Source organism: Streptomyces cyaneofuscatus, assembly GCF_042718795.1.
Classification (GTDB): Bacteria; Actinomycetota; Actinomycetes; order Streptomycetales; family Streptomycetaceae; genus Streptomyces; species Streptomyces cyaneofuscatus_A.
The window spans coordinates 340,706-385,237 of the sequence record NZ_JBHXOX010000001.1 but is presented as its reverse complement, the minus strand read 5'-3'; the positions used below and the strand labels follow the sequence as shown (position 1 = coordinate 385,237).

At 71.5% G+C, this 44,532-nt stretch carries 37 protein-coding genes and 1 pseudogene (1 of these 38 running past the window's edge); 20 read left to right on the top strand and 18 right to left on the bottom strand.

What is annotated here, in order from left to right; genetic code table 11:
• From ACFWRT_RS01675 to ACFWRT_RS01645, 7 genes are all read right to left on the bottom strand, one after another.
• Positions 1-425, bottom strand: a 425-nt coding sequence (locus ACFWRT_RS01675; protein WP_463287394.1) for a phospholipase D-like domain-containing protein, incomplete at its 3' end; no start/stop codon positions are given.
• 321 nt (positions 426-746) lie between these two features.
• Positions 747-1,640 (bottom strand): S1 family peptidase, encoded by an 894-nt coding sequence (locus ACFWRT_RS01670; protein WP_380948999.1) that lies wholly within the window; start codon positions 1,638-1,640, stop codon positions 747-749.
• 661 nt (positions 1,641-2,301) lie between these two features.
• Entirely contained in the window at positions 2,302-3,276 is a 975-nt protein-coding gene (locus ACFWRT_RS01665) for an acyl-ACP desaturase (protein ID WP_380948998.1), read from the bottom strand.
• Between the two features lie 216 nt (positions 3,277-3,492).
• Positions 3,493-5,727, bottom strand: a complete 2,235-nt coding sequence (locus ACFWRT_RS01660; RefSeq protein ID WP_380948997.1) for an excinuclease ABC subunit UvrA — start codon at positions 5,725-5,727, stop codon at positions 3,493-3,495.
• A gap of 67 nt (positions 5,728-5,794) precedes the next feature.
• The gene (locus ACFWRT_RS01655; RefSeq protein WP_380948996.1) at positions 5,795-7,426 is read right to left on the bottom strand and encodes an ABC-F family ATP-binding cassette domain-containing protein; all 1,632 of its coding nucleotides are present in this window, start codon (positions 7,424-7,426) and stop codon (positions 5,795-5,797) included.
• 249 nt (positions 7,427-7,675) lie between these two features.
• Positions 7,676-8,092, bottom strand: a complete 417-nt coding sequence (gene ssgD / locus ACFWRT_RS01650) for a spore wall synthesis regulator SsgD (RefSeq protein WP_380948995.1) — start codon at positions 8,090-8,092, stop codon at positions 7,676-7,678.
• A 227-nt stretch (positions 8,093-8,319) separates the two neighbouring features.
• On the bottom strand, positions 8,320-8,622 hold the full coding sequence (locus tag ACFWRT_RS01645) for a YciI family protein (protein WP_380948994.1): 303 nt from the start codon (positions 8,620-8,622) through the stop codon (positions 8,320-8,322).
• 53 nt (positions 8,623-8,675) lie between these two features.
• Here ACFWRT_RS01645 and ACFWRT_RS01640 point away from each other — a divergent pair, with 53 nt between their 5' ends.
• Both ACFWRT_RS01640 and mmpA read left to right on the top strand, forming a co-directional pair.
• Positions 8,676-9,368, top strand: a complete 693-nt coding sequence (locus tag ACFWRT_RS01640) for an endonuclease V (protein ID WP_380948993.1) — start codon at positions 8,676-8,678, stop codon at positions 9,366-9,368.
• Positions 9,369-9,445: 77 nt separating this feature from the next.
• Positions 9,446-9,589, top strand: coding sequence for a morphogenic membrane protein MmpA (mmpA, locus tag ACFWRT_RS01635; protein WP_380948992.1), 144 nt, complete (start codon positions 9,446-9,448; stop codon positions 9,587-9,589).
• 75 nt (positions 9,590-9,664) lie between these two features.
• On the opposite strand, the gene ACFWRT_RS01630 is transcribed toward mmpA, so the two are convergent.
• Positions 9,665-10,855, bottom strand: coding sequence for a saccharopine dehydrogenase family protein (locus tag ACFWRT_RS01630; protein WP_380948991.1), 1,191 nt, complete (start codon positions 10,853-10,855; stop codon positions 9,665-9,667).
• 231 nt (positions 10,856-11,086) lie between these two features.
• Here ACFWRT_RS01630 and ACFWRT_RS01625 point away from each other — a divergent pair, with 231 nt between their 5' ends.
• Genes ACFWRT_RS01625 through ACFWRT_RS01610 form a run of 4 tightly spaced genes read left to right on the top strand, consistent with a single transcriptional unit; the run spans position 11,087 to position 16,862 of the window.
• On the top strand, positions 11,087-12,220 hold the full coding sequence (locus ACFWRT_RS01625) for a CaiB/BaiF CoA transferase family protein (RefSeq protein ID WP_380948990.1): 1,134 nt from the start codon (positions 11,087-11,089) through the stop codon (positions 12,218-12,220).
• Between the two features lie 19 nt (positions 12,221-12,239).
• Complete coding sequence (locus ACFWRT_RS01620) at positions 12,240-13,382, top strand: acyl-CoA dehydrogenase family protein (RefSeq protein WP_380948989.1); 1,143 nt, start codon at positions 12,240-12,242, stop codon at positions 13,380-13,382.
• Positions 13,383-13,426: 44 nt separating this feature from the next.
• Entirely contained in the window at positions 13,427-14,641 is a 1,215-nt protein-coding gene (locus ACFWRT_RS01615; protein WP_380948988.1) for an acetyl-CoA C-acetyltransferase, read from the top strand.
• Between the two features lie 46 nt (positions 14,642-14,687).
• The gene (locus tag ACFWRT_RS01610) at positions 14,688-16,862 is read left to right on the top strand and encodes a 3-hydroxyacyl-CoA dehydrogenase NAD-binding domain-containing protein (RefSeq protein ID WP_380948987.1); all 2,175 of its coding nucleotides are present in this window, start codon (positions 14,688-14,690) and stop codon (positions 16,860-16,862) included.
• 24 nt (positions 16,863-16,886) lie between these two features.
• On the opposite strand, the gene ACFWRT_RS01605 is transcribed toward ACFWRT_RS01610, so the two are convergent.
• Positions 16,887-17,618: a MerR family transcriptional regulator gene (locus tag ACFWRT_RS01605; RefSeq protein WP_380948986.1), complete on the bottom strand. Its 732-nt coding sequence runs from the start codon at positions 17,616-17,618 to the stop codon at positions 16,887-16,889.
• Positions 17,619-17,745: 127 nt separating this feature from the next.
• Here ACFWRT_RS01605 and ACFWRT_RS01600 point away from each other — a divergent pair.
• Together ACFWRT_RS01600 and ACFWRT_RS01595 are read left to right on the top strand one after the other, a co-directional pair.
• Positions 17,746-18,036 (top strand): annotated as a pseudogene (locus ACFWRT_RS01600) (macro domain-containing protein); the annotation flags it as partial.
• 177 nt (positions 18,037-18,213) lie between these two features.
• Complete coding sequence (locus tag ACFWRT_RS01595) at positions 18,214-19,089, top strand: oxygenase MpaB family protein (RefSeq protein ID WP_380949017.1); 876 nt, start codon at positions 18,214-18,216, stop codon at positions 19,087-19,089.
• Between the two features lie 42 nt (positions 19,090-19,131).
• Here ACFWRT_RS01595 and ACFWRT_RS01590 read toward each other — a convergent pair whose 3' ends face one another.
• Positions 19,132-20,709 (bottom strand): M1 family metallopeptidase, encoded by a 1,578-nt coding sequence (locus ACFWRT_RS01590; RefSeq protein WP_380948985.1) that lies wholly within the window; start codon positions 20,707-20,709, stop codon positions 19,132-19,134.
• Positions 20,710-21,058: 349 nt separating this feature from the next.
• Between ACFWRT_RS01590 and ACFWRT_RS01585 the strand changes: the two genes are divergently transcribed.
• Positions 21,059-22,447, top strand: a complete 1,389-nt coding sequence (locus tag ACFWRT_RS01585; RefSeq protein WP_380948984.1) for a M14 family metallopeptidase — start codon at positions 21,059-21,061, stop codon at positions 22,445-22,447.
• 86 nt (positions 22,448-22,533) lie between these two features.
• Positions 22,534-24,279, top strand: coding sequence for a BCCT family transporter (locus tag ACFWRT_RS01580; RefSeq protein ID WP_380948983.1), 1,746 nt, complete (start codon positions 22,534-22,536; stop codon positions 24,277-24,279).
• Between the two features lie 41 nt (positions 24,280-24,320).
• Here the strand turns inward: ACFWRT_RS01580 and ACFWRT_RS01575 are convergent, their stop codons facing one another.
• Entirely contained in the window at positions 24,321-25,262 is a 942-nt protein-coding gene (locus tag ACFWRT_RS01575; protein WP_380948982.1) for an FAD-dependent oxidoreductase, read from the bottom strand.
• Between the two features lie 118 nt (positions 25,263-25,380).
• Here ACFWRT_RS01575 and ACFWRT_RS01570 point away from each other — a divergent pair, with 118 nt between their 5' ends.
• Complete coding sequence (locus ACFWRT_RS01570) at positions 25,381-27,018, top strand: ABC-F family ATP-binding cassette domain-containing protein (protein WP_380948981.1); 1,638 nt, start codon at positions 25,381-25,383, stop codon at positions 27,016-27,018.
• Between the two features lie 62 nt (positions 27,019-27,080).
• Here the strand turns inward: ACFWRT_RS01570 and ACFWRT_RS01565 are convergent, their stop codons facing one another.
• Together ACFWRT_RS01565 and ACFWRT_RS01560 are read right to left on the bottom strand one after the other, a co-directional pair.
• Positions 27,081-29,552 carry a Tex family protein gene (locus ACFWRT_RS01565; RefSeq protein ID WP_380948980.1) on the bottom strand — a complete coding sequence of 824 codons (2,472 nt, stop codon included), beginning with the start codon at positions 29,550-29,552 and terminating at the stop codon, positions 27,081-27,083.
• 186 nt (positions 29,553-29,738) lie between these two features.
• Complete coding sequence (locus tag ACFWRT_RS01560) at positions 29,739-30,605, bottom strand: SCO6745 family protein (protein ID WP_380948979.1); 867 nt, start codon at positions 30,603-30,605, stop codon at positions 29,739-29,741.
• Positions 30,606-30,738: 133 nt separating this feature from the next.
• On the opposite strand from ACFWRT_RS01560, the gene ACFWRT_RS01555 reads away from it, so the two are divergent.
• Both ACFWRT_RS01555 and ACFWRT_RS01550 read left to right on the top strand, forming a co-directional pair.
• Positions 30,739-31,701, top strand: coding sequence for a GlxA family transcriptional regulator (locus ACFWRT_RS01555; protein ID WP_463287387.1), 963 nt, complete (start codon positions 30,739-30,741; stop codon positions 31,699-31,701).
• A gap of 73 nt (positions 31,702-31,774) precedes the next feature.
• Positions 31,775-32,410, top strand: a complete 636-nt coding sequence (locus ACFWRT_RS01550; protein ID WP_380948977.1) for a DJ-1/PfpI family protein — start codon at positions 31,775-31,777, stop codon at positions 32,408-32,410.
• Here the strand turns inward: ACFWRT_RS01550 and ACFWRT_RS01545 are convergent.
• Positions 32,400-33,164 (bottom strand): enoyl-CoA hydratase/isomerase family protein, encoded by a 765-nt coding sequence (locus tag ACFWRT_RS01545; RefSeq protein WP_380948976.1) that lies wholly within the window; start codon positions 33,162-33,164, stop codon positions 32,400-32,402. The genes ACFWRT_RS01550 and ACFWRT_RS01545 overlap by 11 nt on opposite strands.
• An 80-nt stretch (positions 33,165-33,244) precedes the next feature.
• On the opposite strand from ACFWRT_RS01545, the gene ACFWRT_RS01540 reads away from it, so the two are divergent.
• Complete coding sequence (locus ACFWRT_RS01540) at positions 33,245-33,988, top strand: HdeD family acid-resistance protein (RefSeq protein WP_380948975.1); 744 nt, start codon at positions 33,245-33,247, stop codon at positions 33,986-33,988.
• Positions 33,989-34,134: 146 nt separating this feature from the next.
• Complete coding sequence (locus ACFWRT_RS01535; protein WP_380948974.1) at positions 34,135-34,590, top strand: ATP-binding protein; 456 nt, start codon at positions 34,135-34,137, stop codon at positions 34,588-34,590.
• A 27-nt stretch (positions 34,591-34,617) separates the two neighbouring features.
• On the opposite strand, the gene idi is transcribed toward ACFWRT_RS01535, so the two are convergent.
• The 4 genes from idi to galE form a co-directional block, all read right to left on the bottom strand.
• Positions 34,618-35,211: an isopentenyl-diphosphate Delta-isomerase gene (gene idi, locus ACFWRT_RS01530; RefSeq protein WP_026241701.1), complete on the bottom strand. Its 594-nt coding sequence runs from the start codon at positions 35,209-35,211 to the stop codon at positions 34,618-34,620.
• 147 nt (positions 35,212-35,358) lie between these two features.
• Positions 35,359-36,648: a GNAT family N-acetyltransferase gene (locus ACFWRT_RS01525; RefSeq protein WP_380948973.1), complete on the bottom strand. Its 1,290-nt coding sequence runs from the start codon at positions 36,646-36,648 to the stop codon at positions 35,359-35,361.
• 220 nt (positions 36,649-36,868) lie between these two features.
• Positions 36,869-37,810 (bottom strand): cation diffusion facilitator family transporter, encoded by a 942-nt coding sequence (locus tag ACFWRT_RS01520; RefSeq protein ID WP_380948972.1) that lies wholly within the window; start codon positions 37,808-37,810, stop codon positions 36,869-36,871.
• A 161-nt stretch (positions 37,811-37,971) separates the two neighbouring features.
• On the bottom strand, positions 37,972-39,042 hold the full coding sequence (gene galE, locus ACFWRT_RS01515; RefSeq protein ID WP_380948971.1) for a UDP-glucose 4-epimerase GalE: 1,071 nt from the start codon (positions 39,040-39,042) through the stop codon (positions 37,972-37,974).
• Between the two features lie 317 nt (positions 39,043-39,359).
• Here galE and ACFWRT_RS01510 point away from each other — a divergent pair, with 317 nt between their 5' ends.
• The 5 genes in view from ACFWRT_RS01510 to ACFWRT_RS01490 are tightly spaced (at most 8 nt apart) and all read left to right on the top strand, a layout consistent with a single transcriptional unit that may run on beyond the window.
• Entirely contained in the window at positions 39,360-41,120 is a 1,761-nt protein-coding gene (locus tag ACFWRT_RS01510; RefSeq protein WP_380948970.1) for a DUF5941 domain-containing protein, read from the top strand.
• Positions 41,117-41,854, top strand: a complete 738-nt coding sequence (locus tag ACFWRT_RS01505; protein WP_380948969.1) for a phosphocholine cytidylyltransferase family protein — start codon at positions 41,117-41,119, stop codon at positions 41,852-41,854. Before ACFWRT_RS01510 ends, ACFWRT_RS01505 begins: the two co-directional genes overlap by 4 nt.
• Positions 41,842-42,903, top strand: a complete 1,062-nt coding sequence (locus ACFWRT_RS01500) for an iron-containing alcohol dehydrogenase family protein (protein WP_380948968.1) — start codon at positions 41,842-41,844, stop codon at positions 42,901-42,903. Before ACFWRT_RS01505 ends, ACFWRT_RS01500 begins: the two co-directional genes overlap by 13 nt.
• Positions 42,881-43,660, top strand: a complete 780-nt coding sequence (locus ACFWRT_RS01495; RefSeq protein ID WP_026241699.1) for a CDP-alcohol phosphatidyltransferase family protein — start codon at positions 42,881-42,883, stop codon at positions 43,658-43,660. The genes ACFWRT_RS01500 and ACFWRT_RS01495 overlap by 23 nt, the downstream gene beginning before the upstream one ends.
• A gap of 8 nt (positions 43,661-43,668) precedes the next feature.
• Positions 43,669-44,532, top strand: partial view of a glycosyltransferase family 2 protein gene (locus ACFWRT_RS01490; RefSeq protein ID WP_380949016.1) — the 5' portion only. Its footprint extends 9 nt past the window's final position; 864 of the gene's 873 nt are visible here — the first part of the coding sequence; the start codon lies at positions 43,669-43,671; its stop codon lies off the right edge, out of view.

The window sequence follows — 44,532 nt, the reverse complement described above, 5'->3', positions numbered from 1 at the left end:
AGCGGCGAGAGGTAGAGCGGCTTCCGGAACCAGGCCACCGTCACCCCGGCCTCGTCCATCATGTCCAGCTGACCCTTCTCGATCAGCCGGGAACCAAAGCCGTCCAGCATCAGCCGCACCCGGACACCGGCCCGGGCCCGCTCGGCCAGCGCCTCGGCGAAGTCGTTCGCGATGTCCCCCCGCCAGTAGACGAAGGTCATCATGTCGACGGTGTGCTCCGCCTCACGGATCGCCTTCAGCATCGCACCGAAGATCTGATCACCGTTACGGAGCGGGATCAGCGCATTCCCCTCCGTCGCCGCGATCCCGATCAGCCGCTCCAGCCTGCGCCTGAGCCGCGAGGAGCGTCTCTCGCACACCTCCGGATCGAGTTCGGCCGGATCGTCCGACGGCGTACCAACGGGGGTTTCGATGACCTCGGACATGGTCTACCTCTGTGTCCATGAGGCTGCGCATGGGCAGCGTTCCGGCGCTACGTGACGGGAGTCAAGCAGCGACCGTCTACCCCCTGATAGCCCGGGGATTCAACTGGCCGAGCGCAGAAAATAAAGGGCGTTCCTCAAGACGGTGGTCCGGCGTCCGGGTGGGCCAGGCCGCAGGTGGCGCGGAGGGACGAGGTAAGGGCTGCCGGGCGGCCACGCGGCGCACTCCGGCGGACCGTGGTGGGCACGGTCCGCCGGAGTGCGCCGTCGCGCGGGTCTTCGGGCGCTCGGCCGGCCGTCAGCCCGAAGACCCGGTGGCATGAGCTACAGGACGGTCGCCCCGTACGCGCTCAGCGCCTCGGTGACGGGCTGGTAGAACGTCGTGCCGCCGGTCCGGCAGTTGCCGCTGCCGCCGGAGGTGAGACCCAGAGCGGTGCTGCCCGCGAAGAGCGCACCACCACTGTCGCCGGGCTCGGCGCAGACGTTGGTCTGGATCATGCCGTACACGATCCCGCTGGAACCGTAGTTGACCGTGGCGTTGAGGCCGGTGACCGAGCCGCTGCGCAGCCCGGTGGTGCTGCCGCTGCGTCGGACGGACTGGCCCACGAAGGCGTTGCCCGCCGTCGTGATGTCCTGGTACGAGCCGTTGTACAGGTAGACCCGGCCGTCGGCCGCCGCCGGGTTGGAGTGGCGGATGATCCCGTAGTCGTTGTTCGGGAAGCTCGTTCCGGTCCGCGTACCGATGGACCAGTTGGCGCTGATGTTGGTGCAGTGGCCGGCGGTCAGCGCGTGGGCGACGCCGTTGACCGACACGTTGAAGCCGAGCGAACAACGGCTGCCACCGGTGGTGATGGCCTCGCCGCCGGCGATCAGCGGGCTGAACTTGCCTTCGGCGCGCTTGACCGTGAGTTCCGCCTTGGACGTTGCCAGTGCGCTCTTGATCTTGTTCAGTTCGGACTTCGACACGGTGCTGTCGGCGGTGAGCACGATCTTGCCGGTGCTCGCCTCCGTGTACCAGGCGGTGCCCGCCACATCAGCGGCGAGGACGGCGGAGCTGGCGTCGGCGAGCTGCGAAACGGTCGCCTTGGCCTCCGCCTCAGGAGCTGCGACGGCCGAGGGCGTCGCCAGGGCCACGGCGGCCACCAGGCCGGACGCCACGGCGAGGAGCCGTGCGTGTCTGGACGTGCTGCTGATCGGCGAGAAGCGCTTGAAGGTCACGAGGTCCTCCGAGATATGGGGGGCAGCCCCGGTCGGGTGAGGTGGGGCTGTTGGTGCGGGAGGTTCCCACCCAACGATCATTGGGCGTGAACCTGTCAAGTTGCACGCTGGAATCGTTGACGTCGGAAGCCGCTGACGCAAGGCCGGATTCGCGCCCGCGAGCCCGGAATGCAGTGGAGGCAGATGGGGGGCGGCGGACTCGATCCATCACGCACAAGTGCCCTCAATGGAGAGATTGGTGTCTATAGCCCCAATATCCCGTGAGGCATGACGAATTTGTCATCCCTTTACACAAAGTTACCGTCAGTTACGCTACAGTCGCGCGTTATTCGCTCCACGCCGGAGACCTGCGAGGCCCTCTCGCATCGACCATACAAGGTGCATAGGTGGGAATTTTCCTTGATGAGGCGATAGGGGAATTCTGGCGGTGCAGTGCCTATTTGCCGCGTCTTGGGGCTGGCTGAATACTCGCCTCCGCCCTTGGGATGCTGCCATCTCCGGCCTTGAATACGTCCGGAGATGCCCTCTTGCGGACTGGTTCGGCGTATGCCGTCGGCGCAGTGGCGGCGGCTGTCACCGATGCCACCCCCGTCAGCGTCCCGGCCGGCTGACCGGGGCGCCGAACGGCAAGGGGGATCGGTGAGGCGGCGGACCGACGGCGTCAGGCGCGGCCGCGGGCCGCCATACGCGCCTTGCGGGCGGCGAGCCTCTCGTCGAACTTCGACGCCTCGCTGTCCAGTCCGCCCATGTACAGGCCGAGCTCCTCCTGTGCCTTCGCCCCCTCCGGGCCGAGGCCGTCGATGTCCATGACCTTCAGGAAGCGGAGCACCGGCTGGATCACGTCGTCGTGGTGGATGCGCATGTTGTAGATCTCGCCGATCGCCATCTGCGCGGCGGCCCGCTCGAAGCCGGGCATGCCGTGTCCGGGCATCCGGAAGTTGACGACGACGTCGCGCACGGCCTGCATGGTCAGGTCCGGGGCCAGCTCGAAGGCGGCGCCCAGAAGGTTGCGGTAGAAGACCATGTGCAGGTTCTCGTCGGTGGCGATCCGGGCCAGCATCCGGTCGCAGACCGGGTCACCGGACTGGTGGCCGGTGTTGCGGTGGGAGACACGGGTGGCCAGCTCCTGGAAGGCGACGTACGCGACGGAGTGCAGCATCGAGTGCCGGTTGTCCGACTCGAAGCCCTCCGCCATGTGCGCCATGCGGAACTGCTCCAGCTTGTCCGGGTCGACGGCGCGCGAGGTGAGCAGGTAGTCGCGCATCACGATGCCGTGCCGGCCCTCCTCCGCCGTCCAGCGGTGCACCCAGGTGCCCCAGGCGCCGTCGCGGCCGAAGAGGGAGGCGATCTCGTGGTGGTAGCTGGGGAGGTTGTCCTCGGTGAGGAGGTTCACCACCAGCGCGATCTTGCCGATGTCGGTGACCTTGGACTGGTCCGCCGACCATGCCTCGCCGTCCTCGAAGATGCCGGGGAAGTTCCGGCCGTCGGAGAAGGGGACGTACTCGTGGGGCATCCAGTCCTTGGCGACCTTGAGATGGCGGTTGAGTTCCTTCTCCACCACCTCTTCCAGCGCGTACAGCAGTTGGGCGTCGGTCCACGCCTTCGAACTGCCGAGGTGGGGAGAGGTGATCGTCAAGGGGAGCTCCTGGGGACGGGAGAGGGCGGGAGGGGGACGGGAGGGGGCCGGGCGTCGGGGACGGGCAGCGGGGACGGAAATTACTTACGCCTTCGTAGGTTACGAGACCGTAGGTTAAGGCGACCGTAAGGGCAAAGCCAAGCCCCTCCCCGCGGGCACCCGATCACGTACCGTCATGCGCGCAGCTCATCACCGCCGTGAGCCGGTCCTCGCAGGTCAGCGGCGGCTCTCGGGCAGGCCCAGATCCCGGCGCAGATACCGGGCGGTAACCGAGGTGCGGTCCGCCAGCAGCCCTTCCGGCGTCCCCGCGAAGACCAGCTCGCCGCCCTTCTTCCCGCCGTCCGGGCCGAGGTCGATCACCCAGTCCGCCCGCTTGAGCACCTCCAGGTTGTGTTCGACGCAGATCACCGTGTTCCCCGCGTCGACGAGCCGGTCCAGAAGATCCACCAGCGCGCCCGTGTCGGCCAGATGCAGTCCGGTCGTCGGCTCGTCCAGGACGTACACGCTGGAGGGGGTGCTGAGGGGCTGGCCGAGGGTGAGGTAGGTGAGGCCGACCTCGTCCAGCGTGCGCAGCTTCCGCAGCAGTGCGCGGTCCTCGAACAGGCCGACCGCCTGCGCCGCCGTCATCTCCAGCACGTCGACGATGGACCGGCCGCCGACCCGGTGCTCGAGTACGTCGTCGTGGAAGCGGCGCCCCTCGCATTCCTGGCAGGTGGTGGTGACCGGGTCCATGAAGGCCAGGTCGGTGGAGATCTCCCCACGGCCCGAGCAACCCGGGCAGGCTCCGGCCGAGTTGAAGCTGAACAGCCCGGCGTCCACGCCGTTCTCCCGGGCGAAGACCTTGCGGATGGTGTCCAGTGCGCCGATGTACGAGGCCGGGGTCGAGCGGGGCGAGGCGGTGATCGCGCTCTGGTCGATGACCACCGCCTGCGGGTGGGCCGCCGTGAACACCTCCGACACCAGCGTCGACTTGCCCGAACCAGCGACCCCCGTCACCACGGTCAGCACCCCGGCCGGGAACGACACGTCCAGGCCCTTCAGGTTGTGCAGATCGGCACCCAGGACCGGGAGATGACCGGTGGGGGAGCGGAACTCGACTTTGACGCCGGTCTGTTGCCGCAGACACCGCCCGGTGAGCGTGTCCGCCTCCCGCAACCGCTCGAACGGCCCCTCGAAGACCACCTGGCCGCCCTCCGCCCCGGCGCGCGGGCCCATGTCGACGATATGGTCCGCGACCGCCATCACATCCGGGTCGTGCTCGACGACCAGCACGGTGTTGCCCTTGTCCCGCAGCCGCACCAGCAGGTCACCGAGCCGCCCGACGTCCCGTGGATGCAGCCCGACGCTCGGCTCGTCGAAGACGAAGGTCAGCCCGGTCAGCGAACTCCCCAGGTGCCGAACCATCTTGAGCCGCTGCCCCTCACCGCCCGAGAGGGTGGTCGTCTCCCGGTCCAGGCTGAGATAGCCGAGCCCGATCCCCACGAGCCGCTCCAGCCGCTCACGGGCCGCCGCCGCGATCGGGCCGCCCACCGGATCGTCGATCCTGGCCAGGACGCCGACGAGATCGGCGACCTCCATCCGTCCGTAGTCGGCGGGCGAGAGCCCGTCGACGCGGGTGGCGAGCGCCGCCGCGTTCAGCCGCGCCCCGCCGCAGGCGGCGCAGACCCGTTCGACGGTGAACCGGTCGGCCGCCGCGCGCCGCTTGTCCGACAGCGATGCCGTGTCCCGCTTGAGGTAGAGCCGCTCGAACCGTGTCACCACTCCCTCGAACCGCATGTCGGCCGAGCCCGTCCGCATATCCAGCCGGACGGTGAACCCGGATCCGTACAGCAGGAGCCGACGCTCCTCATCGCCGTACGCGGAGAGCGGCAGGTCGTTGTCGAACCGCCCCGACCCGCCGTACAGGGTCCACTCCCAACTGCCCACCGTGAGACCCGGCAGCAGCAGCGCCCCCTCGTTCAGCGACTTCGACCAGTCCACCGCCCGGTCCAGGTCGAGCCGGACGGTGCGCCCCACCCCGTCGCACTCCGGGCACATCCCCGCCGGGTCGTTGAAGGAGTACGCGGTGGCCCCGCCGGCACTCGGCGTCCCGTACCGGGAGAACAGCACCCGGATCACCGACCAGATGTCCGTCGCCGTGCCCACGGTCGAGCGGATGTTGCCGCCCAGCGGCTTCTGGTCGATGACGACGGCCACCGACAGGTCCTCCATGGACTCCGCCCGTGGCCGCTCGTACTTCGGCAGCCGGTTCCGCAGGAACGAGGTGAAGGTCTCGTTCAGTTGCCGCTGCGACTCCACGGCGATCGTGTCGAAGACGACCGACGACTTGCCCGAACCGGAGACCCCGGTGAAGACGGTGACCCGGCCCTTGGGCAGGGTGAGGGAGACGTCGCGCAGATTGTTCTCGTGCGCTCCGGTGATGACGATGCCGCGCTCGGTGCTGAGATCCATACCGACGACGCTAGGTGGCATACCCGACAGCTTCTGTCGCCTTTTCCTGCGGATCTCCCGAGGCCGCTCACCGCCCCGACCGCACCTCCTCCGCCGTCGTGTCCCGCAGCTCCCCGTCCAGCCGCAGCCACCGGGTGACCCCGATCGCCTCCAGGAACGGCACGTCGTGGCTCGCCACGATCAGCGCCCCCTCGTACGCCTCCAGGGCCTCGGTCAGCCGTCGTACGCTCGCCAGGTCCAGGCTGTTCGTCGGCTCGTCCAGCAACAGCAGCCGGGGCGTCGGGTCCGCCAGCAGCAGCATCGCCAGCGTCGCCCGGAAGCGCTCCCCGCCCGACAGCGTCCCGGCCGGATGGTCGGCGGTACCCCCCTTGAAGAGGAAGCGCGCGAGCCGGGCCCGGACGCCGTTGTCGCTCAGGCCGGGGGCCGACCGCTGCACGTTGTCCGCCACCGACAGCCCGTCGTCCAGCGTGTCCAGCCGCTGCGGGAGGAAGCCCAGCGGCACCAGCGTCGTCGCCTCGCCGGAGAGCGGCGCGAGCTCACCCGCGATCGTCCGCAGCAGCGCCGTCTTACCCGCCCCGTTGCGCCCGGTCAGCGCGATCCGCTCGGGACCGCTGACCGTCAACTCCCCGTGCAGCGGCGGCCCGTAGGGCGGCACCGGATCACGCAGGAGCAGCACCTCGTTCCCCGGATGCACCCGCGTCGTCGGCAGCTCGATCCGGATCTCCTCGTCCTCGCGCACCGCCGACTCCGCCTCGTCGAGCCGCTCCCTGGCCTCCGCCAGCCGCTCGGTGTGCAGGATGCGGTGCTTGCCGGCCGACACCTGTGCGGACCGCTTCCGCTGGCCCATCACCACCTTGGGCTCCCGCTTGGTGTCCCACATCTTCTGCCCGTAGCGCCTGCGCCGGGCCAACTTCATGTGGGCATCGGCCAGTTCGCGCTTCTGTCGCTGCACATCCGACTCGGCGGCCCGCACCATCCGCTGCGCCGCCTCCTGCTCGACCGCGAGCGCCTCCTCGTACGCCGAGAGGTTTCCGCCGTACCAGGTGACCGCGCCCTCGCGCAGATCCGCGATCCGGTCGACCCGCTCCAGCAGCTCCCGGTCGTGGCTCACCAGGAGCAGTGCCCCGGTCCAGGCGTCGACCGCGTCGTACAGCCGCTTGCGGGCGACCGTGTCCAGGTTGTTCGTCGGCTCGTCCAGCAGCAGCACCCCGGGGCGGGCCAGGAGCAGGGCGGCCAGCCGCAGGAGCACGCACTCGCCGCCGGACATCTCCCCGACCGTGCGGTCCAGGCCGACCGAGCCGAGACCGAGCCCGTCCAGGGCGGCGCGGGCGCGCTGCTCCACGTCCCAGTCGTCGCCGATCACGGTGAAGAGCTCCTCGCGCACGTCACCCGCCTCGACGGCGTCGATCGCCGCCCGCCGCTCCGCGATGCCCAGCACCTGGTCGACCCGGAGCGCGGTGTCCAGGGTGACGGTCTGCGGCAGGTACCCGAGGCCACCACGGGTCCTGATCTCGCCCTCCTGTGGGATGAGTTCACCGGCGATGAGCCGCAACAGGGTCGATTTGCCGCACCCGTTGAGGCCGATGAGCCCGGTGCGGCCGGGGCCCACGGTGAGGTCGAAGCCGGAGAAGACCTCGGTGCCGTCGGGCCAGGAGAAGGAGAGGGAGGTACAGCTGATGTGGGTGTCGGACGTAGACATACGGATCTCCCGTGTACGTCGGGGAAATGAGCTGAGGACGGCTGACGAGCTGAGATCGCACACGGGCGCCCGAGGCCACGACGGGGCGTGGCGGCGCTGCGCGGTGCGGGGGACCTCAGATCAGCAACGTCCCTCTCCGATCCGACGACAACAGGAACAGTCACGAAGGTAGAACCGGGGCGCACGTCCCGGCAACGGGTTTTTGCGACCGGGAGGCTGAGAGGCTGCGAGAGGGTGCGGCTCCGCCGCTCAGCAGGCGCCGCCGAGCAGATCGGTCAGATTCCGGTCCAGCTCCAGATAGCGGTGCTCGTCACCCACCGGCACCAGCTCCTGCGCCCGCTCCAGGAAGCGACGCAGCTCCGCCGTGCGGACATGCACCATGGCGATGCCCTCGGCCGCGTGGAACTCCAGCACCGTCCGCTCGTACCCGAACGGCCTGACCCGGACGTCCCCCTCACCGGCCGGGGTGTCGACCCCTGCCACCAGCAGCTCACGGGAGAACTCCCAGGCCACCTCGGTCCCCTCCAGGGTCGCCGGGGCGGGGAACGCCATCCGCACGGCGAAGGGGTCCTTGCGGTCGTAACTCAGTGTGGCCGGCAGGGTTTCCATCCGCGGGGCGGACGCGACCATGCGGGCCTGCACGGACTGCTCGATAACGCTGGACAAGACCTGCTCCCTCTCGCGGCTGGGTGAACGGTTCCCGGCATTGGAGTAGACGACGGAACGCATCGATCCGTGCACCGGCGGGTGGCGTGAGCTGCGTCACCGCCCACGCCCCGCCTCTCCTCCGCGCTCTCCCGCACCCCCGCCCTCCTGCCCGCTTCTCGGCGCCGCACCCTGACCCGCATACGTTCCGGCCTGCGCGGAGTCCGGCGCAGGGCCGCCCGGCCCGCCTACGGTCCCGGCAACTCCTGCTTGAGGGAGGCGAGTTCGGGTGCCGTCTTGGTCGCGATGAATTCGGTGATCCGGTAGGCGCAGACCCCGTGCGCGGCGAAGGGGTCGGCCGCGGCGATCTCCTCGATCCGCTCCCGGTCCTCCCCGACGGCGAGGATCACCCCGCCGTCCCGGGGGTTCTTGCGGCCGGACGCGATGAAGACGCCGGCCGCGTACTGCTCGTCGAGCCAGGCGATGTGCTCCTTCATCAGCGCGTCCGCGCGCTCGACGGGAGCCGTGTAGGTCAATTCGAGTACGAACATGATCGTCAGGCTACGGGAACGGGGGTGTGCCGGCACCGCCTAAGCTGCTGGTCATGACGACAGAGCCCACCCCCGCCCATGAGACCCCCGCAGACGAAGCCGAGGGCCGGGCGATCCAGGACCGCCTGCGCGGCCTGGTGGTGCTGGACGAGCCGGGCCCGGCGCCCGGCACCGGTCTGGTGACCGGGGTCGACGTGGCCTACGACGAGGAGAAGGACGTCGTCGTCGCGGCGGCCGTCGTGCTGGACGCCGAGACTCTGGAGACCGTGGACGAGGCCACCGCGGTCGGAAAGATCACCTTCCCGTACGTCCCCGGGCTGCTGGCCTTCCGCGAACTCCCCGCCGTGCTGGAGGCCCTGGAGTCGCTGACCGTCGACCCCGGCGTCGTCATCTGCGACGGGTACGGCCTCGCCCACCCGCGCCGCTTCGGGCTCGCCAGCCACCTGGGCGTGCTCACCGGACTGCCCGTGATCGGCGTCGGCAAGAACCCCTTCACCTTCACCTACGAGGCCCCCGGCCCGCGTCGCGGCGACTGTTCCCCGCTGGTGGACGGCGACGAGGTGGTGGGCCGGGCGCTGCGCACCCAGGAGAACACCAACCCCATCTTCGTCTCCGTCGGCCACCGGATCAGCCTCGACAACGCCTGCGCCCACACCCTGCGCCTGGCCCGCCGCTTCCGTCAGCCGGAGAGCACCCGCCGGGCGGACGCGCTGTGCCGGCAGACCCTCCGGGAAGCGACGGCCTGAGCGCCACCGCCGGCCGGCGGATGCGAATGAGTACCTGTACGGATGCATAAAGCGATCTTGCTGGGCAGGCTGAACACATGAACGCCTCTCGTGCAGTCGTCCGCCCCGTGCCCTTCGACCCCGCTCAGCGCCGCATGGTCCTCGGTATGTCCCTCGGCGCGGCCGTCGGCCTCGTCTGGCTGGGCGCGATGCTCTACACGCTGGCCGGCTGGATCTTCTAGCGGATGACTCGCCTGCCGGTTGGGGTCTTCTGGCGGACGACACGCCGGCCGGCTGGATCTTCTGGCGGACGCCGCTCACCGCACCGCCGCCACCCGGAACCGCAGCCCCGCCGCCGTCAGGCGCTCCAGCAGCGCGTCGCCCATCGCCGTCGCCGTGGTGACCTGGCCGGAGGTCTCCGGGAGCTGGTCCAGGGCGAGGCAGAGGGCCGACTCGGCGAGGATCTTGGCCGTCTCGTCGTAGCCCGGATCGCCGCCGGACACCTCGGTGAAGACCCGTCGCCCGCCGCCCTCCCCGACGAAGCGGACGCTGAACCAGCTCCGCCCGCGGCGCTCCGCGTCCGGCCCCTGCCCCGCCTCGTACCGCCCCATCAGCCAGTCGCGTACGGGCCCCACCTGGGCCGCGGCGACCAGCGCACCGACCGCCACGGGCCCGCCGAGGGCCATCGGCAGGGTCTTGACCGAGGCGAAGTGGCGGTAGCGGAAGTCGGGGCCGTACCGCTCCAGAGCCCGCGCGGAGCGGCCTACGACCGCCGGGTCCACGGTCGGCAGCGGCAGCGCCCAGGCGCCGGTGGCCCCGTTGAAGTGCGGGGTGCCCGCCGGGGTGCGGACCCGGCGCCCCACCTGGCGGGGCTCGTGCAGGCGCCGCTCCCGGGCGGCGAGCAGCATCTGCGGGCCGCGGCCCATCGCGGTGAGCGCGGAGGCGAACGTACCGCCGGAGAACACGGCGTTGCTGCGGACGAACCCGTCCACGGTCAGCGGCACACCCTCCGGCAACTGCTTCACCGTGAAGTACGCCCCCAGATCGTGCGGTACGGAGTCGAAGCCGCAGGCATGCACGATCCGGGCGCCCGTCTCCCGGGCCCGCGCGTCGTGGCGCACGAACGTCCGGTCGATGAACTCCGCCTCGCCGGTGAGGTCCAGGTAGTCCGTCCCTGCCTCGGCGCAGGCGGCGACGAGCTTCTCGCCGTACAGGATGTACGGGCCCACGGTCGTTGCCACCACCCGTGCGGACCGGGCGAGTTCACGTAGCGCGTCCTCGTCGTCCGCGTCGGTCTCCAGCAACGGCAGCCCGGCGCAGCCCGGTTCGATCGCGGCGAGGCGTGTCCGCAGCCGCTCCAGCTTGGCCCGGCTGCGGCCGGCCAGCCCCCAGCGCAGTCCCTCGGGGGCGTGCGCCGCCAGGTACTCCGCCGTGAGTACCCCCACGAAGCCGGTGGCACCGAAAAGGACGACGTCCAGGGGGCGATCGGCCCCGTTCTGCCTGTTCACGAGTACCTCCGCGGGCGAGGGGACGGGTGGGGACGTGGCAGGCAGGCTAGCGGAGGGGGCGGGTGGGTGTGCGGCCGGGCGGGGCGGGGGCGTGGAACGTCCGGCGGGGATGCGAGAGGATCCCGGTGAAGAACTAAGCGCTTGCTCGGCCCGGGGGGTTGTGCGGAGCGGGGCGCGTTCATAGCATCATTGATGTTACATCGGTTGTGTCACACCCCTGGGGGCTCACGGATGGCAAGGACCGGGCACGGCCCGCTGACAGGGATCCGGGTCGTCGAGCTGGCGGGGATCGGCCCCGGACCCTTCGCGGCGATGCTGCTGGCGGACCTCGGCGCCGATGTCGTACGCGTCGACCGGCCCGGCGGAGCCGCTCTCGGCATCGACCCGGCGTACGACATCACCAACCGCAACAAGCGCTCGGTCCTGGTCGACCTCAAGAGCGAGGGCGGCGCCGGCCGCGTCCTCGACCTGGCCGAACGCGCCGACATCCTGATCGAGGGATACCGGCCCGGCGTCGCGGAGCGGCTCGGCGTCGGGCCCGACGCCTGCCTCGCCCGCAACCCGAAGCTGGTCTACGGGCGGATGACCGGCTGGGGCCAGGACGGCCCGCTGGCACAGCGGGCCGGGCACGACGTCGCCTACCTCGCCCTCTCCGGCACCCTCTCCATGATCGGCAGCCCGGACGAGCCGCCCGTGGTCCCCGCCAATCTGGTCGGCGACTACGCGGGCGGCTCGCTCTACCTCGTCGTCGGCGTCCTCGCCGCCCTCCAGCACGCCCGCACCCCCGGCGGCGCGGGCCAGGTGGTGGACGCGGCGATCGTGGACGGCGCCGCCCACCTCGCCTCGATGATCCACGGCATGCTGGCCGCCGGGAGCTGGCAGGACCGGCGCGGCGCCAACCTGCTGGACGGCGGCTGCCCCTTCTACGGCACCTACGCCACCTCCGACGGCGGCCACATGGCGGTCGGCCCGTTGGAGGGGCAGTTCTACGCCGAGTTCATCGGCCTCCTCGGCCTGGCCGACGCCTTCCCCGACCGCTGGGAGCTGGCCCGCTGGGACGAGCTGCGCGCCGCCGTCACCGAGCGCTTCCGCTCCCGTACGCGGGCGGAGTGGACCGAGGTGTTCGACGGCACCGACGCCTGCGTCGCCCCCGTCCTCTCGCTCCGCGAGGCCCCGCACCACCCGCACCTCGCCGCCCGCTCCACCTACGTCGAGCACAGCGGCATCACCCAGCCCGCCCCCGCCCCGCGCTTCTCGGCCACCCCCGTATCCGTCCGCAGCGGCCCCGCACAGCCGGGCGCCGACACGGACGCGGTCGCCGCCGACTGGGACGTACCGGCGCTCCGGCCCCACCCTCACGACTAGGACACGACTAGGAGACCCCGTGCAACGCCAGATCTTCACCGAGGAGCACGACGCGTTCCGCGAGACCGTCCGGGCCTTCCTGGCCAAGGAGGTGCTCCCGTACTACGAGCAGTGGGAGCAGGACGGCATCGTCTCCCGCGACGCCTGGCTCGCCGCCGGGCGCGCCGGGCTGCTCGGCCTCGCCGTCCCCGAGGAGTACGGGGGCGGCGGCTCGACCGACTTCCGCTACAGTGCCGTCCTCGCCGAGGAGTTCACCCGGGCCGGGGCGCCGGGCCTCGCCATCGGCCTGCACAACGACATCATCGGCCCCTACCTCACCGGCCTCGCCACCGACGAGCAGAAGCAGCGGTGGCTGCCCGGCTTCTGCTCCGGCGAGACCATCACCGCCATCGCCATGACCGAGCCGGGCGCCGGCTCGGACCTCCAGGCGATCCGTACGACGGCCGAGGACAAGGGCGACCACTGGCTGCTCAACGGCTCGAAGACGTTCATCTCCAACGGCATCCTCGCCGACCTCGTGATCGTCGTCGCCAAGACCACGCCGGACGGCGGCGCCAAGGGGCTCTCGCTGATCGTCGTGGAGCGCGGCGCGGAAGGGTTCGAGCGCGGTCGCAACCTCGACAAGATCGGCCAGAAGTCGCAGGACACCGCCGAACTGTTCTTCAACGACGTCCGCGTCCCGAAGGAGAACCTCCTCGGTGAGCTGGACGGCGCGTTCATCCACCTGATGACCAACCTGGCCCAGGAGCGCATGGGCATAGCGGTCGCCGGGATCGCCGCCGCCGAACACCTGCTGGAGATCACCACGCGGTACGTCAAGGAGCGCGAGGCCTTCGGGCGCCCGCTCGCCAAGCTCCAGCACATCAGGTTCGAGATCGCGGAGATGGCCACCGAGTGCGCCGTCACCCGCACCTTCCTGGACCGGTGCATCGTCGACCACTCCGACGGGACGCTGGACGCCGTCCACGCCTCCATGGCCAAGTGGTGGGCCACCGAACTGCAGAAGCGCGTCGCCGACCGCTGCCTCCAACTCCACGGCGGCTACGGCTACATGAGCGAGTACAAGGTCGCCAAGGCGTTCACCGACGGCCGTATCCAGACCATCTACGGCGGCACGACCGAGATCATGAAGGAGATCATCGGCCGCTCGCTGCTCGCCTGAGACCTCCTCGCCCTCCTCTCCACCACCCTCGAAAGGCAGCTGTCTTGAGTACCGAAGCATTCGTCTACGACGCGATCCGCACCCCGCGCGGCCGCGGCAAGGCCAACGGCGCCCTGCACGGCACCAAGCCGATCGACCTGGTCGTCGGCCTCATCCACGAGATCCAGGGCCGCTTCCCGGACCTCGACCCGGCCGCCATCGACGACATCGTCCTCGGTGTGGTCAGCCCGCTCGGCGACCAGGGCTCCGACATCGCCCGGATCGCCGCCATCGCCGCCGGCCTTCCCGACTCCGTCGCCGGCGTCCAGGAGAACCGCTTCTGTGCCTCGGGCCTGGAGGCGGTCAACCTGGCGGCGGCAAAGGTCCGTTCGGGCTGGGAGGACCTCGTCCTGGCCGGGGGCGTCGAGTCGATGTCCCGCGTCCCGATGGGCTCCGACGGCGGGGCCTGGGCGATGGACCCGATGACCAGCTTCGAGACCGGCTTCGCCCCGCAGGGCATCGGTGCCGACCTCATCGCCACCATCGAGGGCTTCAGCCGCCGTGACGTGGACGAGTACGCGGCTCTCTCCCAGGAGCGCGCGGCGGCGGCCTGGAAGGACGGCCGCTTCGCCCGCTCAGTCGTCCCGGTCAAGGACCGCAACGGCCTCCTCGTCCTGGACCACGACGAGCACCTGCGCCCCGGCACCACCGCCGACTCCCTCGCCGGCCTCAAGCCGTCCTTCGCCGCCATCGGTGACATGGGCGGCTTCGACGCGGTGGCGCTCCAGAAGTACCACTGGGTCGAGAAGATCGACCACGTCCACCACGCGGGCAACTCCTCCGGCATCGTCGACGGCGCGGCCCTCGTCGCCATCGGCTCCAAGGAGGTCGGCGAGCGCTACGGCCTCACCCCGCGCGCCCGCATCGTCTCCGCCGCCGTCTCCGGCTCCGAGCCCACCATCATGCTCACCGGCCCCGCCCCCGCCACCCGCAAGGCGCTCGCCAAGGCCGGGCTCACCATCGACGACATCGACCTGGTCGAGATCAACGAGGCCTTCGCCGGAGTCGTCCTGCGCTTCGTCAAGGACATGGGCCTGAGCCTGGACAAGGTCAACGTCAACGGCGGCGCCATCGCGCTCGGCCACCCGCTCGGCGCGACCGGCGCGATGATCCTCGGCACCGTCATCGACGAACTGGAGCGCCGCGACCAGCGGTTCGGCCTGGTCACGCTCTGCGTCGGCGGCGGCATGGGCGTCGCGACCATCGTCGAACGCATCTGACCTGTTCCCCGCCCCGGCCACCCCTGCTTACGGAGAAGACACCGACATGACCGAGAGCACCACCATCCGCTGGGAACAGGACGAGACCGGCGTCGTCACCCTCGTCCTCGACGACCCGAACCAGTCGGCCAACACGATGAACCAGGCCTTCAAGGACTCCATCGCGGCCGTCGCCGACCGCGCCGAGGCCGAGAAGGACTCCATCCGCGGCATCATCTACACCTCCGCGAAGAAGACCTTCTTCGCGGGCGGCGACCTCAAGGACATGATCAAGGTCGGCCCCGAGAACGCGCAGGCCGCCTTCGACACCGGCACCGCGATCAAGCGCTCGCTCCGCCGCATCGAGACCCTCGGCAAGCCTGTCGTCGCCGCCATCAACGGCGCTGCCCTCGGCGGCGGTTACGAGATCGCGCTCGCCTCCCACCACCGCGTCGCCCTCGACGCCCCCGGCTCCCGCATCGGCCTGCCCGAGGTCACCCTCGGCCTGCTCCCGGCGGGCGGCGGCGTCACCCGGACCGTACGCCTCATGGGCATCGCGGACGCGCTGCTCAAGGTGCTCCTCCAGGGCACCCAGTACACCCCGCGGCGCGCCTTGGAGAACGGCCTCGTCCACGAAGTCGCCGCCACCCGCGAGGAGATGCTGGAGAAGGCCCGCGCCTTCGTCGACGCCAACCCCGAGTCCCAGCAGCCCTGGGACGTCAAGGGCTACCGCATCCCCGGCGGCACCCCCTCCCACCCCAAGTTCGCCGCCAACCTCCCCGCGTTCCCGGCCAACTTGAAGAAGCAGATCGCGGGCGCGCCGATGCCCGCGCCGCGCAACATCCTGGCGGCGGCCGTGGAGGGATCGCAGGTCGACTTCGAGACCGCGCTGACCATCGAGGCCCGGTACTTCACCGAGCTGGTCACCGGCCAGGTCTCCAAGAACATGATCCAGGCGTTCTTCTTCGACCTCCAGGCCGTCAACTCCGGCGCCAACCGCCCGGGGGGCATCCCCGAGCGCCCCGTCCGCAAGGTCGCCGTACTCGGCGCCGGGATGATGGGCGCGGGCATCGCCTACTCCTGCGCCAAGGCCGGGATCGACGTCGTCCTGAAGGACGTCTCCACGGAGGCGGCGGCCAAGGGCAAGGCGTACAGCGAGAAGCTGCTCGCCAAGGCGCTCTCCCGGGGCCGTACGACGGAGGCCAAGCGCGACGAGCTGCTGGCCCGGATCACCCCGACCGGCGACGCGGCCGACCTCGCGGGCTGCGACGCGGTGATCGAGGCCGTCTTCGAGGACACCGCGCTCAAGCACAAGGTGTTCCAGGAGATCCAGGACGTCATCGAGCCCGACGCGCTGCTCTGCTCCAACACCTCCACCCTCCCCATCACGGTCCTCGCCGAAGGAGTCTCCCGCCCGGCCGACTTCATCGGTCTCCACTTCTTCTCACCCGTCGACAAGATGCCGCTGGTCGAGATCATCAAGGGCGAGCGGACCGGCGACGAGGCGCTGGCCCGCGCCTTCGACCTCGTACGGCGCATCAAGAAGACGCCGATCGTCGTCAACGACTCGCGCGGCTTCTTCACCTCACGCGTCATCGGCCAGTTCATCAACGAGGGCGTGGCGATGGTCGGCGAGGGCGTGGAGCCCGCGTCGATCGAACAGGCCGCCGCGCAGTCCGGCTACCCGGCCAAGGTGCTCTCCCTGATGGACGAGCTGACCCTGACCCTGCCCCGCAAGATCCGCAACGAGACCAAGCGGGCGGTGGAGGAGGCCGGCGGCACCTGGCCCGGCCACCCGTCGGACGAGGTCATCGACCGCATGGTCGACGAGTTCGAGCGGCCGGGCCGCAGCGGGGGAGCGGGCTTCTACGACTACGACGAGGACGGCAGGCGCACCGGTCTCTGGCCGGGCCTGCGCGAGCACTTCACCACCAAGTCCGACGTGGACGTCCCCTTCGAGGACATGAAGGAGCGGATGCTCTTCTCCGAGGCGCTGGACAGCGTCCGCTGCCTGGAGGAGAACGTCCTCATCTCCGTCGCCGACGCCAACATCGGCTCCATAATGGGCATCGGCTTCCCGCCGTGGACCGGCGGCGTGCTCCAGTACATCAACGGGTACGAGGGCGGCCTGCCCGGATTCGTGGCCCGCGCGCGGGAGTTGGCCGAGCGCTACGGTGACCGGTTCCTGCCGCCCGCGCTGCTCGTGGAGAAGGCGGAGAAGGGCGAGACCTTCCACGACTGACCCTGTTCGGGAGTGCGTTCACCGTCATTCGGCGGTGAACGCGCTCCGCAGCTCCTCCCTCAGGGACCGCTGAAAGGCCGTCACCAGCGCCTGCACGACGATTGGTTGCATGTGGGCGGAGAGCGACTTCATCGCCGCCACATGCTCCGGATCGCCTTCACGCTCCCGGTACGGATTCCACACCTCGTCCCGGAAGAGCCGGGTCATCTCCTGGGCGGCGGACCGCGTGTGCTCCAGCAGCACGGTCCGCGCCGCCAGGATCGTCTCGTGCGCGATCGGCACGTCCAGCAGCTCCACCCCGAGCCGCAGCAGCCCGAGATCCACCCGGTACGTCCCGCCGTCCCCCTCCGGCCGCACCAGCACGCCCATCGCCGCCAGCCGCGCCACATCCGGCTCGCCGAGGACCCGTCCCGCCCGCTTCTCCAGCTCCGGCCGCGTCAGGTCCTCCGCCGTGTCCGGCGCCCAGGACGCCACCAGCGCCCGGTGGATCGCCAGATCGTGGGCGCTCAGGTCGGGCGGCAACTGCTCCAGATAGCGTTCGATGGCGGCGAGCGTCATGCCCTGGTGCTGGAGCTCCTCGATCAGCGCGAGCCGCGAGAGGTGATCGGCCCCGTACCGCCCGACCCGGCGCGGCCCGATGACCGGGGGCGGGAGCAGGCCCCGGGTGCTGTAGAACCGCACGGTGCGTACGGTGACTCCGGCGCGCGCCGCCAGCTCGTCCACCGTGAGCGTGGGCTCGTCGGTCCCCGTCGCCATCTCTGCTCCCCGCAGTCGAACCCTCGTATCGGACAGTGCCGCTGTCTCACCACTTCTGCCAAAGTCTCCGCCACCACGGCCCCGCCGTCCACCCCGGGCCGCCGTCCACCAGGACAAGGGCGTCAAGGTGATAGCGCACGTCTGCAACGACCTGGGCGGCTGGGGCGAAGGGTTCGTCGTCGCCCTCTCCCGCCGCTGGACCGAGCCGGAGGCCGCCTACCGCCGCTGGCACCTGGAGCGCGCGGGCAACGGCTTCGCCCTGGGCGCGGTTGCCGTCCCGGCGGGCGAGCTCGGGGCCTCGGTCCATATGCCACGCATAGGTTGCGGCCTCGCGGGCGGCACGTGGTCGCGCGTCGAGCCGATCATCGAGCGACGCCTGATCGAGGAAGGCGTGCCCGTGACCGTGTACGACCACGACTGGACGCGTACGACCACGTCTGACCGGGACACCGGCGGCGTACGAGCACGACCGACCGGATCTCGGCGCCCCCGGACCTCTCGGACCCCGCCCCCGCACTCCTCCCGCCCGCGAGGGATCATGGAGGGAAGGGACGGGCAGCGCACCGCAGGCCCGCCAGGAGCGCGGGAGCACCGGATGAGCAGCGCGAACGGCGTCGTGGAGCCCCCGCCGCCCCCGCCCGGCGGGGTCCTGTGGAGCCTCTCCGGTGACATCCGGGCCCTGCTGATGCTGCCCGCCGCCCTCACCCTCCAGGTCGCCCACCCCGCCGTCGGTGCCGGCGTCGACGAGCACTCCGTCTTCCGCACCGACCCCTGGGGGCGCGGCGAACGCTCCCTGCGCTCGCTCCAGCTCTGGGTGTACGGCGGGGCGGAGGCGGCCGAGGAGGGCCGCAGGCTGCGCCGGCTCCACCGCACCATCCAGGGCACGGACACCCGGGGCCGGGCCTACCACGCGCTGACGCCCGCCAACTACGCCTGGGTGCACGCCACCGGCTTCCCCGTCTACCGGCACGCGGCGCGCTACCTGATCCGGCCCATGACCCCGGCGCAGGAACGCGCCCTGTACGCGGAGTGGCTCCAGGTCGGCCGGATCCTCGGCATCCACGACCGGGACATGCCGCAGACGATCGAGGAGTTCTGGCCGTACTGGGAGAAGATGCTCGCCGGGGAGATCGAGGCGACGACCGTGGTGCGTGAACTGGTCGACGTGGACCAGCCCGTACCGCCGCCGGACCGCGGCCCGTGGCCGCTGCGGACGGTGCTGCGGGTCCTGTGGCCGGTGCTCCTGCCGCCGCTGGCCCGCGCTCGGCGGTTCGTCACCATCGGGCTGATGCCGCCGGACGCCCGCGCGGCGATCGGCCTGCCGTGGACGGCGGCCCAGGAGAAGCGGCTGCGGCGGCTCTGCGCGGTGCTCCGGGTCGTCGTCCCCGCCCTCCCGGAGCGGCTGCGGTATCTGCCGATGGCACGCGCGGCCCGCGCCGCGCACGCCACCGGGGGCCACCGGAACGGCTGAATTCCACCGCTCCGAGGGCCCCCGGTTCAGCGCGCTCGACGGTCAGCGGTGACCGTGACCGTCGTGCTCGCCGTGCCCGTGGTTTCCACGGACACCCGGGTCTCCGTGGTTCCCGTGGTCGTGGATCGTGTTCGTCGCCGCGATCTTCTTCCAGGACGCCGGCCGCTCCGGCCGGACCGCCGCCCGGGACGACACCGCGCCCTTGGCGATGCCCGCCGAGGCCGCCGCCGGCAGCGCGGGTCGCTTCGGCTGGTACAGCCACGTGTCGAAGAGCGTCGCCAGCGGCTTGCCCGAGACCCGCTCCGCGTACCGCAGGAAGTCACCCACGGTCGCGTTGGAGTGCGCCTTCTCGGTCGGCCACCCCTTCAGCAGGGCGAAGAAGGTCGCGTCACCGACCTCGTTGCGCAGCGCCTGGAGCGCCAGCGCGCCCCGGTCGTAGACGGCGATGTCGAACTGCTTGTCCGGACCCGGGTCGCCCGGCTTCACCTTCCAGAACGGGTCGTTCGCCGGGCGCTGGGCGTAGACGTAGTCCGCCAGCTCCTGCGCGGTGCCCTCGCCCTCCTTCTCCGACCAGAGCCACTGGCTGTAACGGGCGAAGCCCTCGTTGATCCAGATGTCCTTCCAGCCGTCGACCGACACGCTGTTGCCGTACCACTGGTGCGCGATCTCGTGGACGACGACCGAGACGTTGGCGCCGTTCGCGAACTGCCGCGGGCTGTAGAACGGCCGCGTCTGGGTCTCCAGGGCGAAGCCGCTCGTCACGTTCGGCACATAGCCGCCGAGCGCGTTGAACGGGTACGGCCCGAAGACCTCGGTCAGCCACTCGGCGACCTCGGTCGTCCGCTCGATGCTGGCCCGCGCGGCGCCCGCGTGGGGACCGAGGTCCTTGCTGTACGCGTTCAGCACCGGCAGCCCGTCGGCCGTCCTGTCGGTCGTGATGTCGAACTTCCCGACCGCGAGCGTCGAGAGGTACGTGGCCTGCGGCTTGTCGGAGCGCCAGTTGAACCGGGTCCAGCCGAGCTTGGAACTCTGTGAGACGAGTACCCCGTTGCTGATCGCCTGCGTGCCGTCCGGCACGGAGACCGAGATGTCGTACGTGGCCTTGTCGAGCGGGTGGTCGTTGCTCGGGTACCACCAGACCGCCGACTCCGGCTCCTGCGCGGCGACGCCGCCGTCCGGGGTCCGGGCCCAGGCGGTCCAGCCGCCGATCTTCAGCTCGGAGGGCTTCCCGGCGTAGCGGACGACCACCGAGACGTCCTTGCCCTCGGCCAGCGGGCCCGCCGGGGTGATCTCCAGCTCCTGGGTGCCGGTCTTGGCGAAAGAGGCCTTCCTGCCGTTGACCCGCACCTCGGAGACGGCGAGCCCGAAGTCGAGGTTGAAGCGGGTCAGCTCCTGCCTGGTGGTGGCGAGGATCGTCGCCGTGCCCTCCAGCAGGTCGGTCGCCGGCTGGTATTTCAGCCGGAGGTCGTAGTGGGAGACGTCGTAGCCGCCGTTTCCGCTGGCCGGGTAGTAAGAGTCGCCGATACCCGGGGCACCCACGGTGCCGGTGGAGGCCGATGCCGGGATCGCCAGCAGAAGGGTGGCCGCCAGAGCGCTGGGGACGATGAATCTGCGGTGCACGCATACTCCAAGTCGTCGGGAGGGCAGACCGGCCGGAGGGTGTCGCCGGCCGGTCGTGGAACCGGGCGAGGGGTGGTTCCGACCGGTCAGGAAAAAGGCTAAACAGCCCACCGGGCAGGACGGTCGAATCCGGGCATCCCTGTCACACGATCGCCATGCCCCCGTCACGGCCCGCAGTGATCGCCCCCTGTTGCACAGGAGTTGACCCGGGTAACGTCCGCCACACCGGCAGACCGGGAGGGCGCGCGGTGCCCGCCGCGCGCACCCCGTTCGCACCCCGCGCACACCCCGCGCACACCCCGCTCGTACCCCGCCGGTACTCCGCTCGTCCTCCGGGAGGCAGCCGCTGATGACCCCTCGCATCACCCGCTCGCTCCGCATGCTCAGCCCGCACCCGTGGCTCGGACCGGTCGCGCACCCCGGCCGCCCGCCGTCCGGCACGCGCCGCCGGAGCCCGGCGGTCCGGCGCCGGAGCGCCGTGGCGGCAGCGGTGCTGGGCGCGCTGGCCGTCCCGTTCGCCATCGCACCCGCCGAGGCCGCCCCACACCCGCCGCGCACCGGCTTCGAGGCGAGCGACGGGGCGCGCTGGACCGGGCTCGGCGAGGAACAGGCCTTCCTGCGGGCGGTGGACCGGGGGAGCGACCGGGCCGCCGTCGACCGGATCGGGACCACGAGGCAGGGCCGCCCCCTCCAACTCGTACGCATCGGAGAGCGTCGCCCCGCCGCGACCACGGTCCTGCTGATCTGCTCCCAGCACGGCGACGAGCCCGCCGGACGTGAGGCATGTCTGACCACCCTGCGCGACCTGGCCTTCGCCCAGGACCGCGCCACCCGCGCCTTCCTCTCCCGTACGACGGTCCTCGTGCTGCCCACCGCCAACCCGGACGGGCGCGCCGCCGACACCCGGGGCAACGCCGACGGCGTCGACGTCAACCGGGACCACATCGCCCTGAAGACCACGGAGGGCCGGGCGATCGCGGCCGTCGTCCGTGACGAACGGCCGGATGTCATCTACGACTTGCACGAGTACGGAGCCACGCCCCCGTACTACGACAAGGACCTCTTCGTCCTATGGCCCCGCAACCTGAACGTCGCGCGCGGCGTCCACGACGTCTCGCGGACCCTCTCCGAGCGGTACGTGCGGCCCGCCGCGACCGGCGCCGGCTACAGCAGCGGCCACTACGGCATCTGGACCGACCCGGTCACCGGCGCCCCCATCCGGCAGACGGCCGGTGACGGCCAGGAACGCATCCTGCGCAACACCTCCGGCCTCAAGCACGCGGTCGGCCTCCTCATCGAGTCACGCGTCGACGCCCTGAGCGAGGCCGAGCAGGACGACCCGGCCCTCAACCACCGGCGCAGGGTCGACTCCCAGCGGACGGCCCTCGGCGGCCTCTTCACCTTCACCGAGGAGCAGCGCGCCCGCATCCGGGTGGCCACCGGGCTCTCGCGCGTGAGCGGGTACGCCGACCGCGGCCCCGTATATCTGGGCGGCGCGGACAACGATCCCGCCGAGCCCGGCGAGATCCTCGCCGACCCGCCGTGCGGCTACCGGCTGGACGCGGCCCAGTACGCCGAGGTGGGGGACGAGCTGGCCCTGCACGGCGTCCGCTCCCACCCGGACGGAGATGGCGCATATGTGCCCCTCCGGCAGTCGACCAGAAGCCTGATTCCGCTGCTTCTTGACCAGCGGGCGACATATTCCCTCACATCTGGTCAAACTGATACGGCTTGTTGATCCTTCGAGATTGTGGGCAGGTGTGGTAATGCCTACGAAGAGCGATTTTCAGCCTTCGTGATCAGACTCGGTGAAAGGTGCCATCTGTGTCCCAGGACGACCAGTCAGCTGGGGGCCGGGAGGAAGTGTCGGTCACGGCTGACCTTCCCCCCGAACCCCTCAGCACCCGGGCCCCGACCACCGACCGGCTGGTCTTCGGCGTCACGGCGGTCCTCACCCTCGCCTTCGTCATCTGGGGCGCGACCGCCACCTCGTCCCTGGAGACCGCCTCCAGCAAGCTGCTCACCGGGCTGATCCACAACGGTGGCTGGGCCTTCATGCTCGCCGCCACGGGGTTCGTCATCTTCGCCCTCTGGCTGGCCATCAGCCGCTACGGGAAGATCTGCCTGGGCCAGGAGGGCGAGGGGCCGGAGTTCCGGACCATCTCCTGGATCGCGATGATGTTCAGCGCCGGGATGGGCATCGGCCTGATGTTCTGGGGTGTCAGTGAACCCCTGGCCCACTTCCGTACCCCGCCGCCCGGCACCGACCCCGCGGATTCGGCCGATGCCATGCAGACGGCGATGGCCACCACCCTGTTCCACTGGACGCTGCACCCCTGGGCCATCTACGCGGTGGTCGGACTCGCCATCGCGTACAGCGCCTACCGGATGCGCAGGCGGCAGACGATCAGCGCGGTCTTCGAGCCGCTGATCGGCAAGCGGCACGCGTACGGCGGATTCGGCCGCTTCATCGACATCCTCGCCATCTTCGCGACGCTCTTCGGTTCGGCTGCCTCGCTGGGCCTCGGCGCGCTCCAGATCGGCAGCGGTATCCAGGAGCTGGACTGGCTGGAGAAGGCCGGCACCGGTCTCCTCGTCACCGTCATCGCCGTGCTGACCGTCTGCTTCGTCGCCTCCGCGGTCTCCGGTGTGGAGAAGGGCATCCAGTGGCTCTCCAACATCAACATGGTGCTGGCGCTGCTCCTGGTCCTGTTCGTCTTCGTCGCCGGCCCCACGATCTTCGTGCTCGACCTGATCCCCACCTCGCTGGGCGCCTACCTCAGCGACCTCGGACAGCTCGTCGGCCGCACCGAGGCGACCGGCGGCGGTGAGGTGGCCGACTGGCTCGGAAGCTGGACGGTCTTCTACTGGGCCTGGTGGATCTCCTGGACGCCCTTCGTCGGCATGTTCATCGCCCGGATCAGCCGCGGCCGCACGATCCGCCAGTTCGTCGGCGGCGTCATCCTGGTGCCCAGCACGGTCAGCCTGATCTGGTTCGCCGTCTTCGGCGGCTCGGCCATGAAGCTGGACGAGGCGGGCAAGCTCACCGGCGCGGAGACCCCCGAGGCGCAGCTCTTCGGGGTCCTCCAGGAGTTCCCGATCGCCACCGTGACGAGCATCCTGGTGATGATTCTCGTCGGCATCTTCTTCGTCTCCGGCGCCGACGCCGCCTCGATCGTCATGGGCACGCTCTCGCAGAAGGGCGTCCTGGAGCCCAGCAAGTGGGTCGTCATCTTCTGGGGTGTCGTGACCGGGGCCGTGGCCGCGATCATGCTGCTCATCGGTGACGGCAAGGAGAACGCGCTGGAGGGTCTCCAGAACCTCACGATCCTGGTCGCCGCCCCCTTCGTCGTCGTGATGATCGGCATGTGCGTCGCCCTGATGCGGGACCTGCGCAAGGACCCGCAGATCGTCCGCCAGGAGTTCGGCGTGGAGGCGGTCGAGTCCGCGGTGATCGAGGGGCACGCCAAGTACGACGGCGACTTCGAGATCCGTATCGGCCCCGGCACGGCGGTCACCACGGACGAACGCCACAAGGAGACCCCGACCGAGAAGCGTCCCGAGGGCTGATCCCGGGGTACCGGGAAGCGCCTCACACGTACGGCGGCGGCTCAGCCCACCAGGGCGGCCGCCGCCCGTGCGCAGCCCCAGGCCACGGTCACGCCCGCACCGCCGTGACCGTAGTTGTGGACCAGCAGACCGCCGCCCGGCAGGGCCTGTGCCTCGATCCGCACCCCGCCCTCCCGCACCGGCCGCAGCCCCACCCGGTGCCCCAGCACCCTGGCGCCCGCGATCTCCGGCCGGACCCGCGCACACCGTGCCATGATCTCCCGGGCCGTTGCCGCGTCGGGCTCCCGGCGCTCGTCGTCCGCCTCGGCCGTACCGCCCAGCACCAGACCGGCCGGCTGCGGGAAGAAGTACGTCGTCGCGGCGGACGCCGGATCGGCCTCGGTGAACCACTCCGCGATCCCCGGGTTCTCCACCACGACGAGCTGCCCCCGCACCGGCCGCACCCCCGCGTCGGGCACCAGCTCGCGCGCCCCGAGCCCCGTGCAGTTCACCACCACCGGGGCCTGCGCCGCCGCCTCCGCGAATCCGTCCACCGCCCGCCGCTCCACCGCACCGCCCGCCGCCACCAGCCGCCGCTCCAGCCACGCCAGGTGCACCGGCATGTCCAGCAGCGGCAGGGTCACCCGCAGCCCCTCGGCCACCTCCACGGCACCCTTCAGCTCCGCCGCCCATGGCCCCAGCGCAGCGAACCGCTCACCGCCGTGCACCCCCGCCACCAGCCGTACGCCGCTGCCACCGGGCCCGGCCGCCAGCTCCTCGTACACCGCCAGCGTCTCCAGCGACCAGGCGCCGACCCGCTCGGCCGGCTCGATCCGGTACGGCCACCACAGCGCCCCCGCCACCGCCGACGTCGTCGCCCCGGCCGGATCACGCGACCAGACCCGCACCCGCAGCCCGCGCTCCGCCAGCGTCACGGCGGTGGTGAGGCCGATGACCCCGCCGCCCACCACGATCACATCCGCCCTCACGGTCACATCCGTCATCACGGTCACTCCCGTCACCTCGATACACGCCCGTCGCTGCACGGACGCTAACGGAAACCGGAGGCCAGGGGCACAGGGCGATGGGCATCGAGCACCGGCGACTAGGATCGGCACCCTGATGACTGCCACCCTCGTCGCCAAGGACCTCGCCGCCGGACACGGCGACCGCACACTCTTCGCCGGACTCGACCTCGTCGTCGCCCCCGGAGACGTGATCGGTCTCGTCGGAGTCAACGGCGCCGGAAAATCGTCCCTGCTCCGCCTCCTCGCCGGACTCGACCGCCCGGAGGAGGGTGAGCTGCGGCTCTCCCCGCCCAGCGCCACCGTCGGGCACCTCCCGCAGGAGCCGGAGCGGCGCGAGGGCGAGACCGTGGCGGCGTTCCTGGCCCGCCGCACCGGGGTCGCCGACGCCCAGCGCGCGATGGACGAGGCGACGGAGGGCCTGGTCTCCGGGGCCCCGGGCGCGGACGACGCGTACTCCGAGACCCTGGAGCGCTGGCTCGCCCTCGGCGGCGCGGACCTGGAGGAGCGGGCCGCGCAGGTCGCCGCCGAGCTGGGTCTGACCGTGAGCATGGAGCTGCCCATGACGGCCCTGTCCGGTGGCCAGGCAGCACGCGCCGGACTCGCCTCGCTGCTCCTCTCCCGCTACGACGTCTTCCTGCTGGACGAGCCCACCAACGACCTCGACCTCGAAGGCCTGGAGCGCCTGGAGCGCTTCGTCTCGGGGTTGCGGGCCGGGACCGTCGTCATCAGCCACGACCGCGAGTTCCTGATGCGCACCGTCACCAAGGTGCTCGAACTCGACCTCGCCCAGCAGCAGATCAACCTGTACGGCGGTGGCTACGCGGCCTACCTGGAGGAGCGCGAGACCGCGCGCCGGCACGCCCGCGAGGGGTACGAGGAGTACGCGGACAAGAAGGCCGCCCTCGAAGCGCGCGGCCATATGCAGCGCTCCTGGATGGACAAGGGCGTCAAGAACGCCCGCCGCAAGGCCACCGACGGCGACAAGCTCGGCCGTAACGCGCGCAGCGAGGCGAGCGAGAAGCAGGCGGCGAAGGCCCGGCAGACCCAGCGCATGATCGAGCGCCTCGATGTCGTCGAGGAGCCGCGCAAGGAGTGGGAGCTGCGGATGGAGATCGCCGCCGCGCCCCGCTCCGGATCAGTCGTCGCGACCCTGCGCGAGGCCCGAGTGGTGCGCGGCGACTTCTCCTTCGGCCCCGCCTCGCTCCAGATCGACTGGGCCGACCGGGTCGCCATCACCGGCGCCAACGGCGCGGGCAAGTCCACGCTGCTCGCCGCCCTGTTGGAGCGGACCCCGCTCGACTCCGGTCACGCCACGCTCGGTTCGGGCGTCGTGGTCGGCGAGGTCGACCAGGCCCGCAAGCTCTTCCTCGGCTCGCAGTCGCTGCTGGAGGCGTTCTGTGCCGCCGTGCCCGACGAGGAACCGGCCGAAGTCCGCACGCTGCTCGCCAAGTTCGGCCTGCGCGCCGACCATGTGATGCGCCCGGCCACCAGCCTCTCCCCGGGCGAACGCACCCGCGCCGCCCTGGCTCTGCTCCAGGGCCGCGGGGTCAACCTCCTGGTGCTCGACGAGCCGACGAACCATCTGGACCTGCCCGCCATCGAGCAGTTGGAGGCGGCCCTGGAGAGCTACGCGGGCACGCTGCTGCTGGTCACCCACGACCGGCGCATGCTCGAAGCGGTCCGCGTGACGCGCCGCATCGAAGTGGCGGACGGCCAGGTCAAGGAAGTCTGAGCGGAGTTACGGAGGTGGGGGCGGGCCGCACACGGCGGCCCGTCCCCATCCTCGTTCGGGTCTCAGCGGCCCCGGCCGCCGCCCTGCTTCGGGTCGGACGTCAGCCCGGCCCGCCGCAGCGCATCCGCCATCGCACTGTTCGCCGGAGCTGGAGCCGGAGCGCCCTGCCCCTGCCGGGACCCGCCGCCACCGGAGCCGCCGCGCCGGTCCCGGCCGCCGCCCTGGCCGCCCTGACGGCCCTGCCCGCCACCGGACCCCTGCCCGCCGCCGGACCCCTGGCCGCCCTGCCCCTGCCGCTGCTTCGGCGGGCGCGAGCCGCGCTCACCGCGACCCTGCCCGCCGCCACCGGCACCCGGCTCGTCGTCCAGCCGCAGCGTCAACGAGATCCGCTTGCGTGGCACATCGACGTCCATGACCTTGACCTTCACGATGTCCCCGGGCTTCACGACCTCGCGCGGGTCCTTCACGAACGTCTTCGACAGTGCCGACACATGCACCAGCCCGTCCTGGTGGACACCGATGTCCACGAACGCGCCGAAGGCGGCCACGTTCGTCACGACGCCCTCCAGCACCATGCCGGGCTCCAGGTCGCCGAGCTTCTCGACGCCCTCCTTGAAGGCCGCCGTACGGAACGCGGGCCGGGGGTCGCGCCCCGGCTTCTCCAGCTCCTTCAGGATGTCCGTCACGGTCGGCAGACCGAACAGGTCGTCCACGAAGTCCGCCGCGCGCAGCGCCCGCAGCGCCTCCGCGTTACCGATCAGCGAGGCGACCTCGCCGCCCGCGCTCTTCCCCATCCGCCGCACCACGGGGTACGCCTCCGGGTGCACGCTGGAGGCGTCCAGCGGGTCGTCGCCGCCCCGGATCCGCAGGAAGCCCGCGCACTGCTCGTACGCCTTCGGGCCTAGCCGCGCCACGTCCTTGAGCGCCTTGCGGGAGCGGAAGGGGCCGTTGGTGTCGCGGTGCGTCACGATGTTCTCGGCGAGCCCCGAACTGATCCCCGAGACCCGCGAAAGCAGCGGGGCGGACGCGGTGTTGACGTCCACACCGACCCCGTTCACACAGTCCTCCACGACCGCGTCCAGCGAACGCGACAGCTTCACCTCGGACAGGTCGTGCTGGTACTGGCCGACACCGATCGACTTCGGGTCGATCTTCACCAGCTCGGCCAGCGGGTCCTGGAGCCGCCGCGCGATCGAGACCGCGCCGCGCAACGACACGTCCATGTCCGGGAGTTCCTGCGAGGCGAAGGCGGAGGCGGAGTACACCGAGGCGCCCGCCTCCGAGACCATCACCTTGGTGAGCTTCAACTCCGGGTGCTTGTCGATCAGTTCACCGGCGAGCTTGTCCGTCTCGCGGGACGCAGTGCCGTTGCCGATCGCGATCAGGTCGACCGCGTGCTCCTTCGCCAGGTGCGCGAGCTTGGCCAGCGCCTGATCCCACTTGTTGGCGGGCACGTGCGGGTGGATCACATCGGTGGCCACCACCTTGCCGGTCGCGTCGACCACCGCGACCTTCACCCCCGTACGGAAACCGGGATCCAGGCCGAGGGTGGCCCGCGTCCCGGCCGGGGCGGCGAGCAGCAGATCACGCAGGTTGGAGGCGAAGACCCGTACCGCCTCGTCCTCCGCCGCCGTGCGCAGCCGCAGCCGCAGGTCGATGCCCAGGTGCACCTGGATCCGGGTCCGCCACGCCCAACGCACGGTGTCCCCGAGCCACTTGTCACCAGGGCGGCCCCGGTCGGCGATCTCGAAACGGCGGGCGATCATGTTCTCGTACGTGGAAGGGCCGGGCTTCTCGGCGGCTTCCGGCTCCTCCGGCTCCAGGACCAGATCGAGCACGTTCTCCTTCTCGCCCCGCAGCATCGCGAGCACCCGGTGCGAGGGCAGCGCGGTGAACGGCTCCGCGAAGTCGAAGTAGTCGGCGAACTTGGCGCCCGCCTCCTCCTGGCCCTCGCGCACCTTCGCCGCCAGCCGGCCCCGGGTCCACATGCGCTCGCGCAGCTCACCCGTCAGGTCGGCGTCCTCGGAGAACCGCTCGGTGAGGATGGAACGCGCGCCCTCCAGAGCGGCAGCCGCGTCCGCCACACCCTTCTCGCCGTCCACGAACGCGGCAGCGGCGGCGAGGGGGTCGGCCGACGGGTCGGCGAGCAGTCCGTCCGCCAGCGGTTCGAGCCCCGCCTCCCGGGCGATCTGCGCCTTCGTCCGCCGCTTCGGCTTGAACGGCAGGTAGATGTCCTCCAGGCGCGCCTTGGTCTCGGCACCCCGGATCGCGGCCTCCAGCGCGGCGTCGAGCTTGCCCTGCTCGCGGACGGATTCGAGGATCGACGTACGCCGCTCCTCCAGCTCCCGCAGATAGCGCAGCCGCTCCTCCAGCGTGCGAAGCTGCGCGTCGTCGAGCGATTCGGTCGCCTCCTTGCGGTAGCGCGCGATGAACGGCACGGTGGACCCGCCGTCGAGCAGCTCGACGGCCGCCCTGACCTGTCGCTCACGTACGCCGAGCTCCTCGGCGATCCTGCCTTCGATGGACGTCGTCACGGTTTTCCCGACTCGCCTTCTCGTACTGGCTGTGCTGGCCGTGCTCGCGGTGCGGTGAGCACGTTCTTACCTGGGCTTACCCAGGCCTGCATTCTGCCGGGTGGCCGGGGCCGATGTCGCGCGACCTCGGGGAACACGCCCGGAGCCCCCGCACCGCGTGCGAGGGCCCCGGACCCGCCGCCCGGGTCAGCGCCCGGTCGCCTCGGCCGGGAAAGCGCCGTTCGCGGCGGCCGTGAACAGGAAGCCGCGCCCCAGCTCGGTGAGCCGCTCCACGCCTTCGGCGCCCAGGTGTTCGTACGGGGCCCGGTCCATCCGGTCCGTCGCCTCCTCCACCTCCGCGCGCAGCGCCGTCCCCGCGTCGGTCAGCGCCAGCTCCTCGCCCGCCGCCAGCAGCCCGCGCTCGCGCAGCCGCTCGGACGCCGCCTCCCAGTCGGTGCGGCGCCAGCCGCGTGAGGACAGGATCCAGCGGATGGCCATGCCCTTGCCGGTCGCGGTGTGGCTGACGAGCGACTCCACCGGGTCCAGACCGGCGGCGAGCAGCGCGGCCAGGTGAGCGTCGCCGCGGTGCTCGCGCAGCAGGGTCGCGGCGTGCCAGAACGCCAGGTGCGGTGCGTCGGGCACCGGCAGCTCCGCGTGGGCCGCGTAGAGCGGGCGGGCGTGCGGCGTGCAGGCCTCGGTGGCGCGCAGCGCGAGCCGGGCCGCCTCCGCCATCTCGTCGGAGGCGATGAGCTCCTCGCCGAGCAGCCGCCGCAGCGTCGAATCCGCCGCCCGCAGCCGCGCCCCGAGCACCTGCTCGGGCGAGGCCACGGACCAGACGGCGGGCACGTGCTGGGCCACCAGGGCGGGGTTGAAGTTGTAGAAGGTCGCGGTGACGGTACCCGCCCCCACCGGCCCGAACGCGGCGGCCCGGGTGGCGAAGTAGACGGCGCTCGGGTCCTCGACGCCGAGCTTGCCCAGCTCGGCGCCCAGGTCGGGGGAGAAGAAGAGGCACGAGTGCAGCGGGTTGACGGCGTTGTGACAGCGGCGTTCCGCGCGGGCCGGAAGAGTACTCATACGTGCACGTTACCGACTGGTCGGTACGCCGTGAAGCCCGGGGCACCACGGAGCACGGCAGCCCGCGCCATGGCAGAGAAGGTGGGGTTCTCGTCATTGCGGCCATCGCCACCCGCCGCCCAGGATGACAGGCGTGACCCAGCGAACCGTGCTCGTCGTCCTCTTCGACGGCGTCCAGAGCCTCGACGTGACCGGTCCGATGGAGGTCTTCGCCGGGGCCTCCCGGGCGCCGGGCGTCACCTACGACCTGCGCACCGCCTCGCTCGACGGCGGCCCGGTCCGCACCACCAGCGGACTGACCCTGGTCCCCGACAGCAGCCTCGCCGACGCGCCCGTACCGCACACCCTGGTGGTCCCCGGCGGACACGGCACCCGGGACTCCCACCCGGAGCTGACCGCCTGGCTGCGGGCCCACGCCGGGCAGGCGGAGCGGCTGGTCTCCGTGTGCACCGGGGCCCTGCTGCTGGCCGAGGCGGGCCTCCTGGACGGCCACCGCGTGACGACCCACTGGAACTACTGCGCCCAGCTCGCCCGCGACCACCCGGCCGTCCACGTCGACCCCGACCCCATCTTCGTACGGGACGGACACCTGGCCACCTCGGCGGGCGTCACCGCCGGCATCGACCTGGCCCTCGCACTGGTCGAGGAGGACCACGGCCGGGACCTCGCCCTGACCATCGCCCGCCACCTCGTCGTCTTCCTGCGCCGCCCCGGCAACCAGGCCCAGTTCAGCGCCCAGCTCGGCGCCCAGACCGCGCGGCGCGAGCCGCTGCGCGAGGTCCAGCACTGGATCACCCAGCACCCGGACGCGGACCTCGCCGTGGAGGCCCTCGCGGCCCGCGCCCGGCTCTCGCCCCGGCACTTCGCCCGCGCGTTCCGGGAGGAGACGGGGACGACACCGGGGCGGTACGTCGACCGCGTACGCCTGGAGCACGCCCGCAGGCTTCTGGAGGACACCTCCGACTCCGTCGAACAGGTTGCCCGCGCCAGCGGCTACGGCACGCCGGAAGCCATGCGCCGCGCTTTCGCGAAGGCTCTCGCCACGGCCCCGGCGGAGTACCGCCGCCGCTTCCGTACACCGGTCTCCACCGCCTGATCCGACACCGGTCTCCTCCACCTGACCCGCCCCGCCCACCGAAAGCCCGACCCGTCCACCGAAAGGCAGCCCCGTGCAGATCGCCATCACCCTCTTCGACCGCTTCACCGCCCTGGACGCGGTGGGACCGTACGAGATCCTCAGCCGCGCCCCCGGCGCCGAGGTCGTCTTCGTCGCCGAACGGACCGGTCCCGTGGCCAACGACAGCGGCAGCCTCCAGCTCGTCGCCCAGAAGACCTTCACCGAGGTCCCGTCACCCGATCTGGTGATCGTGCCGGGCGGTCCGGGGCAGGGCGACCAGATGGAGAACGAGGCGCTGCTCGGCTGGCTGCGCGCGGTGGACGCCACCACCACCTGGACGACCTCCGTCTGCACCGGCTCCCTGCTGCTCGCGGCGGCCGGACTGCTCCAGGGCAGGCGGGCCACCTCGCACTGGCTGGCGCTGGAGCTCCTGAAGGAGTTCGGCGCCGAGCCGACGGGGGAGCGGGTGGTGTTCGACGGCAAGTACGTCACCGCCGCCGGCGTCTCCTCGGGCATCGACATGGGCCTCACCCTGCTCGGCCGGATCGCGGGCGACGACGCGGCGCGCTCGGTGCAGCTGCTCACCGAGTACGACCCGCAGCCGCCCTACGACTGCGGGTCGCCGGAGAAGGCCCCGGCGGCGCTGGTGGAGGAGTGGCGGGCGAAGAGCCGCCACCTCACCCGGTAGGACCCGTCGTGTACGTGAATGTCGGCTCCCGCCGCTCCAGGAAGGCGGCGACCCCCTCCGCGGTGTCGCCGCTGGCCTGCGCCTGACCGGCCCAGTACACGTCCCGGTCCTGCCGCCCGGCCGCGAACTCCTTCGCCGCTGCCTGCGTCAGTTGGGAGCGCGAGGCCAGCACCCTCGCGTACGCCGCCACCCGCTCGTCCAGCCCGCCGGCCGACAGCACCTCGTCCACCAGCCCGGTGCGCAGGGCCCTCTCCGTGTCGATCAGCTCGCCGGAGAAGAGCAGATGCTTCGCCGTGGCCGGACCGACCAGGCCCACCAGCCTCCGCGTGGAGGAGGACGGATAGACGATGCCGAGCTTCGCGGGCGTGACGCCGAACAGTGCGCCCTCCTGGGCGAACCGCAGATCGCAGGCGGCCGCGAGCTGGCTGCCGCCGCCCACGCAGTGGCCGCGCACCGCGGCGAGCGTCGGCCGGGGGAAGGCGGCGAGCGCCTCCTCGGCGGCCACCGCCAGCGCCTGCGCGTCACCGGCGCTCTCCCGCAGCGTGGAGATGTCGGCCCCGGCGCAGAAGGTGTCCCCGGCGCCCGTCAGCACCAGCACCCGGACCGCCGGGTCGGCGGCCAGCCGCTCCAGCAACTCCGGCAGACTCCGCCACATCGCGGCGGTCATGGCGTTGCGCTTGGCGGGGTGGCTGATCACGACGGTGGCGATCCCGCCGTCGACGGAGCAGAGGAGCTGGGGTTCCGTACGGTCCATGCGCCGGATGCTATCCGCAGGGTTCGAACCTATGATCAAGAAGGGGTCGCGAAGCGGACACGCACCGTGAGGAGCTGTCGATGAACGGACCCACCGCCGAGGGCAGAAAGCACGGACCCGGCACCACAGGCGGGAAGCACGGCCCCGGCGCCACGGGCGGGAAGCACGGCCCCGGCGCCCAGGGCGGGAAGCGCGGAACCACCGCCGAGGGCAGAAAGCTCACCCGCAGCTTCAGCTGGCTCGCCCTCCTCGGCACGCTGCTGGTGATCGCGGGCATCGTCGGCCTGATCTACACCGGTGTCGCCACCCTCACCTCGATGCTGCTCTTCGGCTGGTTGCTGCTGATCGGCGGCATCGTCGCTCTGGCACAGGCGATCCAGTCGCGCGGCACCAACTACTTCTGGCTGGGCGTCGTGGTCGCCGCCCTGAACCTCGCCGCCGGTGTCGTGGTGATCCGCCACCCGGAGGGCACCGCCGAGGCGCTGACCATGTTCGCCGCGCTGCTCTTCCTGACGGGCGGGGTGTTCCGACTGGTCGGCAGTGTCGTCGTCCGCGGCCCGCAGATGGGGTGGACGCTGCTCCAGGGCGCCTTCGGGCTGCTACTGGGCCTGCTGGTGCTGTTCGACTGGCCGCACAGCAGCCTGTACGTTCTCGGGGTCTTCTTCTCGCTGGCCCTGCTCTTCGACGGCCTCGGCCTCATCGCCATCGGGATCGGCGGCCGGCGCATCGTCAGCATGGTCTCGGACCGGCTGGAAGATCGGCTCGAAGCACCCGGCCCGGCTACGGACAGTCCGCCCCAGGCCCCGGGAGGCGAGCAGAAGTAGTCCGCCACCCGACACCATCACACACCTTCGGTCAAATAGCGCCGATACAGGGCTACTTCCGATCAGTGGCACGGTACGGACCAAGCCACTCCCAACACTCTTTACTCGACGGTCAGTGCAGTGCGAGTGAGAGCTGGTGCCGGACGATGGAGAGCCTCGGGAGTGCCCCTGCCGAACCCGTGCCGTACGAGGGGGTGTGGCGCTTCACCGCCCCCGCCGTGGACGTGTCCGTGCCCCAGGCCCGGCACGCCGTACGCGACCTCCTGGGCCGCCAGGGGGTGCCGATCGAGGACGACATCCTCCAGGGGCTGCTGCTGATCGTCTCGGAGCTGGTCACCAACGCCGTCAAGCACGCGGCGCTGCTCTCGCCCGAGCTGGCGGTCGAGGTGGCCATCGGTGCCGACTGGGTCAGAGTCTCCGTCGAGGACAGTCACCCCTACCGGCCCACCGCGCTGGAGACGGACTACGCGCAGACGGGCGGCCGCGGGCTGCTGCTGGTCAAGGAGATCACCGCGGAGGCGGGCGGTACCTGCGACGTGGAGCACACCGCGAGCGGCGGCAAGATCATCTGGGCGGCGCTGCCGTTGAAGACGCAGCTCTGACCGCCCCGTACGCGATCCGCGCGAGGGTCACCAGCCCGCGGAGGGACCCGTCAGCTCACGGATCGCCGGACGCGCCGCGTCCAGCACCGTCATGAACCACGCCGAGAACGGCGCCCGCGCGTGCCGCTCCGCCAGCTCCGCCGCCGTCACGAAGGCCGTCTCGCCGACCTCCTCCGGGTCCGGCTTCAGCGCCTCCTGCGCCATCCCCACGAACAGGTGGTTGAACTCCTGCTCCACCAGGCCCGAGGCCGGGTCCGGGTGGTTGTAACGGACCGTGCCCGCCTCCGCGAGGAGCGAGGGCGCGATCCCCAGCTCCTCGTACGTACGCCGGGCGGCCGCCGCGAAGGGAGCCTCGCCCGGGTAGGGGTGCCCGCAGCAGGTGTTCGACCAGACGCCGGGGGAGTGGTACTTGCCGAGCGCCCTGCGCTGGAGCAGCAGCCGTCCCTGCTCGTCGAAGAGGAAGACGGAGAAAGCGCGGTGCAGCTGCCCGGGGGCCTGGTGGGCCGCCAGCTTCTCCGCGGTGCCGATGGTGGTGCCGTTCTCGTCGACCAGTTCGAGCATGATCGCTTCTGCGGTGCCGTTCGACGAGCTGTGCGTCGCGGTGGCTGGTGTGGTCGGCATACCCATCCTTGTCTGTGGTCCCCGGCCTCGTGCGCCGGACCCCTCGAGTCCGGTCAAGTCTGCCGTACAAAAGCCGCTTGTCCGTACTTCGGTTCCGGGCATGTCCGCCCCGCCGCGCCCTGCGAGCGCGGCGGGGCGGACAGGGGCTCAGACCCCGAAGGCCGCCGGATAACGGATCATGCCCAGCGGAACCGGAACGGAATCGTCCAGGACCAGCGCCATCATCGCCTCGTCCGGTACCTCGAACCCGGGCCGGATCCCGTACCGGGAAGCGGGTACGCAACCGAAGCGCGCGTAGTAGTCGGGATCACCGAGCACCACCACCAGCGCCTCTCCGCGCACCCGGGCCGCATCGAGCGCCGCCCGCACCACGGCCTGCCCGGCACCCTGCCGCTGGTAGGCGGGCGAGGTGGCGACCGGGGCCAGCGCGAGCGCCGGCGCGGCCCCGATCCGGCACCGGGTCAGCAGCGCGTACGCCGCCACGGACCCGTCCGGCGCCTCGGCCACGTACGACAGCTCCGGCAGCCAGGCGTCCGCGTCGGCCCGCAGCGCGTCCACGAGGTCGGCCTCCTCCCGGGTCGGGAAGGCGGCCGCGTTGACCGCGTGCACGGCCTCCCGGTCCGCCGCCGTCTCCGGCCGGGTGGTCCAGCGGGGGTCGGCCGGGCGCAGCACGTACGCGGCGTAGCCGTACTCCGCGCCGTACGCACGCCGTACCGCCAGCTCCTCACGGGTGGCCGCCAGCGCCCACTCCATGCCGGGAGACATGCCGGGAGCCGTCGGATCGGTGCTCTCGGTGCTCTCGACGCGCTCGGCAAGCGGGACGTAGTACGTGTCCCAGTCGCCGTCGGGCTGGAGCAGGACCGCCGAGACCGTGCAGCCCGCGGCGACGGCCGCCGCGGTGGTCTGCGGCAGGGTGCGCAGGGAGCCGTTGCGGTCCCAGAAGTCGCGCGCCCCGGCCGAGGGCGCGTCGGTGGTCCAGACACACTCGGAGATCATCATCGCGCCGCCCGGGGCGAGCAGCCGCTGCCAGTCCCGTACGGCGGTGGCGAAGCCGATGCAGTACGCCGAGCCCTCGGCCCAGATCAGGTCGAAGGAGCCGGGCGGGAAGCCGGGGCCGGTGAGATCGCCCATGTCGGCCCGGACCGCGTGGATACGGTCGCCCAGGCCGCGCGCGTCGGCCGCCTCGCGCAGCTCGTCCAGGAACGGCTGGTGCAGGTCGACCGCGGTCACCTCGGCGCCCACCTCGGCGGCGAGCAGCAGGGCGGCCCGGCCGGGACCGCAGCCCAGGTCGAGGACGCGCGGACGGTCGGGGAGCGGGCCGGCCAGGGCCAGCAGCCGGCGCGTGGTGGCGTCGGAGCCGGGGCTCTGGCGGGGGAGGCGGTGGTGCAGGGTGAAGAACGCCTCGGTGCGCGAGGCGTCGTCGATGTGGTCGGTCAACGTGGGAACCCTTGCGTGCGAGGGCTCCGGCCTGACCTGACGAGAGGTTCTAGCCGGAAACCCGGGAGATGAGGGAAGAACGGTTGCCGCGCCGGGAAGGCGTCGTCGCGACCGTCATCAACCTCAGCTCCTCTCGAAAGGTCCCGGTGTGTCCGGGAGTCGTCCACGGTGAGACTCGAACGTCTCAGCGAGCCAGCGTAGCACCACCATCGTGACCGGCTCAGTGGCACAGACGCGCCTCGTGCTCCGCGTGCCCGCTCGGCTCCAGTTGGAAGGTGCAGTGCTCCACGTCGAAGTGGTCCCCGAGGCAGCCCTGCAACTCGTGCAGCACCTTCTCGTGCCCTATCGAGTCCAGCATCTCCTGGCGCACCACCACATGCGCGGAGAGCACCGGCATCCCCGAGGTGATCGTCCAGGCGTGCAGGTCGTGGACGCCCAGGACGCCGGGCAGGGCCGTGATGTGGGCCCGTACCTCCGCCATGTCCACGCCCTTGGGCGCCGCCTCCAGCAGCACGTTCAGGGTCTCCCGCAGCAGCTTCACCGTCCGGGGGACGATCATCAGGCCGATCACCAGGGAGGCGATAGGGTCGGCGGCCTGCCAGCCGGTCGCCATGATGATGCCCGCCGAGACGATCACGGCGAGCGAGCCCAGAGTGTCCGCCAGCACCTCCAGATAGGCGCCGCGCACATTGAGGCTCTCCTTCTGTCCGCGCATCAGCAGAGAGAGGGAGACGATATTGGCCACCAGACCGACGGTGGCGAACGCGATGGCGAGGCCGCCCTTGGTCTCGGCCGGGGTGATGAACCGGTCGACCGCCTCGAAGATCAGGAAGCCGCCGACACCGAGCAGCAGCAGGCAGTTGGCGAGCGCCGCCAGGATCTCGGCGCGGGCGAAGCCGAAGGTGCGGTTCGGGCCGGCGGGCCGGTTGGCGAAGTGGATGGCGAGCAGCGCCATCCCGAGCCCCAGGGCGTCGGTGGCCATGTGGGCGGCGTCCGCGATCAGAGCCAGCGAGTCGGAGAGCACCCCGCCGACGATCTCCATGACCATCACGCTCAGCGTGATCCCGAGGGCCACCCGGAGCCTGCCCCGGTACGCGGCGGCCGCCGTGCCCGTCGGGGGCGGCCCGCCGTGCGTGTGCCCGTGATCGTGGCCAGCCCCCATACGAAACGCCTCCCGTGTCCGTGCGACAGCGCCCGGCGAAACCGCCCGACGACGCCAGTGAACTACGGGTGGGGGGTACCGGGCAACACGGCACTGAACACCGTTGTCATATGCTCTGACCTGCGGAAACGTTCCGCAGGTCAGAGCGCTGACGTGATCGTTTACGGGCGTCCGCCTTGGGCGTCGCGTTCGCCTTGGGCGTCGTGTTCGGCCTGGGCGCCGCGTCCGCCCGGCGCCTCGCGTTCGCCCCGGGCGTCGGCCCGCGCCTCCGGATGGCGCAGGCACCACCCCTCCCAGGCCGATTCCACCATCGAGCGCACGTCCCGGCGCGCCGTCCACCCCAGCTCCCGCACCATCCGGGCGTCCGAGGCCACCGCCTTCGCCGCGTCCCCCGGACGGCGCGGTTCCACCACCGGCTCCACCGGGTGCCCGGTCACCTCGCGGATCACGTCGATCAGCTCCCGTACCGACACGCCCTCGCCCCGGCCGACGTTCACCGTCAGATCGCCGCCCTCGCGCACCCCCAGCTTCCGCGCCACGGCGAGGTGGGCGTCGGCCAGGTCGGCGACGTGGATGTAGTCACGGATGCACGTGCCGTCGGGCGTGGGGTAGTCGTCGCCGAAGATCCGGGGCGCCTCACCGCGCGTCAGCCGGTCGAAGACCATCGGGACGATGTTGAAGATCCCGGTGTCCGCGAGGCCCGGCTCGGCCGCGCCCGCCACGTTGAAGTACCGCAGACAGGCGGTGGAGATCCCGTGGGCCCTGCCCGTCGCCCGCACCAGCCACTCCCCGGCGAGCTTGGTCTCGCCGTACGGGTTGATCGGAAGGCAGGGCGTCTCCTCGGTGACGAGGTCCACGTCCGGTACGCCGTACACGGCCGCCGAGGACGAGAAGAGGAAGCGCCGCACGCCCGCCGCGACCACGGCCTCCAACAGCACGGCCAGCCCGGCGATGTTCTCCCGGTAGTACAGCAGGGGCTTCTCCACCGACTCGCCGACCTGCTTCTTCGCCGCGAGATGCACCACACCGCTCACCGCGTGTTCGGCCAGCACCCGGTCCAGCAGTTCCCGGTCCCCGGCCGAGCCCTCCACCAGGGAGACGGCGTCCGGCAGCCGGTCCACGATGCCGCTGGAGCGGTCGTCGAGCACCACGACCCGCTCTCCCGCCGCCACCATGGCCCGCGCCACGTGGGCCCCGATGTATCCCGCTCCGCCTGTGATCAGCCATGTCATGGCCGTCAGCCTAAGCGCCCGGCTCACCCGGTCCGACCGGCGGTTTGTGGGCCGGGCCACCGATCGATGATGATGATCGACGACGGACCCCGGACCATCCCGTCCACCCGATCGGCGCGCGAACGGGTGGTGAACCCGGTCGTCCGTTCATCCGATAGCCTCAGCCGACACGCCGCCGGCCCGCCTCGTGGCCGTGCTGCCGAGTGTCGTCCACCGTCAGTGCCAAGGAGTGAGTTCGTCTGTCGACCGCCATCCTCACCGGTACGCCGGTACCCGGGTCGTCGCTCACGGACGAGCTGAGGGCCCTGGGCTTCGACGTGGTGAGTGCCGCCGACGCCGGTGACGCCGCCGCACTCCTCGCCGACGTCCCGGCCGACCACCGCGTCGCCCTCGTCGACCCCCGCTTCGTGGGCCACCTCCACGCACTGCGGCTCGGGCTGACCGACCCGCGCTTCCCCGCCGCCACCGTCCCCGGTGCGCTCACCGCCCAGCCCCCGGCCCGGCCGGCCCTGCTGCGCGCGCTGGAGCGCACCACGGCCGCCGTCGGCGCGGGCGCCCCCGCTCCCGTCGCCGACCCGTCCACCGGCCCGGCGCCCGAGGACCGCACCGTCCCCGGCCGCATCGCCGTGGCACTGGAGACCGAGGGCGTCGCCGTGCAGCGCCCCGCCCTCGGTTCGCTCGTCGCGGCCGTCCCCACCGACCCCGGGCAGCAGGCCGAGGCGGTGGCCCAGGTCGCCGCGGTGGACGACGAGGCGGTACGGCTGCGCAACGCGGTCAAGTCCCGCGACGGGTTCTTCACCACCTTCTGCATCAGCCCCTACTCCCGCTACATCGCACGCTGGTGCGCCCGCCGGGGCCTCACCCCGAACCAGGTCACCACCGCCTCCCTGATCACCGCGCTCATCGCGGCGGGCAGCGCGGCGACCGGCACCCGGGGCGGCTACGTGGCCGCCGGGATCCTGCTCCTGGTCTCCTTCGTCCTGGACTGCACCGACGGGCAGCTCGCCCGCTACTCGCTGCAGTACTCCACGATGGGCGCCTGGCTGGACGCCACGTTCGACCGGGCCAAGGAGTACGCCTACTACGCCGGGCTCGCCATCGGCGCCGCCCGTGGTGGCGACGACGTATGGGTCCTGGCGCTCGGCGCGATGGTCCTCCAGGCCTGTCGCCATATCGTGGACTTCTCCTTCAACGAGGCCAACCACGACTCGGTCGCCAACACGAGCCCCACCGCAGCCCTCTCCGACGCGCTCGACAACGTCGGCTGGACGGTGTGGGTGCGGCGGATAATCGTTCTGCCGATCGGCGAACGCTGGGCCATGATCGCCGTGCTCACCGCGCTCACCACCCCCCGTACCGTCTTCTACGCCCTGCTCATCGGCTGCGCCCTGGCCGCCACCTACACCCTGGTTGGGCGCCTCCTGCGCTCGGTGACCCGCAAGGCCCGACGCACCGAGCGCGCGGCACGGGCGCTGGCGGACCTCGCCGACTCCGGCCCCCTGGCCCAGGCCGTCGCCTCGCTCGTCCACGGTCCGAAGAGAGCGCTGACGGCCCCGGCGGCCGCCCTTATCGGGACCCTGGTGATGGTCGGCGCCGCGCTCTTCCTCCCGTACGGAAGCTGGCTCACCGTCGTCGCGGCGGCGGTGTACGTGGTGCTCTCCGGCTTCGCCGTGGCCCGCCCGCTCAGACGGGCGCTCGACTGGCTGGTGCCGCCGTTCTTCCGGGCCGCCGAGTACGTCACGATCCTGGTGCTGGCGGCCCGCAGCGACGTCCCGCACGCCGTTCCGGCGGCCTTCGGGCTCGTTTCGGCCGTCGCCTACCATCACTACGACACGGTGTACCGCATCCGCGGAGGCACCGGCGCGCCGCCCCAGTGGCTGGTGCGGACGATCGGTGGACACGAGGGCCGCACCGCGCTGGTGGCCGTCCTCGCCGCCTCACTCACCCACACCTCAGGTTTCACCACGGCTCTCACCGCGCTTGCGGTGGCCGTGGCTCTGGTGGTGCTCGTGGAGTCCATCCGCTTCTGGGTGTCCTCCTCGGCCCCCGCCGTACACGACGAAGGAGAACTCGCATGATCGGCCTCGTACTGGCAGCCGGTGCTGGACGACGTCTGCGCCCCTACACGGACACGCTCCCCAAGGCGCTCGTCCCTGTCGACGGTGACAAGACGGTCCTCGACCTCACGCTCGCCAACTTCGCCGAGGTCGGACTCACCGAGGTCGCGATCGTCGTCGGCTACCGCAAGGAGGCCGTCTACGCCCGCAAGGCCGAGCTGGAGGCGACGTACGGCGTCACCCTCACGCTCATCGACAACGACAAGGCCGAGGAGTGGAACAACGCCTACTCCCTGTGGTGCGCCCGTGACGTCATCAAGCGCGGCGTGATCCTCGCCAACGGCGACACCGTGCACCCGGTCTCCGTCGAGAAGACCCTCCTGGACGCCCGCGGCAAGGGCCAGAAGATCATCCTCGCCCTGGACACCGAGAAGAGCCTCGCCGACGAGGAGATGAAGGTCATCACCGAGGAGGGCAAGGGCGTCCAGCGCATCACCAAGCTGATGGACCCGGCCACCGCGACCGGTGAGTACATCGGCGTCACCCTCATCGAGGCCGAGGCCGCCGAGGAGCTCGCGGACGCGCTGAGGACCACCTTCGAGCGCGACCCCGACCTCTACTACGAGGACGGCTACCAGGAGCTCGTCAACCGCGGCTTCACCGTCGACGTCGCCCCCATCGGCACCGTCACCTGGGTCGAGATCGACAACCACGACGACCTCGAGAAGGGCCGGGAGATCGCGTGCCAGTACTGACCCGGCTCATTCCGTCCCCGGTCGTCGTCGACATCCGGCGCGGCGCCATGGACGATCTGGCGGGTCTCCTGGCCGATCAGCGGATCTCCTCCTCGGGCAAGCTCGCCATCGCGATCAGCGACGGCTCCGGGCGCGCCCTCAAGGAGAGGCTCTCCCCGGTCCTGCCGGGTGCCGACTGGTACGCCGTCGCCGACGGCACGATCGACTCCGCGGTGAAGCTCGCCGACGGCATCAAGGGCACCCGGTACGACGCGGTGGTCGGCCTCGGCGGCGGCAAGATCATCGACGTGGCGAAGTACGCCGCGGCGCGGGTCGGGCTGCCCATGGTCGCCGTCGCGACGAACCTCTCGCACGACGGCCTCTGCTCCCCGGTCGCTACACTGGACAACGACAACGGACGCGGCTCCTACGGGGTCCCCACCCCGATCGCCGTGGTCATCGACCTCGACGTGATCCGCCAGGCGCCCGCCCGGTACGTCCGTTCCGGCATCGGTGACGCCGTCTCGAACATCTCCTGCGTCGCCGACTGGGAGCTGGCCCACGAGGTCAACGACGAGGAGATAGACGGTCTGGCGGCCGCCATGGCCCGCCAGGCCGGCGAGGCCGTGCTGCGCCACCCCGGCGGGGTCGGCGACGACGCCTTCCTCAAGGTGCTGGCCGAGGGGCTGGTGCTGACCGGCATCTCGATGTCGGTCGCGGGCGACTCCCGTCCCGCCTCCGGCGCCTGCCACGAGATCAACCACGCCTTCGACCTGCTGTACCCCCAGCGGGCGGCCAGCCACGGCGAGCAGGTCGGCCTCGGCGCCTGCTTCGCCATGCATCTGCGCGGTGCCCGCCAGGAGGCCCTCCTGATGGCATCGACCCTGCGCCGCCACGGTCTGCCGGTGCTGCCCGAGGAGATCGGGTTCACCGTCGACGAGTTCGTCCGGGCCGTGGACTACGCGCCGCAGACCCGGCCGGGACGTTTCACCGTCCTGGAACACCTCAGCCTGTCCACCGACCAGATCAGGGACGCGTACGCCGACTATGCCTCGACCATCAGTAGCTGAACTCCGCCCGGTCGTGCACCCCCCGGGGGTGAAGGACCGGCGCAGCGGTGAGCACTGGGCCGGCCGCATGTACATGCGGGAGGTTTCCCTGCGGGTGGACCGCTATCTGGTGAACACCAAGGTCACCCCGAACCAGGTCACGTACGTGATGACGCTGGCCGGAGTCCTGGCCGCCCCCGCTCTGCTCGTGCCGGGCATACCCGGCGCCCTGCTCGGCGTGCTGATGGTCCAGCTCTACCTGCTCTTCGACTGCGTGGACGGCGAGCTGGCCCGCTGGAAGAAGCAGTACTCGCTGAGCGGGGTCTACCTGGACCGGGTCGCCGCCTACCTGTGCGACGCGGCGGTGCTCGTCGGCCTCGGCCTGCGCGCCGCCGACATCTGGGGCGAGGGCCGGATCGACTGGCTCTGGGCGTTCCTCGGTACGCTCGCCGCGCTCGGCGCGATCATGATCAAGGCCGAGACGGACCTGGTCGGCGTCGCCCGCCACCAGGGCGGGCTGCCGCCGGTCAAGGAGGCGGCCTCCGAGCCGCGCTCCTCCGGCATGGCGCTGGCCCGCCGGGCGGCCGGGGCGCTCAAGTTCCACCGGCTGATCCTCGGCATCGAGGCCTCGCTGCTGATCCTGCTGGTGGCGATCCTGGACACGATCGGCGGCGACCTCTTCTACACCCGCCTCGCCACCGCCGTCCTGGCCGGCATCGCGCTGCTCCAGACCCTGCTCCACCTGGTCTCCGTCCTGGCGTCCAGCAGGCTGAAGTGACCTCTGCCATGAAACTGGGCGCGGTGATCATCACCATGGGCGACCGGCCCGACGAGCTCCGCGCCCTCCTCGATTCGGTCATCGCGCAGGAAGGTGACCGGATCGAGGTCGTGGTGGTCGGCAACGGAGCCCCGGTGGGTTCCGTACCGGCCGGTGTACGGACCGTGGAGCTGCCGGAGAACCTGGGCATCCCCGGCGGCCGCAACGTCGGCATCGAGGCGTTCGGCCCGTCCGGCGCGGACGTGGACGCGCTGCTCTTCCTCGACGACGACGGGCTGCTCCCGGACCGGGACACCGCCGAGCGCTGCCGCCAGGCGTTCGCGGCCGACCCGCAGCTCGGCATCATCACCTTCCGGATCACCGACCCGGACACCGGCGCCACCCAGCGCCGCCACGTGCCCCGGCTCCGGGCGGCCGACCCGATGCGCTCCTCGCGCGTGACGACCTTCCTCGGCGGCGCCAACGCCGTACGCACCCGGGTCCTCGCCGAGGCCGGCCCGCTGCCGGAGCGGTTCTTCTACGCCCACGAGGAGACGGACCTCGCCTGGCGGGCGCTGGACGCGGGCTGGATGATCGACTACCGCGCGGACCTGGTGCTCCACCACCCCACCACGGCCCCCTCCCGGCACGCGGTCCACCACCGCATGGTGGCCCGCAACCGGGTCTGGCTGGCCCGCCGCAACCTGCCCGCCCCGCTGGTCCCCCTCTACCTCGGTGTCTGGCTGCTGCTGACGCTGGTCAGACGCCCGTCGGCGCCCGCCCTGAAGGCGTGGTTCGGCGGTTTCCGGGAAGGCTGGGCCACGCCCTGCGGGCCGCGCCGCCCGATGAAGTGGCGTACGGTGTGGCGGCTGACGCGGCTGGGGCGACCTCCG

Excerpts from the sequence above, each read along its gene's own strand:
- ACFWRT_RS01660 (WP_380948997.1), bottom strand. The coding sequence starts at position 5,727 with ATGGATCTCAGCACCGAGCGCGGCATCGTCATCACCGGAGCGCACGAG.
- ACFWRT_RS01655 (WP_380948996.1), bottom strand. The coding sequence starts at position 7,426 with ATGTCTACGTCCGACACCCACATCAGCTGTACCTCCCTCTCCTTCTCC.
- ACFWRT_RS01645 (WP_380948994.1), bottom strand. The coding sequence starts at position 8,622 with ATGTTCGTACTCGAATTGACCTACACGGCTCCCGTCGAGCGCGCGGAC.
- ACFWRT_RS01640 (WP_380948993.1), top strand. The coding sequence starts at position 8,676 with ATGACGACAGAGCCCACCCCCGCCCATGAGACCCCCGCAGACGAAGCC.
- mmpA (WP_380948992.1), top strand. The coding sequence starts at position 9,446 with ATGAACGCCTCTCGTGCAGTCGTCCGCCCCGTGCCCTTCGACCCCGCT.
- ACFWRT_RS01625 (WP_380948990.1), top strand. The coding sequence starts at position 11,087 with ATGGCAAGGACCGGGCACGGCCCGCTGACAGGGATCCGGGTCGTCGAG.
- ACFWRT_RS01610 (WP_380948987.1), top strand. The coding sequence starts at position 14,688 with ATGACCGAGAGCACCACCATCCGCTGGGAACAGGACGAGACCGGCGTC.
- ACFWRT_RS01605 (WP_380948986.1), bottom strand. The coding sequence starts at position 17,618 with ATGGCGACGGGGACCGACGAGCCCACGCTCACGGTGGACGAGCTGGCG.
- ACFWRT_RS01595 (WP_380949017.1), top strand. The coding sequence starts at position 18,214 with ATGAGCAGCGCGAACGGCGTCGTGGAGCCCCCGCCGCCCCCGCCCGGC.
- ACFWRT_RS01585 (WP_380948984.1), top strand. The coding sequence starts at position 21,059 with ATGACCCCTCGCATCACCCGCTCGCTCCGCATGCTCAGCCCGCACCCG.
- ACFWRT_RS01575 (WP_380948982.1), bottom strand. The coding sequence starts at position 25,262 with ATGACGGATGTGACCGTGAGGGCGGATGTGATCGTGGTGGGCGGCGGG.
- ACFWRT_RS01570 (WP_380948981.1), top strand. The coding sequence starts at position 25,381 with ATGACTGCCACCCTCGTCGCCAAGGACCTCGCCGCCGGACACGGCGAC.
- ACFWRT_RS01560 (WP_380948979.1), bottom strand. The coding sequence starts at position 30,605 with ATGAGTACTCTTCCGGCCCGCGCGGAACGCCGCTGTCACAACGCCGTC.
- ACFWRT_RS01545 (WP_380948976.1), bottom strand. The coding sequence starts at position 33,164 with ATGGACCGTACGGAACCCCAGCTCCTCTGCTCCGTCGACGGCGGGATC.
- ACFWRT_RS01540 (WP_380948975.1), top strand. The coding sequence starts at position 33,245 with ATGAACGGACCCACCGCCGAGGGCAGAAAGCACGGACCCGGCACCACA.
- ACFWRT_RS01535 (WP_380948974.1), top strand. The coding sequence starts at position 34,135 with ATGGAGAGCCTCGGGAGTGCCCCTGCCGAACCCGTGCCGTACGAGGGG.
- idi (WP_026241701.1), bottom strand. The coding sequence starts at position 35,211 with ATGCCGACCACACCAGCCACCGCGACGCACAGCTCGTCGAACGGCACC.
- ACFWRT_RS01520 (WP_380948972.1), bottom strand. The coding sequence starts at position 37,810 with ATGGGGGCTGGCCACGATCACGGGCACACGCACGGCGGGCCGCCCCCG.
- galE (WP_380948971.1), bottom strand. The coding sequence starts at position 39,042 with ATGACATGGCTGATCACAGGCGGAGCGGGATACATCGGGGCCCACGTG.
- ACFWRT_RS01505 (WP_380948969.1), top strand. The coding sequence starts at position 41,117 with ATGATCGGCCTCGTACTGGCAGCCGGTGCTGGACGACGTCTGCGCCCC.
- ACFWRT_RS01495 (WP_026241699.1), top strand. The coding sequence starts at position 42,881 with ATGCCTCGACCATCAGTAGCTGAACTCCGCCCGGTCGTGCACCCCCCG.